Origin of the sequence: Halofilum ochraceum (genome assembly GCF_001614315.2) — a bacterium.
GTDB lineage: Bacteria > Pseudomonadota > Gammaproteobacteria > XJ16 > Halofilaceae > Halofilum > Halofilum ochraceum.
Genome location: NZ_LVEG02000001.1, coordinates 226,949 through 282,024, shown reverse-complemented (window position 1 = coordinate 282,024; position 55,076 = coordinate 226,949). Strand labels below are relative to the sequence as shown.

Here is a 55,076-nt window from a genome sequence, read left to right as displayed (position 1 = left end):
CATGGGCCACGCCCTCGATCGATCCGAAACCCTCGAGGTGGGCGGCCGCTGCGTTGGTCACCAGACCGACATCCGGCACCACCAAACGGGTCAGATAATCGATCTCACCGGGATGGTTCGCCCCCATCTCGAACACGGCGGCGCCCTGCGAGGCGTCCAGTTCGCAGAGCATGATGGGCACGCCGATATCGTTATTCAGATTGCCGCGCGTCGCGAAGGCTTCACCACGCTGACGCAGGATCGCCGCGATGCACTCCTTGACCGTGGTCTTGCCGTTGCTCCCGGTAAGGGCGATCACGGGGGCCCCGAAGCGCGTGCGCCAGGCATGGCCAAGCTGTCCCAGCGCCCGGCGCGCGTCGTCCACCACGAGGCAAGGGAAATCGTCCGGCGGATCGCGTTCGATGATCGCCGCCGAAGCGCCGCGTGCGATCGCATCGTCGAGGAACTCGCGGCCGTCGAATCGCGGCCCCGACAGGGCCACGAAGAGATTGCCCGGCTCAAGCGAACGGCTGTCGGTGGATATCCCCCGGAATGCGGCACGGGCGGCCCCTCGCGTGAGCCGCCCGCCGATCCACTCGGCCACTTTGCCCAGATCCGCGGCGATCATGAAACCACCCCGCCGGTCAGACCGAGTTGACGCCGTGCGGCCTCGCGGTCGCTCCAGGCGAGCGTTTCGTCGCCCCGGATCTGGACCGACTCATGGCCCTTGCCGGCAAGCAGGATCACATCCGCGGGATCGGCCTCGCGCAGCGCCAACGCCAGCGCACGCTCGCGGTCACGCTCTACGGTCACGGCCTGATCGGCGGGCAGCCCGGCGAGGATCTCGGCGACAATCGCGTCCGGATCCTCATGGCGCGGGTTGTCGTCCGTGACGACGATCCGATCGGCGCCAGCGGCCGCGGCAGCCGCCATGAGCGGCCGTTTGCCCTTGTCGCGGTCGCCACCGGCGCCGAAGATGCACCAGATTCGACCACTGAAATGCTCACGCAAGGCCGCCAGCGCCGCCGCCAGGGAACCGGCGTTGTGCGCATAATCGACCACTACGGTGGCGCGTCCGGCCGTCTGGAACGCCTCCATGCGACCGGCGACCGGCTGCACCTGCCGGAGCCGGCGCGCGATCTCATCGGGACCGTAACCAAGGGCCACCAGCGCCCCGCACGCGGCCAGCACGTTGTCGATATTGAAACCGCCGATCAGCGGCACGCTGACGGGGACCACCGTGTCCGCCAGCACCAGTTCAAAGCGCAGCCCTCCCGGCTCCGCGACCACGTTGTTCACGTACACATCACCGCGCGAGCGCCCCCACGTAACCGCGCGCACCGAGGGATCGAGATCCTCGCGGAGCGCCCGACCGAAGCGGTCATCGCCGTTGAGGACCGCGGCCTTGAGGCCCGGCCACGCGAACAGGCGCGCCTTCGCGGCGGCATAGGCCGCTTCGTCGGCGTGATAATCCAGATGATCGCGGCCCAGTTGGGTCAGCACGGCCACATCGATGCGGGTCCCGTCGAGGCGATACTGGGCCAGTCCGTGTGAGGACGCTTCCAGTGCCACTCGGCGCGCGCCGTCGTCGACGAGTGCGGCCAGTGCAGCCTGCACGCCGATGGCGTCGGGCGTCGTCAGCCCGGCGTCCGTGGTCTGGCCACTGCGCCCGCGACCGAGTGTTCCGAGCACGGCTGCAGGCGCATCGGGTTCATCGAGCATGGCCGCGATGAAATGCGACACCGAGGTCTTGCCATCGGTGCCGGTGACCGCGATCACCGCCTCCAGCGCTTCGGCCGGCTCCAGCCAGAAGCGGGCCGCGATCGTCCCGAGTTGCCGCGCGAGCGCCGAGACGCCGACCGCCGGGACGCCCGCGGTCCGGCAGCGCTCAGCAGACGCATCGGTCCAGCGCGGGTCATCGGCGTCGAACAACACGGCGCCCGCCCCCGCGCGCAATGCCGCGTCGAGGAAATCGAGCCCATGCGTCCGCGTGCCGGCCAGCGCGACAAAACCGGCACCCGGCGTGACGCGCCTGCTGTCCAGGGTCAGATCGGTGACCGTGGTGTCGGCGATGCCCGCACCTCCGGTCAGACCGGCGCAAAGCGCCGTCAGGGCGCGCGGATCGGTGGCGAGAGCGGCGGCCATCATGAGTCGCCTCCACGCCGCGCGAGCATGGGGCTGGCGCCGCCATCCGGGTGGATATCGAGAAGCCGCAACGCCCCGGCCATCACCTGGCCGAATACCGGTGCCGCGACCTGGCCACCGTAGTGCTTCTCGCCCTGGGGCTCGTCGAGCACGACCACGGCCGCCAGGCGCGGATCGCTTGCCGGCGCGAAACCGGCGAACAGGGCGCGATAGCGATCGCGGGCGTAGCCGTCGGCGGACACCTTGTGAACGGTCCCGGTCTTGCCCGCGACGCGGTAACCGGAGATCGACGCGCGTTGCCCGGTACCGGCATCGACGACGGACTGCAGCATGCCCTGGAGTTCGCGCGCCGTCTGCGGACTCAGCACGCGCCGGCGTTCGTCGGCAACGGCGTCGCGACCCGGCACGGCCCGGAAATGGACCGGCGGGAGCACCCCATCGGCGGCGATCGCCGCGTACGCCCGCGTCAACTGTAACGGCGTTACCGACAGACCGTAGCCGAACGACATCGTCGCCTGCTCCACCGGCCCCCATGATCGGGCCGGCATCAGCTTGCCGCTCGCCTCACCGGGAAAGCCGCTGCCGGTATCCGTGCCCAGCCCGAACCGCGCGTAGGTGCGCCACAGCGTCTCGGGCTCGAGGGACATGGCGATGCGGGTCGCACCGACGTTGCTCGACATGCGGATCACGCCACTGACATCGAGCTCGCCGAGGTTTTTGTAGTCGGAGATGCTGTGGCCGCTGACGCGCAGAGTCCCCGGCGCGGTCTGGATACGGGTGTCAGGATCGAACCGGCCAGTCTCGAGGGCGGCGGCGATGGTCAGGGCCTTCATGGTCGAGCCGGGCTCGAACACGTCGGTAACGGCCCGGTTCCGCACACTGGCGCCCGACCGGTCACCGGAAGGATTGGGATTGAACGCGGGCTGGTTGACCATCGCCAGCACTTCACCGGTGTGGACGTCGAGCATCACGAGTGAGCCGGCCTTGGCGCCGGAACGGGAGACCGCCGCTTTGAGTTCACGGTACGCGAGATACTGCAGGCGGCGATCGAGACTGACCCGCAGATCCCGGCCGTGTTCGGCGGGGCGCAGGAGTTCAAGGTCCTCGATCACATGGCCGAGCCGATCCTGGACGACGCGTTTACGACCCGGGCGGCCGGACAGCCAGTCATCGTACGCCAGTTCGAGACCTTCCTGGCCACGATCATCCACGTCTGTGAAACCGAGCACATGTCCGGAAACCTCGCCGGTCGGGTAGTAGCGTTCATACTCGCGGCGGCGCCCTACGCCAGGCACGTCGAGTTCGGCGACCGCTTCCGCCCGCTCGGGGCGCATGTGGCGCCGCAGCCAGACGAATTCGCGGTCGGCCCTCGCGCCGACCCGCTCGGCGAGTACCTGTACCGGCATATCCAGGGCGGTCGCCAGCGCCCCCCAGCGGTCGCGGTGCTCCAACAAGGGCGCCGGGTCGGCCCACACCGACCACACCGGCGTGCTGATGGCGAGCGGCTCGCCGTTGCGGTCGACCAGCATCCCGCGGTGGGCGGGAACCGGGACCGTACGCACATGGCGCACGTCGCCCTGTCCCTGCAGGAAATCCCGGCGCACGACCTGCAGATCGAACGCCCGGATGACCAGCACGACACCGGCGAGCACACAGGCAGCCGTGACGACGTGGCGCCGCCAGTTGGATGCCGTATTGGCCGCTGTGCGTTTCATTGCAGAACCACGATCTCCTCGCGCTCAAAATCGGGCAGCCGCATACCGAGCTGCTCCCGCGCCAGGCGCTCGATGCGCCCGTGTGTCGCCCAGGTGCTCTGCTCCAGCTCGAGCCGCCCCCACTGGGTATCCAGTTCCGCCTGCTCCTGCTCGAGGCGCTGCAGTTCCACGAACAGCGCGCGCGACTGATGCTGGCTGTAGACGACGGCGAGCGCGCTCGCCGTCACGCCCAGCGTCAGCCCCAGCGCGATGGCGTGTTGGCCGTTCATGCCGGCCGCTCCGCGATTCGCAGGCGGGCGCTCCGAGCGCGCGGATTGCGCCGAGCTTCCTCATCCCCGGGTGTGACCGGCTTCCCGACCGGGCGCAGCCGCACTTCCGGCCGTTCGGTCTCGATCGGCGGCAGGCGACCGCGGCTATCGCGCACAGCCGCCGGCCGCTCGCCCGCGGCCGAGCGGATGAAGCGTTTCACCCGGCGATCCTCGAGTGAGTGGAAACTGATCACGGCGAGCCGCCCGCCAGGGGCCAGCAGGTCCGGCGCCGCCTCGAGGGCCGCGTCGAGCGCTTCGAGCTCGGCATTGACGGCCATGCGGATGGCCTGGAAGGTTCGGGTAGCCGGGTGCTTGTCACGCTCCCGGCGCGGCACGGCCGCATCGACAATCGCGGCGAGCCGGGCAGTGGTCTCGATCGGCTGTTCAACCCGGGCGGCCTCGATCGCCCGCGCGATCCGGCGCGCGAACCGTTCTTCACCGAGCGTCCGGATGATCTGCTCAAGCTCGCCCACCTCTACCCGGGCCAGCCACTCGGCCGCCGTTTCACCGGCGGTCGTGTCCATGCGCATGTCGAGTGGACCGTCGTGGCGGAAACTGAACCCCCGCTCGGGCCGGTCCAGTTGCGGAGACGACACGCCCAGATCCAGCAGGATCCCGTCGTAGCCGTTGGCCGGCGCATTGTTGCCTGCGATCGCGCGCAGCATGGCGAAATCTCCCTGCGCTACCCGAAACCGCGGATCATCACCGAATCGGTCCGCGGCGGCGGTGACCGCATCCGGATCGCGATCCACCGCCAGCAATCGACCCTCCCTGCCGAGGCGCTCGAGGATCGCGGCGGCATGACCGCCGCGTCCGAACGTCGCGTCGACGTACGCCCCTTCCGGACGTATCGCCAACCCGGTCAGTACTTCCTCCAGGAGTACCGGCCGGTGATCGGATGGCTCCGCCACCCGGTCAGATCGACAGGGACTCGAGCGCTTCCGGCAGCTCGAGCCCCTCCTCGTCATCGTCGGCGGCCAGCCAGGCCGCGCGACGCTCATTCCAGGTCTGCTCGTCCCAGAGCTCGAATTTGTTGCCCTGACCGATCAACACGACCCGCCGATCGATGCCGGCGAACTCGCGCAGCGGCCCCGGCACGAGAATCCGGCCCTGACCGTCGAATTCGCATTCCGTCGCGTGGCCGATCAACAGGCGCTGCAGGCGCCGGGCCTGCTTGTTGAGACTGGGCAGGCGCACGAGTTCGCGCTCGATCGCCTCCCATTCGCGCATCGGGTACAGCAGCAGGCAGCCGTCACGGTCCACCGTGATGACGACGCGACCATCCGACTCGGCCTGGAGGCGCTCGCGATAGCGCGCAGGGACCGCCATGCGGCCCTTGGTATCCAGACTGAGATTGGTGACGCCTCGAAACACTGTCGGTCCTCGCCACGGGGAACCACGATTACCCACTATTCCCCACTAGAAGACACTATAGGTAGCGCCAAAACCACCTGTCAAGCTGAAACCGACTTTGTGGAATACCGAAAGTCCAGCAGCGACAGGGACTTACGAAATACGGTGGGAGTGGACCGGCAGTTGCGCCCAAGGAATCATGAAGTTGCGAACGCAACCTGATGCCCGACATGAAAGCGGCGGCATCCCGAGGGAATGCCGCCGCCTGATCGATCCGAAAAAGATGGAGTCGGCCATAAGCCGGGTTCTGTCGTGGGCAGCCATCCATCTCGGGCGGGCGTCACCGCCCGCCTCAAGCAGCCTACCCGGGAACCACGCGGGCCACGTGAGCGTTCCCCTATTTGGCCTTGCTCCGGGTGGGGTTTGCCGTGCCGTCGATGTTGCCACCGACGCGGTGCGCTCTTACCGCACCCTTTCACCCTTACCATTCCGAAGAATGGCGGTCTGCTCTCTGCTGCACTTTCCGTCGGCTCACGCCGCCCAGGCGTTACCTGGCACCCTGCCCTGTGGAGCCCGGACTTTCCTCCCCCGCCCAAGGGCGGGAGCGGCTGCCTGGCCGACTCCGGGGATGAATATACTGCGTTCGGGCGACCCTACGCCAGAGGCACGGCCCGCTAGCGCCCCGATCGCGCGGCGACGCGTACGGGCCCGTACGGTTTCGGGTGGTACAAAGTGGGGCGACGCGTGGGGGATCGTGGACCCGACGCCTTCAATCGCCCTCATCGCCCCCGCTTTGGTGGGCCAACGCCGCCCGGTACGCATCGCGACGCTTGATTCCGGTCAGGCGGGCGGCCACCGCCGCCGCTCGCGCCGGCGGCAATTCCGGCAGGAGGGCATCCAGTGCATCCGCAAGCGTGATGCCGGCGGACCCGGCCGGCGCCTCGCTGGCCCCCGCGACCACGAGGGCGATTTCGCCACGGCGCTGATTCGGATCGGCATCGACCCATGCCGCCAGATCGCCCAGTGTGGCCCGATACACCGTTTCGTAGGCTTTCGTGAGCTCCCGCGCCAGGGTCGCCGGCCGCTGCGCCCCGAATACCGCCGACAGATCCGCCAGCGCCGCCCCGATTCGATGCGAGGACTCGTACAGCACGAGGGTCCGCTCCTCGCGCGCGAGCGTCTTCAGTCGCTCCCGACGCGCACTCGCGCGGGACGGCAGGAACCCCTCGAACACGAACCGATCGGTCGGCTGGCCGGCGGCCGACAATGCCGCGATTACCGCCGAGGCCCCGGGGATCGGTACCACGCGGCAATCCGCCTCATGCGCAGCCACCACAAAGCGATAACCTGGATCGCTGACACCGGGTGTACCCGCGTCGCTGACCAGCGCGATCGACGCACCCGCCTGTAGGCGGGCGACGAGGCTCGGAACCCGCGCCTGCTCGTTGTGCTCATGCAGTGACACGAGCTCGGCCCGGCTATCAAAGGTGGCCAGCAGACGCCCCGTGTGCCGGGTATCCTCTGCCGCGATGACATCCGCGGTCGCCAGTAAGGTCCTGGCGCGCTCGCTCAGGTCGGCCAGATTGCCGATCGGCGTGGCGACGACATACAGGATTCCATGGGTGGATTCGGAGGGCGGGGACGTGGACATGGCGCGACTGTGCCCATGCGCCGCGATGGAAACAAGTCGCGGCCGCGCGCCGCCCAGCACACCGCCGTTGACAGGCGACTGAGCGCTCACGATACTGCCACCGCGCCGCCCGGCCCCGCGAGCGCCCCTGCGCCATCGCCACCGGCAGTCCCTGGCCATCCGGCCAACTGTCCCGGCACGGCGCATCGCGGCCCCGTTACCGGGGGGCCGCATAAGGACCCTGCCGCGCGACGAGGTTCGCGCGCTGCGATCGGCACGCCCACACCTGTGGAAACCACCATGCGGTTCAAAGCGCTTCGCGCCGTCACAATCCCGGCTCTGCTGCTCGTCCTGATCGCCGGCTGCGCGACCCGCCCTCCGGCGGGGCCGTCGGCCGAGGAACAGGCTGTTGAACAGGCCCAGGCCGAGGCCCGCGACCTGCTCGATGCGGGCAAGCCCCTGGCTGCCGTGCGGATCTATCGCGACCTGGCCGACGAGGCCGAGCCCGAGCAGGCCCAGCGCTGGCGGCTGCAGATCGTCGAGGCTCTGTTCGACGCGGGCTTTCCCGAACTGGCGCTCGAGTGGCAACGCGAACTCGATGCCCGGACGGTCCCCCCGGAACTCGAGACCCGCAAAGCGATCGTCGACGCCCGCGGGGCGATCGTGCAGCGCCAGGGCGTGCGCGCCCTGCGGCTGCTGCCGCCGGTCACCGAGGACATGGACGACGAATTGCGGGCGCGCATCCTCGCGGTACGGGCGGATGCCTACGGCATCACCGGACAACCGGGGCGGGCGCTGGCCATCCGCATCGAGCGCGAAGAACTGCTCTCCGCGGATGACGCCATCGACGCGAACCACGAGGCGATCTGGTCCCTGCTCCAGGGACTGCCGGCCGACCGCCTGCGAGAGCTGGGCGCAGAAGAGGATGCGCCCGTGCTCAACGGCTGGGCGGAACTCGCGCTTGCCGTCCAGCGTGCCCGTATGGGCGAAAAACCGGTGCCGACGGTGCTCGATGCCTGGCGCGAGGACTACGCCGGTCACCCGGCAAGCGCCCGGTTTGTGGCCACCCTTCGTGATCGAGTAACCGAGGAGATGACCTGGCCCCGGCGTATGGCCCTGCTGGTTCCGCTCAGCGGTCGGCTGGCCAATGCCGGTCAGGCGATCCGCGATGGCCTCATGGCGGCGTACTATGACCAGCCCGACTATGTCGAGCGTCCACGGATCGCGGTCTATGACACCGGCTCCGAAGGCCCTGGCGTAACGGCCGCCTACGAGCGCGCGGTCGACGCCGGCGCCGAGTTCGTGATCGGTCCGCTGTCCAAGGACGCGGTCGCGGAGCTCGCCGGGCGCGGGCCACTGGAAACACCGATCCTGAGCCTCAATTACCTGCCGGACAACGCCGAAAAGCGGCCTCAGGATCTCTACCAGTTCGGCCTGCTGCCCGAAGACGAAGCGCGCGAGGCCGCGGATGCCGCCATCCAGAACGATCACTTCAACGCGGTCACGCTCGTTCCGGCGGGCAACTGGGGTGGGCGCATGATCGATGGCTTCCGCTCACGCTACGAAACCATGGGCGGCGTCATCGTCGAGAGCTCGCGCTATAACAGCGAGGCCAGTGATTACGGACGTTCGATTCAGGCCCTGCTGAATCTCGACAGCAGCTACGCGCGTGAACGCCGGCTGCAGAACACCATCGGCAGGGACGTGCGGTTCGAGCCCCGACGCCGACAGGATATCGAGGTGATCTTCATGGCGGCCATGCCCCGCCAGGCGCGCCTGCTCGAGCCGCAGCTCGAGTTCCATCGAGCCGGCGATCTACCAGTCTACGCCACGTCGCACGTTTTCTCGGGCGTACCGGATCCGGACTCCGACTGGGATCTCAATGGCCTGTTCTTCACGGACCTGCCGTGGATTCTCGACAATCTCGACGATCCGGACCCGCTCTACCGGTCGGTCACCGAGCACTGGCCTGGGTCGCGCGGGCAGTATCCAAGGCTCTACGCCCTGGGCATCGATGCATTCGCCGTACTGCCACACCTGGGGCGCCTTGGCGAAAACGACCGGGCCGTTCTGAACGGACGCACCGGTCGGCTCACACTCGACGCCGAGCAGCGTATCCACAGGCAACCGCGCTGGGCGACTTTCATCAAGGGGCGCCCGGTTCCGGTCAATCGACCCGAAGCGACCCCGGAAGAGGAAGAACTCGGCGAGGACATCCGGACGCGGGCCGGCGATTCGTGAGCCCCCGCGCGACCTCGCGCGCCGCGGTGGGCGAGGCCGCGGAAAACCTCGCCCGACAGCGCCTCGAGGCGGCGGGCCTGAGGCTCCGGCATGCGAATTTCCGCGCCCGGCGTGGTGAAATCGATCTCGTCATGGAGGCCCGGGACGGTCAGATCATATTCGTCGAGGTCCGCTATCGCTCGCGGCGCGATTACGGCGGCGGTGTCGCCAGCGTCGACGCCCGCAAACGCCAGCGGCTGATCCATGCCGCCCGCGCCTACCTCCACTGTCACGGACTGGACCAGCGACCCGCGCGTTTCGATGTGGTGGCGGTCGACGGCTACGACCGGATCCAATGGATCGAAGCGGCATTCGACGCGGATAGCGCGGGCTGATTACCTGAACCGACCGAGCAACAGAAAACTGGACTGAAGATGGACCCCGTTGAACGCGTAGACAATCTCTTCGAAGCCAGCATCGAGACCAAGCGCACGGCGCGAGAACAGTTGCCCGCTACGATCGTTGCCGCGGGCGAGGCCATCACGCGATGCCTGCTCGGGGACGGCAAGCTCCTCGGTTGCGGGAATGGCGGTTCCGCCGGGGACGCGATGCATATCGCGGCGGAGCTCGTGAATCGGTTCGAACTCGAGCGCCCCGCGCTGCCGGCGATCGCGCTGACGGCCGATACGCCAACGATGACGGCCATCGCCAACGATTACGATTACACGCAGGTGTTCGCGCGCCAGATTCAGGCGTTGGGGTCCGAGGGCGATGTCCTGCTTGCGATCACGACCAGCGGGCGTTCCGCCAGTATCGTCGCCGCCGTCAACGCTGCACACGACCGCGGCCTCAACGTAATCGCCCTGTCCGGCAAGGATGGCGGCGATGTGGCGGCCCTGCTCGGACCGTCCGATGTCGAGATCCGCGTACCGTCCGACTCCACCGCACGTATCCAGGAGGTCCACCTGCTGGTAATCCACTGCCTGTGCGATATGGTCGATCGGCAGCTGTTCGGCGGGACTACTTGATCACCCTCAGGTTCGGTTTCTTCGCCGCCCCGGAATCGCTCGACTCCTGCGGCTGTTCGTCGGCGGGCGCGGCTTCGGTGTCCGGGGCCTCGGCATCACTGCCATCGTCCTCGGTGAAGAGCATGCCCTGCCCGTTCTCCCGGGCATAAATCGCCAATACGGCAGGAATCGGCGCGATGACCGACATCGGGCGCCCACCGAAGCGGGCGTCGAACGTCACCGCCTCGTCGCCCAGTTCGATACCGTGAGCGGCCGCCGGCCCGACGTTCAGAACGATTTTGTCATTCTCGACATAATCCATCGGAACCTGAACGCCAGGTGCCCAGGCATTCACGAGCAGATGCGGGGTGCAGTCGTTGTCGACGATCCACTGGTAGATCGCCCGAAGGAGATAGGGTCGACTGGAGTTCATGGGCCGGCTCCGCGTAATGCTGGCCACCCATGATACGCGCCCGGCCCCCGATCCGGCCAGCACCAGGGGCTCGCAGTGCAGCGAATCCGGGCCGGGCGGCCACGTATCCGTGCCGGGAGGTCCGACTGGAATGTGCCGCCAGGCCGTCTCAGCGCAGGGTACGTTCCGCTTCGCTGAGGCTGCGGCGGAATCCCTCACGCGCAAAGATCCGCTCCGCGTAGGCCTCTACTGCGCTGGCCTGCTTGGGCAGTTTCACCCCCCAATGCGGGAGCCGCCAGAGGATCGGGGCGATCCACGCATCGGCCATACTGAACTCCTCGCTGAGGAAAAACGGCCGGGCGGCGAAGACATCCGCGGCCGCACTGATGCTGTCCCGCAAGGCGGTCCGCGCCTTGTCGCGGCGCGATTTCTCACCGGTCTCCAGATCATCCAGCAGCGTGTACCAGTCGGTTTCCACGCGATAGAGCGCCAGTCGCGCGTGGGCCCGGGAGACGGGATCGACCGGCATCATGGGCGGATGCGGGAATCGCTCATCCAGATACTCGACAATCACGCGCGAGTCATACAGCGCGAGATCCCGGTCGACCAGGGTCGGCAGCGATCCATACGGATTCAGATCGTACAGATCCTCGGCCGGCTGACCGCCGTCGATCTGCTGGATCACGGCCTGTATGTCCTTTTCGGCCAGAACGATGCGTGCACGATGGCTGAAGACCGAATCGGGCGAAGAAAACAGCGTCATTACGCTGCGGTGCGTTACCGTCATGCGGATTTTCCGACTCGAAGACGCGAATGTGGTATCGCCCGGCGGACCCATCGGGTCGCGCCGGGGGATTGCGGTGCTGTCAGTGGACGTCCTTCCAGTATTCCTTCTTCAGGACATAGGCGAAGCCGAGGAAGACCAGCAGGAAGAGGATGACCCAGCCGCCAATCGCGGTGCGGTCCATCCGGGCCGGCTCGCCGAGGTAGACCATGAAGTTCACGAGATCGTTCATGGCGCGATCGAATTCTTCCGGCGACATGGACCCTTTCTGGACCAGCTCGAACGACTCGATGTGCTTTTCGCCATCAGAGTCTTCCGTGTAAACCGGACGCTGGAATCCCTGCAGTTCCCACATCACGTGCGGCATCGACGCGCCGGCGAGCACGGCGTTGTTCACGCCGGTCGGCGACGATTCGTCGACATAGAATGTCTGCAGGTAATTGTAGATCCAGCCGGGTCCGCGCTCCCTGGCGGTCAGCGTCAGATCCGGCGGCGCCTTGCCGAAGACGTCCGAACCATATTCCTTGCTCATGGCGTTCTTCATCAGGGTACCGACCTGATCCTTCTTGCCGCTTTCGTCGGTGGTCCAGATCAGATTCGCTTCGACCACATCCGCCGGGATATCCAGATCCTCGGAGACATGCATCCACCGATGGTACTTCGCGGTGTGGCAGCCCATGCAGTAGTTCACGAACAACTGCGCGCCACGCTGCAACGATGCCTCGTTATCGAGGTTGACGTTCGGTTGCTCCCAGTAGGCGCCCTGCGCGCCGCCGCCGGCGGCGAATCCACTCAGTGGGAACAGGACCGCCGCGATCAGTGCGATTCGCTTGATCATCAGTGCGTCACCCTTTCCGGCACGGGCTTGGTCTTCTCGAAACGGCTCACCAGATACAGACCGAGGAAAAACCCGAAATACGCCGCGGTCAGTATCTGTGCAATCAGCGTCTTGACCGGGCTGGGCGCCTGCGTCCCGAGATAGCCCAGGCCGAACAGGGCGACGACGAACATCCCCAGCAGCAGCTTGTGCCAGATGGAACGATAGCGTGTCGACTTGACCGGGTTGTTGTCGGTGCGATCCAGCCAGGGCAGGAAGAACAGCAACACGATCGACAGCCCCATCGCGATCACGCCCGGGAATGCCGAGCCGTACATCGACGGCACGGATCGCAGAATCGAGTAGAACGGCGTGAAATACCATACCGGCGCGATGTGCGCGGGCGTGCTCAGCGGGTCCGCGGGCTTGAAGTTCGGCGGCTCAATGAAATACCCGCCCATCGTCGGCATGTAGAAGACGATCAGGAAGAAGACGATGAAAAACACCGCCACACCAACCAGATCCTTGACCGTGTAGTAGGGGTGGAACGGGATGCCGTCTTTCGGCTTGCCGTCCGCATCCTTGTTCTTCTTGATGTCCACGCCATCCGGATTATTCGAGCCGACCTCGTGCAGCGCGAGGATATGCGCGACGACCAGCGCCAGCAGGATCAGGGGCATCGCGATCACGTGCAGCGCGAAGAAACGGTTCAGCGTCGCGCCGGAAATCACGTAATCGCCACGAATCCACTGTGCGAGATCCGGGCCGATCCACGGAATCGTGGAGAACAGCGAAATGATGACCTGCGCGCCCCAGTAGGACATCTGGCCCCAGGGCAGGAGGTAACCCATGAAGGCCTCACCCATGAGCACGAGCAGGATCAGTACGCCGAAGATCCAGATCAGTTCGCGCGGCTTCTTGTACGACCCGTACAAGAGCGCGCGGAACATGTGCAGATAGACGACAACGAAGAACATCGATGCGCCGGTGGAGTGCATGTACCGGATCAACCAGCCCCACTCGACATCGCGCATGATGTACTCGACGGAGGCGAAGGCCTGCTCCGCCGACGGCTGATAGTGCATCGTGAGGAAGATCCCCGTCACGATCTGCAATACCAGCACGAGCAACGCGAGCGAACCGAAGTAGTACCAGAAGTTGAAGTTCTTCGGTGCGTAATACTCGGTGAGATGCTCCCGCATCATTTTCGTGAGCGGGAAGCGGTCATCCACCCAGGCCAGAACCTTGCCCATCCCCTTAGCCCCTCTCGTCGTCGCCGATCAGCAGAACATTCTCGCTGACGTACATATGCGGCGGAACCGGCATGTTCTTCGGCGCCGGCTGACCCGCGTAGACCCGCCCGGAGATATCGTACTTCGAGCCGTGACAGGGGCAGAAGAAACCGCCCAGCCAGTCGGAACCCAGTTCGCCACCCGCATCCGGGAAGTAGCTCGGAGAGCACCCGAGGTGGGTGCAGACGCCTTCCATGACCAGCACGTCACGGCGGTCCTGGCGCGCGCGCTCCGGATTTTCGCAGTATGGCGGCTGGTCAGAGCCGCTGGAGTCGGGATCCGCGAGCTGCGGCTCCAGTTTCGCGAGCGTCTCCAGCATACGGTCGGTTCGGCGGACGACCCAGACCGGTTTCCCCCGCCACTCGTAGGTGACCTTCTGCCCGGGTTCCAGTCTGCTGATATCGGCCTCGACGGGGGCCCCCGCCGCCTGCGCACGCGCGCTGACCGACATGGAATTTACGAACGGCACGATCCCCGCCAGCAGGCCGGCACCGCCGACCACGGTCGTGGCGCCGGTCAGGAAGCGGCGGCGCGTGGGATCCATCTCATCCGAGGCCATCGAATGTCTCCCGGGGGTCAGTGTTCTGGTGTTGGTTACGCCAGCGCGCGGCGCATACGCACGCACGATGGCTCAAAGGGCGCGAGGATACCATAGCCCCCCGGACCTGTGGAGCGCCGCTCATACCGGGTTATCGATATCGACGAAGCGGTGCTCCAGGCCGAAACGCTCGGCCAGATGGCCCCCCAACGCCTGAACACCGTAGCGCTCGGTGGCATGGTGACCGGCGGCAAAGAAATGGATTCCGCGCTCCCGCGCGGTGTGCGCGGTGCGCTCGGACACTTCCCCGGTAATGAACGCATCGACCCCACGCGCGACCGCGTCGTCGATAAAATCCTGCCCTGCACCGGTGCACCACGCGGCCGTTTCGATGGCGCCACCATCGGGCCCCAGATGCAGCGGGGCACGCCCGAGACGCTCGCCGATCCGCTCGCCGAATGCCCGGGCTTCGACCGGCTCATCCAGACGCCCGAACCACAACAGATCCGGAACCCCGCCGGCCGACTGCTGGCCGGCGACCGTGATCCCGAGCAGCCGCGCGAGCTCGGCATTGTTGCCATACGCGCGGTGGATATCGAGCGGCAGATGGTACGCGAGCAGGCTGAAACCGGCCTCGAGGACCGTACGCACGCGTCGGAGCTTCATGCCGGTCAGTTGTGGCGGTTCGTTCTTCCAGAACCAGCCGTGATGCACGAGCAGCGCGTCGGCCTCCCACTCACGGGCGGTTTCGAGCAGCGCCTGGCAGGCGGTTACACCGGTCATCAGGCGTACGGTTTCGGACCGGCCCGCAACCTGCAGGCCGTTCGGGCTGTAGTCACGCAGCGCGTTGACCTCCAGCAGACTGTTCGCATAGTCGACCAGCGTTCCCGTCTCGGCCATACCCTCCCCCGGTTCGGCCCGCTCCCGCGCGAACTCTATTGCACAAGTGTACATGGCGCACCCCGTCCGGCGAACCCTGGCGGCCCGCCGGGAGCGGGACGCGGGCGCTCGCCCAGTGGCTTGAGGGGCCGTCGCGCGCGTTTCCACATCCCGCCGCCTGGCATCAAGTGCGGCATGGGCTTTATGCTGTACTCGACAGTGACACGCTCATGTCCCTCCCCATCGCGTTCGGCGCGGGGGAGCGGCGCCGGTAAGACGGTGCCGTCATACGCACACCGGATCCGATTCCGGTGACCACTCGCAAAAGCAGAAACCATGGGAGATTCACCATGAAACGCTTTGCAGCAATTGGAGTGGCTGTCGCCGTAGGCCTTTCGGCTTTCGGGACGGCCCATGCCGAAGACAATGACGTCGTCGAGATCGGTTATTTCAACTGGTCGGACGCCCTGTTCACCTCTCACGTGGCCGAATACATCGTCACCGAGAAGATGGGCCATGAGGTCGAGATGACCAAGGCCGATCCGGCCGCCGTATATCAGGCGGTTGCTTCCGGCGACCTCGATTTCCACACGGACGCCTGGCTGCCCGACACGCACTCGGACTACTTCGACCGGACGGCCGGCAAGGTGGTCAACCTCGGGCCGGTCTACAGCCGTGCCAGTCTCGGCTGGGTGGTCCCGGACTATGTGTCGAAGGACAAGCTGAGCTCCATCGAGGACCTCAAGAACGAGGACGTGATGGAGATGCTCGACGGCAAGATCATCGGCATCGGCCCGGGCGCCGGTCTCACGCGACTGTCGAAGAAAGCGATGGACGAGTATGGCCTGAAGGACATGGGCTATAACCTCGTTATCTCCTCCGGCAGCGGCATGACGGCCGCGCTCAAGCGCGCGATCAACAACGAAGAGCCGATCGTCGTCACCGGCTGGAAGCCGCACTGGAAATTCGGGCGCTGGGATCTGCGCTACATCGACGATCCCAAGGGCACGCTCGGCAGCATCGAGCGCGCCGACATCGTTGCCCGTACCGGTTTCTATCGCGAATTCCCCGACGTTTTCGAGATGCTCGACCGCATGACCATCCCGCTGGACCAGGTCCAGAAGGGCATGGACAAGGGTGAGCAGACCGACTACGAGCAGGCGGCCGAGTGGTACGTCAAGAACCATCCGAAGCTGGTGAACTACTGGGTCACCGGCGAGATGTAAGACGCACCTGCAGCCTCTCGCTGTACGAGGGCCCGGCCGCAAGGTCGGGCCCTTTCTGTTTGCGGCGAACGAACAGCGATTACTGAGGAAATAGAACCACGAATGAACACGAATAAACACGAATGCTGCCGCAGGGCGTATCAGCCCGCGGAGGAGCTTCGCTGGAAGGTTGCTTCCAGGGAGAACCCGAAGATACAAACCACAGATGAACACCGACAAAAGAAAAAGTCGGCGGAAAGTGGCCGCGAACGCTTAAGTTCAACTTATCGCTGATTTTTTGCCTTATCTGTGTTTGTCTGTGGTTCCCCGTGAGCATCCCGGCACCACCGACGCATCAGCGCAATTTCAGAAGGACCGGACGCCCTCATACCCATTCGTGTTCATTCGTGTTCATTCGTGGTTCCCGACCTCCCATGCCCCGCAGAAGTATCGGATCCCGCGGGCACAGGCTCGCCGCGGTCGCATTTGACGCAGTCCATGGGAGTGCCGATGGCGGCGGCGCGCTGTTCGGGGTCGATGACCCACGGGCGGCTGAACCAGGGGGGTCGGTGGCGGACATGCCGGGTGTGGCCGCAGTCGAGGTCGGCGACCCAGTCATCTTCCGCATCGGTGTGGAATCCGACGATCCGGCGTTCCATCAGGCCACCGCGCTGACCTGGCGCTTCAGCGCCTCCGCGAGCAATGCGTTCTCGGTCGGTGTACCGACGGTCACGCGCAGGCAATCCGCCAGGGCCGGATGCGCGCCATCCAGGCACTTGATCAGGATACCTTCGGCGAGCAGCCCCTCGAACAGCCTTCGGGCGGATCCCGCCGGTACCCGCAGGAGTATGAAATTGGCGGCGCTTGGATAAACCGTCACACCCGGCAGGGCGGCCAGTGCCGCAGCCAGCGCATCCCGTTCCCTGCGGATCTCTGTCGCCTGACGGTCCAGGCGGTCGAAATGTTCGAGCGCGAACGCGGCCCCGGCCTGGGTCAACGCGTTGACATTATACGGCAGTCTCAGCTTGTCGATTTCGCCGAGCCAGGCGGTCGGCCCCGCCAGGAAACCCAGCCGTAACCCCGCCAGCCCCAGCTTGGACAATGTCCGCAACACGACGACGTTGTCACGGTCACCGAGCTCGCCGATAAAGCTGTCCTGGGCGAAGGGCTGATAGGCCTCATCCACAACGACCAGACCGCGTGCCACGTCGGCAACCCGGTGAACTTCGGCACGCGGCCATGCGTTGCCGGTCGGATTATTCGGCCACGCAAGCCAGATGACCGCCGGATCGTGCGCCTCGATCGCGGCCTCCATCGCCGGCATATCCAGACCGAAATCGGCCGTGAGCGGGACGCCGACGAATTCCAGCCCGCAGAACGTGGCGATCATGCGATACATGACGAAGGTGGGCTCGGGCGCAAGGACCTTCGCGCCGGGCCGGGCCAGCGCCAGGGTCACCAGCTGGATCAGTTCGTCCGAGCCGTTGCCGAGCAGGAGCGCCTGGTCTTCGGGCAACCCGGTGTGCTCCCGCAGGCTTGCCACCAGTTCGGTAGCCCGCGGATCGGGGTAGCGGTTGACGCCGACCCCGGCCACCCGCGCCGCCCACTCGGCCCGGATGTCTTCATCGGGCCAAGTGTAGGGATTTTCCATCGCGTCCAGCTTCACCACCTCCCCGACCTCGGGGACGTGATAGGCCGCGAGCGCCTGGATATCCGGCCGGATCCAGTCGCTGGCCGGGCTCATGTCTCCGTCCCGGGCAGCCGGGCTTCGGCCGATTCCGCGTGCGCGGCCAGGCGCTCACCGCGCGCGAGGGTCGCCGCGGTCGGTGCGAGGCGCGCCGCGCCCTCCGGGGAACACCCGAGCAGGCTGGTCCGCTTCTGGAAATCGTAGACGCCGAGTGGCGACGAGAAACGGGCCGTGCGCGAGGTCGGCAGCACGTGGTTCGGACCGGCGCAATAATCCCCGAACGCCTCGGGCGTATGACGACCGAGGAAAATCGCGCCCGCGTGCCGGATCCGGGGGGCAACCGATTCGGGATCGTCGACGGAGAGCTCCAGGTGCTCGGGCGCGATACGGTTGGCCACGGCGACCGCCTCGTCGAGGTCCCGCACCCGGATCAGGGCGCCGCGGGCGGCGAGCGACGCGCCGATGATGTCCCGCCGCTCCTGCTCCGGCAGCAGGCGGTCGATCGCGGCGGCCACCCGGTCGAGGAAATCGCCGTCCCAGGAGACGAGGATCGCCTGGGCCTCCTCATCGTGTTCGGCCTGGGAAAACAGGTCCAGCGCGATCCAGTCCGGGTCCGTCGCGCCGTCGCACACCACGAGGATCTCCGAAGGCCCCGCGATCATATCGATGCCGACTACGCCATAAACGAGTCGCTTGGCGGTGGCGACATAGGAATTGCCCGGCCCGACGATCTTGTCCACCGCCGGCACGGATTCGGTACCGAAGGCCAGCGCCGCAACCGCCTGGGCACCGCCAATGGCGAACACCCGATCCACCCCCGCGATCGCCGCGGCGGCGAGCACCAGATCGGTCACCTCGCCACCCGGCATGGGCACGACCATCACGAGCTCATCGACCCCGGCGACTTTCGCCGGGATCGCATTCATCAGCACGGAGGAGGGATAGGCCGCCTTGCCACCGGGAACGTACAGACCGACCCGGTCGAGGGGCGTGACCTGCTGCCCCAGCAGGCTGCCGTCCGCGTCGCGATAACTCCAGCTATCAAGCTTCTGGCGCTGGGCGTAGTCCGCGAGCCGCTCCGCGGCGTGCTCGAGGGCACCCCGCTCAGCGGCCGACAATCTTGCGAGCGCGGCATCGAGGGCTTCACGTCCGAGTTCCAGATCGGCCATGCTCTGCGCGTCGCGCCGATCGAAACGGTTGGTCAATTCCACGACCGCCGCGTCACCCCGCACGCGGACATCCTCGATGATCTGCTGGACGGTCTGAAGGATGTCGGCATCCGCGGTTCCACCATCGTGCTGCAGATTCGCCAGACGTCGAGTGAAATCCGCGTCCGCGCTGTCGAGGCGATTCATGTCGACCATCGTATCCATTCCGTATTGCTGGCAGGAGGGACCGCCACCGGGGCGGGCATGTATTATCCCCCGTGAACCGCGTCAGTGAAACAAGCTGGTAGACCGATCGGTTCAGCGACCGCGATCCGCATACACGGACGTCTCACGAGGACTGAATGCACGCACCCGAAGCCTTCTACGACCTCCTGATGCTGCTGTTGATCGCGGTTGGCGCCGCGGCGGTATTCCTGCGCCTGCGCCTGCCCGCCGTGCTCGGCTATCTGGCGGTCGGCCTGGCCGCGGGGCCCAGTGCGTTCGCGCTGGTTCAGGACGTCGAAACGATCCGTTCACTCGCGGAACTCGGCGTCGTCCTGCTGCTGTTCACCATCGGCCTCGAGATGTCCCTCCCGGCGCTTGCGCGCATCCGCGGCGCACTGCTGGGGCTCGGCGGCGCCGAGGTCGTGATCGCGTCGGTCGTCACGTACTTCGCCGCCCGTGCCATGGGCATCGACGTGCCGGGCGCGGTCGTCCTCGGCGGCGTCGTCGCCATGTCGTCCACCGCGATGGTCACCAAACAGCTCACCGATCAGCTCGAACTCGGTCAGCACCACGGCCGCTCCGCACTCGGGGTCCTGCTGTTCCAGGATCTGGCCGTGGTGCCTTTCCTCGTGATCGTATCCGGCCTCGCCAACCCGGGCGAATCGCCCATCGCCGTGGCGCTCGGTATCGCGCTGGTAAAAGGCGCACTTGCTCTCGGAGCCATCCTGGTCGCAGGCCGCTTTCTGCTGCGGCCCGCGCTGACCGGCGTCGCGGCCCTGCAGTCACGTGAACTGTTCACGCTGACGGCCCTCGGCGTCGCCCTGGGTTCGGCCTGGCTGACGGCGAGCCTCGGTCTATCGCCCGCTCTCGGCGCCTTCGTGGCCGGCATCATGCTCGGCGAGAGCCCCTACCGGCACACCATCGAGGCGGAAATCCGCCCGTTTCGCGACGTCCTGCTGGCGCTTTTCTTCGTCAGTATCGGCATGCTGCTGGACCTCTCGATCCTGCCGGTGGCGTGGCCGTGGATCCTGCTCCTCTTCGGCGCCCTGGTCGTCTTCAAGTTCGCACTGGTGTTCCTCCTCTGTCGCCTCGCCCGGATGCCGCTGGAGGCCGGCGCGCGTACCGCGTTGGTGCTGGCGCACGGTGGCGAGTTCGGATTCGCCCTCCTGACGATCGCGCTCGATGGCGATCTCCTGCCGCCCGATTACGGGCAGGCCGTGCTCGCCGCACTGCTGTTGTCGATGGCAGTGGCCCCGCTTGCCCTGCGTTTCAACCGGGCGATCGTGCAGTGGTTCGTACCCCCGGCAGCGGCGAACGCCGCTGGAGCGGCACCGGGACCGGACAACGAGTCGGCCGGCGCCGTTCTGCTGGTCGGGTTCGGGCGTGTCGGACAGCAGGTGGCGCGGCTGCTCGATGAAGCCGGTCTCACCTGGAACGCGATCGATCGCGATCCGGTGCGCGTGCAGAATGCCCGCGCGAGCGGCGCCCCGGTCACCTACGGCGATGGCACGCACCTCAATCTGCTCGAAGCGGCCGGGCTCAACCGGGCCCGCGCGCTCGCGCTGACCCTCGACGACCCGGATGCCGCCATCCGCACGATCCATCAGGTGCGCACCGCGCAGCCGGATCTGCCCATTCTCGTCCGGGCCCCGGACGACGGGCATCTGAACGAACTGCTGGACGCGGGCGCGACGGAGGTGATCCCGGAGACGCTCGAAGCGAGCCTGATGGTGGCGTCGCATCTGATGTTCCTGCTGGGTCAATCAACCGACGACGTCATGCGACGGATCCGGTCGGTGCGACACGACCGCTACGAGATGCTGCGCGCCCTGTTTCCGGGATCGGAGGACGCCGATCCCGAGCGGCTGGAAATGCGCGCGGTCACGCTCCCGGGAGCGGCCGGCAGCGTCGGCGAGTCGATCGGCGCCCTGGGGCTGGATGCCCTGGGCGTGCAGGTCGCTACACTGACCCGCGCGGGCACCCGAACCGACGCCCCGGACGATGGCACCACGCTTGCCCCGGGGGATGTGGTCGTGATTACCGGAACGCCGGCGGCCCTCGACCGGGCGGAAAAGCGCCTGATCCGTCGCTGAGCGCGCGCCGTTTCGCCCGATTCGCGGGTCGCGGATTCCCGCATTGGCGCAAGGGATGTCACCATAGAGGGCTGAGGATCACATTGTCCTCCCGACCACAAGCGGAGACGTCATGGGCAACACCGTTCACTGCATCAAACTCGACCGCGAAGCCGAGGGCCTGGACCGCCCCCCCTACCCCGGCGAACTCGGACAGCGCATCCATGCCCAGGTCTCGAAAGAGGCGTGGCAGATGTGGCTGCAGCATCAGACGATGCTGATCAATGAAATGCGCCTGACGCCCGTGGACCCGAAGGCACGGCAGTTTCTCGAGAGCGAGATGGAAAAATTCTTCTTCGGTGAGGGCTCGCAGCGGCCGGAAGGATACGTGCCGCCGGGAGAGGAGTCCTAGGAGTCTGTCCGAGAGACCCGGACAGCCTCCCAGGTGTCGCGAACGGAACCAAACGCCCTTTTCACGGTCCGAAGTCGGGGCGCGATTGCACAACCTCATCGCGCTGGTTATGCTCCATGTTTACATGGCTATAGAATATCTATGGAAACCGGGTGGCCTGAGCAGGCGAATAACCTTCCATGCCCCCGGGATCGCGGCCCCGGAGAAATCCGCGAGTGTGATTCATTCGTTTGGTGCGGTGTAGTCCTTGCGATATCGTTCCGGCCAGATGATTTCCGGGTCGAGACCGATTTCCGCGGCGATGACCCGCTCCATGCGCGGGTAACGCGAGGACAGTGCGTTGCGAACCGCCTGGCGCGTAACGCCCAGATCACGGGCAAGCTGTGACAGGGAGCTGCCCCGTATGCGCAACTGGAACTTGATCCATTCGTTGCGCTGCATGGGATCAGCAGGAATTGTTTCGGGATCGGGAACCGTAGTCATGGAAGGAACTTAGCGCGCTATATGTTGCATGTCAATGTAACAGGTTGTTACAAGAGACCGCTACCCCAGCAGTTGGTGGCTGGGTCATAATTCAAAAAATATAACTTCGCCTCGACATGAGGCTTCAGGATACTGCCGTGACCATAGAAGACCAGGATATCGTGTACCCGGGCAGCCCCGAGCTGAACGATCCGGCCGCATTCCCGGCCCGCCTGGAGGCGTTGATTGGCGGCATGAGCGTACGCGCTTTCGCGCGTAAGGCCGGCGTATCGGATACCTTCCTGCGCCAGTGCCTGGCAGGCAGGACCGAACCGACCCGTACCAAACTCCTCGCCATTGCCGAAGCGGGCGGAACCACCGTGGAGTGGATCGCCACCGGGCGCTCCGACTCATCCGCTCAGCCAGCAGTCGCCGATCATGCCCCGGTCGACCGGGATCTGCTCGAATCGATCATCGAGATCGCGGAGCAGGTGCTGGAGGACGCCGGAAGCCAGCTGGCGGCAGGGCGCAAGGCGCGGCTGATCAGTGCCCTCTACGAGATGCACGCCGGCTCCCGACTCGAATCGATTTCACGCGAAACGATCCACCGGCTGGTCGCCAGTACGGTGTGACCGAAACCCGGGAACACCTACCCCTGAAGTGATGGCCTCCGGCCTCTCTGCGACGCCGTGCCGCCGGCCGGCTCCGTTGCATAGGTCCCGATTGAATATCAATATAAAAATCGAGACTTTTTCATTATAACGGTGCCGGTATACCTTTTCTCCGCAATGCCGCCCGATCGGCGGACCCACTGCGGAGCGCAGCATGTCGAACCCGTTACTGACCGAATCCAACAGCCCGCTGAACCGGGATCAGGCGCAGCGTCTGAGTGATGTCGTTTCCGACCTGCGGAGCGATCAGATTACCTGGCTGAGCGGATACCTCGCTGGCCTGACCGCCGCCGGCGCCGCCGGGGCGCCCGCGGACGCACAGCAGGCGGCTGCCCCGGCCGAGGCGCCGGAGGTCACGATCCTGTTCGGCTCGCAGACGGGCAATGCCGAAGAGGTCGCGCAGCAGGCCGCACGCAGGGCCGAAGCGCGCGGCTTCCGTCCGCAAGTCATCGACATGGCGGATATCAAGAAGCCCCAGCTCAAAGCGGCCGAGCGCCTGCTGGTGGTCGTCTCCACCCATGGGGAAGGCGATCCGCCGGACACGGCCGCCGAGCTGCACGAACTGGTCGGTTCGAAAAAGGGCCCGCCGCTCAAGGACACGAAATTCTCCGTGCTGGCGCTTGGCGACACCAGCTACGAGCACTTCTGCCAGACCGGACGGGACTTCGACCGCCGCCTCGAGGCGCTGGGCGCGACCCGCGTTCACCCCCGCACCGACTGCGACGTCGATTTCGAGGATCCCGCCGAGGCGTGGATCGACGGCACCATCGAGGCCCTGGCCGGCGACCTCGAGGCACCGCCATCGAACGTCGTCGCCTTCGGCCCGGTCGGAGGCCAGAGTGACAAATCCGCCTGGTCGAAGAAAAATCCGTTCACGGCCAGTCTGCTCGACAACGTCGTCCTGAATGACCAGGGCTCCGGCAAAGAGACCCGGCACATCGAGGTCTCGGTCGAAGACAGCGGCCTCGAGTGGCAGCCGGGTGATTCGCTCGGTGTACTGCCGCGCAACAGCGAGCGCGACGTCCAGGACGTGCTCGCCGCGATCCGCTTCTCGGGCGACGAAACGGTCACCGGCCCGCGCGGCGATATCACGCTGACCGAGGCGCTGACGCACGATTATGAGATCACGACTCTGACCCGGCCGTTTCTGCAGGGGTGGGCTGAACTGACCGGTGCCGACGATCTCCACGCGCTACTGGGCGACGATAACCGCGACGGCCTGCGCGAATGGATGCATGGCCGCCAGTTGATCGACGTACTGCAGGCCTGGCCCAGCGACTCGCTGACGCCGCAATCGTTTATCGACCGCCTGCGCAAACTGCCGGCGCGCCTGTACTCGATCGCCTCGAGTTGCGCCGCGAATCCGGACGAGGTGCACCTGACGGTCGCGACGGTGCGCTACGAGACTCACGGCCGCGAGCGCGAGGGCGTGGCGTCCACCTGGCTCGCCGATCGCATCGATGACGACACGCCGCTGCCGGTGTACATCGATCACAACAAGAATTTCAAACTACCCGATGACGACGGTGCCCCCGTCATCATGATCGGCCCGGGCACCGGGGTCGCACCGTTCCGGGCGTTCGTTGAGGAACGTGAACACCGTGGCGCCGAGGGCGCGAACTGGCTGTTCTTCGGCGAACAGCATTTCCACACCGACTTCCTCTACCAGCGCGAGTGGCTGCGCTGGCGTGAACAGGGGGTGCTCGACCGCATCGACGTCGCATTCTCGCGCGACCAGGCCGAGAAGGTGTATGTCCAGGACAAGCTGCGCGAGCGCGGTGCCGAAATCTACGAGTGGCTGGACCAGGGCGCCTACGTATACGTCTGCGGCGACGCGGAGTACATGGCGCCGGACGTGCATCAGGCCCTGGTCGACGTCATCGCCGAGCACGGCAACCGTTCCCAGGAAGACGCGGCCGCGTGGCTCGGCCAGTTGCAAAAGGACAAGCGCTACCAGCGCGACGTGTACTGACCAGCGACCTTGGGACCATGATGCGGTGGAAGTGTGGCTCCCCGGAAAGTCGATCTCTCGCCAAGACGCCAAGCCCGCCAAGGAAGGCGATGAATGCGCCGAAAACGGCGAATGCGATTGGAGCGCCGACCGCATACGTAGTCGCGTCAGGTCAGTTCGATCACGGACCGGACCGCGGTAGGCTGCCGTGCACTGGCACCATTGCATCATGCTTTTCTCCGCCTTCCTTGGCGGGCTTGGCGTCTTGGCGAGAGACCTACGTTTTTTGATTACGATAATCTGGCGTCGGACCTGGCGCCCCGAACGAGGTTTGCATGAGCAACGATGACATCGATCTCGACGCACTCGACCCGACCGAGCGCATCAAGCATGACAGCAATTTCCTGCGCGGCACGATCGAGCAGGGCCTGGCGGACGAGGTCACGGGGGCGATCGCCGAGTCGGATACCAAGCTGCTGAAATTCCACGGCAGCTATATGCAGGACGACCGCGACGTCCGCGCCGCCCGCCAGAAGAAGAAGCTCGAGCCGGCGTACTCGTTCATGATCCGCCTGCGTATGCCCGCGGGCGTGTGCACGCCGCAGCAGTGGCTGGCGCTCGACGATATCGCCACCCGGCACGCCAACGGCACGCTGCGGATAACCACCCGGCAGACCTTCCAGTATCACGGCGTCATCAAGCGTGATCTGAAAACGACCATGCGCGCCATCAACGACACGCTGCTGGATACCATCGCCGCCTGCGGCGACGTCAATCGCAATGTGATGTGCAGCCCGAATCCTTACGCATCGGAGATCCATTCCGAGGTATTCGAGTGGTCGAAACGGATCAGTGATCATCTGTTGCCGCGTACCAGTGCCTACCATGAGATCTGGCTCGACGGCGATAAGGTGGCCGGCGGCGAGCCCGACTTCGAGCCAATCTATGGCCCGCGCTATCTGCCGCGCAAATTCAAGATTGCGGTCGCCGTGCCACCGATGAACGATGTCGACATTTACGCCAACTGCCTCGGATTCATCGCGATCACCGATGACAAGGGCGAACTGGCGGGCTTCAATGTCACGGTCGGCGGCGGCATGGGCATGACCCATGGTGATACGGCGACGTATCCGCGTCTCGCCGACGTGATCGCGTTCTGCCGCCCCGATCAGAGCGTGGCCGTCGCCAAGCAGATCGTGGCCCTTCAGCGCGACTATGGCGACCGCGTGAACCGAAAACACGCGCGCTTCAAGTACACGGTCGACGATCATGGTCCGGAATGGATCCGCAGCGAGCTCGAACACCGCCTTGGCTGGTCACTCGAAGACCCGCGCGACTTCCATTTTGAGTCGAACGCCGACCGCTATGGCTGGGTCGACGGCGCGGACGGGCGCGGACACTTCACGCTGTTTGTCGAGAACGGCCGCATCAAGGATGAAGGCGAGTGTCGCATGCTGACGGCCCTGCGCGAGATCGCGCGGGTACATGACGGCGAATTCCGGATGACGCCGAACCAGAACGTGATCATCTCGAAGGTGGCCGACCAGGATCGCCCTCGGATCGAGGCGATCCTTCGGGATCACGGCATCGATCCCGACGCCGACCGCTCCGCCGTGCGCCGCAGTTCGATGGCCTGCGTCGCCTTTCCGACCTGCGGCCTCGCCATGGCGGAATCGGAGCGCTACCTGCCCTCACTGATCGACCGGATCGACGCCATGATGGCGGAGAACGGACTGCAGGAAGATGCCATCATCGTGCGGATGACCGGCTGCCCGAACGGCTGCGCCCGGCCCTACCTCGGGGAGATCGGGTTCGTGGGCAAGGCGCCGGGGAAATACAATCTGTATCTGGGCGCCGGTTTCCAAGGGCAACGCCTGAACAAGCTCTACCGCGAGAATATCGGCGAGCCGGAGATTCTCGCGGAACTCGAGCCGATGATCGGCCGGTACGCGAAAGAACGCGAAGACGGCGAGCCGTTCGGCGATTTCGTGATCCGTGCCGGATACGTCCACGCAACGACGGCCGGACGGAACTTCCACCACGTGTAAGTCGGGTCCGGCCGGGCAACACCCCGTCGCTTGCCAGGCCGGAACGCCTATTCGACCTGAATCGTGATCCGGGGCGAGGCCACCACCGGTCGGTGCGGGACATGATTGCGGTCCCCCATCAACAGCTGCAGCGTATGCTCGCCCGGTTCCAGTTCGATCACGGTCTCGGTCTGCCCCCCGCCGAAATGCCGGTAGGTGTCGTTCGAAGGGATCGGCTGGTCCATGGCCGGCAGATCACCGTCCACGATCAGGTGATGGTGGCCCGTGGCTTCCACCCCGACGCCGGCCGGCGCCACGCCGATTCCATGCGCGCCGAACCGGACTTTGACCGGCGACTGAACGGTCTCACCGTCGGCCGGTGAAATGAAATACAGCCGCGCGTCTTCGGGGGCCGGCGTACGCTCGGCCGCCACCGTGACACCGCCATGCAGCAGCGCCACCAGCGCGACCGTCCGCAGAATCCATTTGCCCATCGTCATCTCCAGGACGCCATCCTGTTGATGAGTGTGGCAAGGAATCGGCCGAAATCAATGGCGGCAGGCACGATGGCCGGTGTTACCCTGGGCTGCCGACACTGTCGACCTTGTCCGCGAGGGACTGGTCGCGGTCCGTGCGGGTGCCCAGTTTCAGGCTGGAGTGGATTCGCGGCGCCCCCATCTCATGAACGCGCTCGTGGCATTCGCGCACGGCCGCCATTGCCGCCTCCCATTCGCCCTCGAAATTGGTCCCGTAGGCGTGCAGTTCCGGCTCGAACCCGGCCGCGCGCAACACATCCTGACAGGCACGCACGTAAGGCGACACGGATACACCGACACCGAGCGGCACCAGACACAGTTCCACCATCACTTTCATCGCCGATCTCCCGGGCACGCCGGTGCGCGCCGTTTTTACCTCCGCAATTCACCAGTACGGCCCATCGCCTGAAGGTGGCGCTTCGCCCCGGAGGCCATGGCCGCTATAATTGACAGGTTGTACGCGATCCAGCCCGGAAAAACGATGCCGCTCACCCCGCTCCCCGATTCGGTCAATGCCCGCAAACTGCATCGCCGCCTGAAACGCCAGGTCGGCCAGGCGATCGCGGACTACGAGATGATCCGCGACGGCGAGCGCGTCATGGTCTGCATGTCGGGCGGCAAGGACTCACACGCCCTGCTGGACATCCTGCTTGAGCTGCAGCGGCGCGCGCCCGTGCGTTTCGAACTGGTCGCCGTCAATATGGACCAGAAACAGCCGGATTTCCCGGAGCACATCCTGCCGGACTATTTCCGCGAGCGTGGCGTGGACTGGCACATCATCGAGCAGGATACGTATTCGGTCGTCACCCGCGTCGTGCCGGAAGGCAAGACGATGTGCGGTCTCTGCTCGCGCATGCGCCGCGGCGCACTCTACGCCTGGGCCGCCGAGAACGGGATCGACAAAATCGCGCTCGGCCATCACCGCGACGACATCCTCGAGACCTTCTTCCTGAACCTGTTCCATGGCGGCCGGCTGAAGGCCATGCCGCCGAAACTGCGCTCCGATGACGGCCGCAACGTACTCATCCGCCCGCTGGCGTACGCGAGCGAGCGCGATATCGCGAAATACGCGCACCTGCGGGACTTCCCGATCATCCCCTGCAACCTCTGCGGCTCGCAGGAAAACCTGCAGCGCCAGAACATCAAGGGCATGCTGGCCGACTGGGAACGCGAGCACCCTGGACGCACGGAGACCATGTTCTCCGCGCTCCAGAACGTGGCGCCGTCGCAACTGGCGGACCGCGAGCTGTTCGACTTCGCCGGACTCGAGGCGGACACGCCCGATACCGACACCACGGTCGGGCCCGCAGCGGCCCCGACCGACCCGATCGCCCTGCGCTGGTTCGACCGCGCCCGACTGAGCTGAGCCGATGACCGACGCGAACACCGGCAATCCCGCCGTAGAGCTGCCCGACGACCTGCTGGACCAGAGCCCCTGCGTGGGTGTCTGCCAGCTCGACGCGCACGACCGCTGCCTCGGTTGCGCCCGAAGCCGTGCGGAGATCGCGGCCTGGGGTTCGATGACGCCGGAACAGCGCGATGCCTCGAACCGCCGCAACCTGCCCAACGCCCATCCGGCGGTCGCCGTGCGCCTGCTCGGTTATCCGCTCGAGCAGAACCAGCCACGCCGCCGCGGCGGCCGCAACCGCAACCGCTGACGCACAAGACAACGAATCAACAGACAGTGGGCGCGTAGGCTCACGACCTGCACTGGCACGAGTCCAGCCCGGCGTCGATGACGATCGATTGCTCGGGTCACCCCATGCGTCACCGCCATGCCGTGATTGCCGCCCCGAATCCCTCCAGCCGGGCTCAGCCCGTCCGGCGCAGTCGAATCCGACGAAACCAGCCTCCGGCCCCGGCCGGGGCATCCGCGACCACCTCGAGACCATCGACCGCCGCAAGACAATCCTCGAACACGACATCCGTGCGGGTCGCGATGCGCCTGATCAGGGGCGCCAGGAGCCGCCGCAGCGGGGCCCGCTGCCCGGGGCGCAGGAACTTGTCCAGGATCACGATCTCGCCACCGGGCCGGAGCACCCGCGCCGCCTCGCGCAGCGCCGCCACTGGGTCCGGCACGACCGCGAGGATGAGGTGCATCACCACGGCGTCAAAACGGTGATCCGCATAGGGCAAGGCGGTGGCATCGGCGACGCGCAGGTCCACCGTGCAGCCCGTACGATCAGCGCGGCGTCGGGCCCGTTCCAGCATCGCCGGTGTCAGATCGATCCCGCAGTACCGCGGTCCCGCCGGCAACCATGGCAGATCCAGGCCGGTGCCGACCCCGACCAGCAGCACGCTGGCGCCGGCCTCAACGTCGAGCGCCGCGAGGCTCTGGCGGCGCATCCCGCGCGTCGCCGCATCGACTACGTGATCGTAGATCGGGGCCCAAACTGTATACGCGACGCGCAGGCTCACGTCCCCGGTCCTGTCAATCGATCGGCTGGCGTACGCTGAACGCTCCGCGCAGATCACCCACCGCAAACCCCGTCGCGCGATCATGGGGATAGCGCTCCGTAAGCATCGCACGGACCTCGGGTGTCAACTGTTCTCGCGGACCATGGCAGGCAACACAGACGCCTTCCGTCGGGATCGCCTGCATGTACCGATATTCGGAGCGCCCACCGTCCGTTACGCGTTCGCCGCGGCTCATGCCCTTGTACGGTTCGCCCGCCTCATGGCGCTCGCGGAAACGTCCGAGCGTCTCCGCTTCCCAGCTATCGGGCATGCCCAGCAGCGCGTTGCGGTAGCGACTCGACACCCGAGTGACCCGCATACCCCGCTCGCGCGAAATCCGGGCCGCAATGGCCGGCGCACGCTCGGTACAGACGGATACCGCCGCTTGTGGTCCGCCGGACTCCATTGCCTGCCTGAGTTCACCGCCGAGCGCCTGCATCAGTGTCATCGCTGCATCCTGTGCCTCCGCACGGCGCTGGTCGATATCCTCTGCACCCACCGGAACGGCGAGCAACAGGAGCACACCGAGCCCAGCAGCACCAATCATCTTCTGAAGAGTCATGTCCCTTTCCGAGAACCGCACAGGCGGCTCAGTGTCATGCGCGGCGGGAGACCCGCGCGAAAATAATCATCCCCAGTGCCAGCCCGGCCACGAACCAGGCGGGATCGGCGGCGCCCTGAACGAGCGCGGCGAGCCCGGGTCCCGGGCAGTATCCCGCGAGACCCCAGCCCGCGCCGAACAGCGTCGCGCCGAGCACCAGCGGGCGATCGACATCACTGCGCTGCGGCAGCCGCATCGGTCCGCCGAACCAGGAATCGCCGCGCCCCATCAGGCGAAAGCCGATCGTGGTCGTCACGACGGCACCCGCGAGCACGAACACAAGCGTCGGGTCCCACGTGCCGGCGATGTCGAGGAATCCGAGCACCCGCTCGGGATCGGTCATGCGTGCGAGATCCAGCCCGAAGCCGAACAGGACCCCCGCTACCAGCGCGATCAGGCCATTCATGGCAGCACACCCGCGATCGGCCCGTGGCGCAGTAACCACACGACGATCATCGCGACCACCACGAACACGGCGGTCGCCACGCCCGACCGCGGTGATAACCGCGCAAGGCCGCAGACGCCGTGTCCACTGGTACAGCCGCTGCCCATCCGGGTGCCGATCCCCACCAGCAGACCGGCCGCGAGCAGCGCCCATACGGGAAATCCGGTCCGCGCCTCCACGGCGCCCGGTTCCAGCCACTGGTGCACCGCCGCCCCGGCGATCAGCCCAGCCAGGAAAAGCCAGCGCCACAGCGTGTCGCCAGCCGGGCGTTCGAGCGCCCCGCCGAGAATGCCACTGATCCCGGCGATGCGGCCGCTACCGGCCAGCAGCAGCATCGCCGCCAGACCGATCATGATCCCGCCCGCCAGGGCCGAGAGCCAATCGAACTCCGCCATCACTCTTGCCTCTGCTTACCCTTAAAGCGGCGGGCGGGGGACATCCGCGTCCGCCGCATGACTGCCCGCCTACGCGCAGCCGCGTTCAGAACGCGTCGATCGGTACCTTGAGATAGATCGTGCCGTTATCTTCCGGGGGCGGGAACTCGCCCGCCCGGATATTCACCTGCACAGACGGCAGTATCAGCGTCGGCATCGGAAGGGTGGCATCCCGGGCTTCGCGCATCTCGACGTACTCCGCCTCGCTCACGCCCTCTCTCACGTGAATATTGTCGCGGCGCTGCGCGCCCACGGTGGTCTCGTTCCGACGCTCGCGTCCATTCGGACCATAGTCATGCAATATAAACATGCGCGTCTCGTCCGGCAGGGCCTCGAACAGCCGCCGGCTCGACCGGTACAGCAGCGTGGCGTCGCCACCCGGGAAGTCGCAGCGGGCCGTACCGGCATCCGGCATGAACAGCGTATCGCCAACGAAAACCGCATCCCCGATCACGTAGGACAGGTGGTCGCTGGTATGTCCCGGCGTCGTGATCACGCGGGCTTCAAGACCGCCGACGCGGAATGTCTCGCCGTCCACGAACAGATGGTCGAACTGGCTGCCATCCGGCAGGAACCCGCGTTCCAGGTTGAACAGCCGCTTGAAGCGCTCCTGCACCACCCGGATGCCCTCCCCGATTCCGACCGGCGGCCGGTCCAGGCGTTCGCGCAGGAACGGCGCGGCCGAAATATGATCGGCGTGGGCGTGCGTTTCGAGGATCCAGTCGACCGTCAGGCCCTCGCGCTCGACGATGTCCAGGAGCTGTACCGGCGTGTCCGTCCCGGTGCGCCCGGATTTCCCGTCGTAATCGAGCGCCGGATCGATGATCACGCCATGCAGGCTCTCCGGATCCCAGACGACATACGAGTAGGTCGAACTCTCATCGTGCAGTACGTGGCGGACTTGTGGTTGCATCAAACGTCTCTCCGTCAAATTGGTTATAAGGCTAGATCGACTCGTTCTTTGAGTCAATACTAATTTAGCAATTTATGATATATTAGAGCCGATAACCTGAATGCATTGGACTCGAATCGATGGATGACTCAGTGACCGCAGTCGCCTCTACCGGGAACCTTATTGCCGAGAACGCGGAGGAAGCCGAGCGCTTCCTGCGGGCGATGGCCAACCGCAACCGCCTGATGGTGCTCTGCAGCCTGGTGCCCGGCGAGCTGTCCGTCTCAGCGCTCCTCGATCGCGTGCCGCTGTCCCAATCGGCGCTGTCCCAGCACCTCGCGGTACTCCGCAACCAGGGCCTTGTGGAGACCCGACGCGAAGCCCAGACGATTCATTACCGGATCTCGGATCCGCGCGTCTGCAGGCTCATGCCGTTACTGTGCGAGGTGCTGACCAGGGAGACCAACTGAGCGCCAATGAACGCTACGCTGCGGCGACACGGATCATCCCGGCCACTGGCACCCGCATGAGCAGCGGAGCCAGGAAGAATGCGTTCAGTGGATAGATAGCCTGTGGGGATGGTGAAACTTGACGGCGATCAACGACGCGCCAAGCCGGCAAGGTCACACTGGAGTGAATTCGAACAAAATCCGGATGAAAATCCGGGTCGAGTCGAGGTCGACCATGAAACGCACTCCCGAGCTGATTCCGCTATCGAGGGATCACAATCACGTGCTGCAGTTGGCGCGCCGCGCGCGTCAGGCTGCGGATGGGGCGTCAGAAGCGGATATCACCGCGTGCTGGCAGGCGCTTCGCGAGGCCTGGCAGTCGGAGATGTCAGCCCATTTTGCCGCCGAGGAGCGGCTGTTATTTCCGCACCTCCATGAACACGGACAGGCCGAACTCGCGACAGAACTTGAACGCGAGCACGATGCGATCAGGCGCACGCTCACACGCGCTGATCGACTGGACGGCACGCGTCTGGGCGTGCTCGGGGAGGTCCTGGAGCACCACGTCCGCGTCGAGGAACGGCAGGCGTTTCCGCTGCTCGAGCGCACCTTGTCCAGGCGGGAACTGACTGCGATCGGCGCCGATCTCGCTTCCATTCGGACTTCCAGCGCAGTACAGCACCACGCGGATCCGCGATCACCATGACTCGGCATCCGGTAGACAATGGCCCGCGACATCGACCTGAGAGAGCCCGTGTACAAGCCCCTGCGCCTACTGCGGAAGCGCCACAGCGAGGGCTTTTCGCACAGGCACTAAGAGCTCGATCCCAGCCCGCTTTCACGCGCCGATGAGGGCTCCGTATTACCGCTCAGCGCGGCCACGTCCGCCCCGGACTCACTGCCATGCGGGCGTGCGATAGCGGCTCGGGCCGACTCGATCCAGTCCCGCGCCATCCGGTTCACTTCGGCCGTACTCCGGCCGTCGGTCTCGATGACCGGGCCGATTTCCATCGTGATCGTCCCCGAGTACTTGCGCCAGTCGTCGTTGGGCCAGCACCAACCGGAGTCCAGAGCCACCGGTACGACCGGGACACCGGCGGCGTTCGCGAGCCGCGCGCCGCCCTGCCCGTAACGACCGGATTCATCCGGAGCCAGCCGCGTGCCCTCGGGGAAGACCACGACCCAACGACCCGCGGCCAGATGCCGCGAGCCCTCCTGCTCGATCTGGCGCAGCGCCTCACGGCCGGCATCGCGGTCGATCCCGATCTCCTCGAGCGCCTTCAGCGACCACCCGTAGAACGGAATCCGGAACAGGGAGCGCTTGATGATCCAGGACAGGCGAGCCGGGAAGATCGTGCGGAACGCGATCGTCTCCCAGGTCGACTGATGATTGGAAAGGATCACGGCCGGACCTTCCGGCAGGTTTTCCCTGCCGAGCACGCGATGGCGCACGCCGCAGGTCAGGCGGAGCCAGACGAGCACGCAGCGACACCAGACGCGCGCCGTGCTCTCGCGGACGCCATAGGGCAGCGGCCAGAACAGGAGCACGAGCAGGGCAAAGACCGGAGTCACGAGGCCGAACCCCGTGTGAAAAAGGACCGAGCGGAACGTCGCGAGACGCGCCCTCTGTCTCTTCATGAGGCCCATCTCCGGAAGGTCAGCGACGCATTGGTGCCGCCAAAGCCGAAACTGTTCGACAGGATCGTATCGAGGCGCGCGGGTTCGCGCAGCGCGGTCACGATGGGTCGTTCCGCGGCTTCCGGATCGATGTTCTCAATATTGATCGACGGTGCGATGAAACCACCGTCCATCATGTACAGGGAGTAGATCGCCTCCTGCACGCCGGCGCCGCCAAGCGAATGCCCGGTCATCGACTTGGTCGAGGCCACGGGCGGCATGGCGTCGCCGAAGACCTCGTGGATGGCGTTGAGTTCCGTTACGTCACCGGCACGCGTGCTGGTGCCGTGGGCATTGATGTAATCGATCGGGGTATCGACGCCTTCGATGGCCTGCTGCATGCAGCGCACGGCGCCCTCGCCGCTCGGCGCCACCATGTCGTGACCGTCCGAGGTGGACCCGAAGCCGACGAGTTCCGCCAGGATCGGGGCACCGCGCTTGCGCGCGTGCTCGAGTTCCTCGACCACGAGCATGCCGGCGCCACCGGCAATCACGAACCCGTCGCGATCGGTATCGTAGGGGCGCGACGCGCGTTCCGGCGTTTCGTTGTATTTCGACGACAGCGCGCCCATCGCATCGAACAGCATCGACAGCGACCAGTGTTCTTCCTCCGCCCCGCCGGCGAAGACGATATCCTGGCGCCCCGCGAGGATCTGATCCGCGGCCGCGCCGATGCAGTGGGCACTGGTCGCGCAGGCCGAGGAGATCGAGTAGTTCACACCGCGGATCCCGAACGGCGTCGCCAGGCAGGCGGAGATGGTGCTGCTCATCGACTTCGGCACGGCGAACGCCCCGATGCGTTTCACGCCGCGCTCGCGCAGCGTATCCGCCGCATCCACGATCGTCGCGGTGGAGCCGCCGCCGGAGCCGGCGATCAGGCCGATGCGCGGATCGGAGATATTATCGGGATCCAGGCCGGCCTCCTGCGCGGCATCCGTCATCGCCACATAGGCATAAGCCGCAGCATCCGCCATGAACCGCCTCGGTTTGCGCGGCACCCGCGCGTCGAGATCGATCTCGGGCCGGGCCGCCACCTGGCTGCGCAGCCCCATCGAGGCATATTCCTCGTTGAAGCGGATGCCCGAGCGGCCGTTCCTCAGCGCTTCGGTGACGGTTGCTCGATCATTCCCCAGGCAGGAAACGATCCCCGCCCCCGTCACTACGACCCGACGCATACCGTTATTGTCCCCATCGCTCATCGTAATCGCCTCAGAGTGCGGCCGCGGGATCGACGAACAGCGCCACCTTGAGGTCGCGGGCACGATAGATCGTGTCCCCGTCGACGGTCACCGTGCCATCGGCGATCCCCATGGTGAGCCCCCGCCGCACCAGCCGCTTGATATCGAGGAAGTAGCGCACCTCCTGATGGGAGGGCAGAACCTGACCCGTGAATTTGACCTCGCCGGCCCCCAGCGCGCGCCCTTTGCCCGGCGCGCCGGTCCAGCCGAGATAGAATCCGACCAGTTGCCAGAGCGCGTCCAGGCCGAGGCAACCCGGCATCACCGGATCACCGGGGAAGTGGCAATGGAAGAACCACATGTCCGGGTCGATCGCGAGGGTGGCTTCGACCCGGCCCTTGCCATAGGCGCCGCCGGTGGAATCGATATGATCGATCCGGTCGAACATCAGCATATTGTCGACCGGCAGCCGCGCATTCTCCGGCGCGAACAGGCGACCATAGCCGCAATCCACCAGATCCTGGTGGGAGAAACTCGACCGATTGAATCGCTCGTTCACGGAATCTCCGTCCTGCGCGCCCGTCCCCGCCATACCCGGCTCCATCAATACATCGTGAATCGACTGCCGACGCGGCCCGGCAAGGGGCCACGCAGCGACGATACGTTACCATTGCTCGGTCCCCTGCGTCTTGATCCGCGTGGGCTCGAACTGCCGGATTGGCGTCATGGCGGGGCTGAACGCCCGGCCTGGGGCGGCTCGGCCGGCGTGCGCCGGCCTGGGGTCACGGCGGATGGCACGAGCGTTCGCGACAGATGACTCGCATCACCTGCTACCCCGTTGGCAACATCAATTGAAGATGACGGGGTCGCCTTCCCGGTCGAACGCGAGCATCGACGACAGATCGCCACCGGCGTGGACCGTCTTGATGAGTCCGGAGAACGCGTCCTCGACCGCCGAATCCGACGGCGGCCCGCCTTCCCCGACCAGCGCCGCTGCCAGCACCATCTGCCAGTCCTCGCCCATGGCCCGCGATTCCTCGACCAGCCCCGAGAAGTCGGTGAGCTCGCCGGGCGCCTTGTCGACATACATCACCGGCATGAGGCCACCGCCATTACCCTGCTCGTAACGCTGCCGCTCCTCCTCGGTCGCGTCCTCGGGGAGCGCCACCTTCAGGAAAATGAACAGCAGCCGCTGGGGCTCGTCACTGGCCTGGGCGATCTCCAGGAAAGAATCAAAATCGACAATCTCGGTCATTGAAGCCTCGAGGGGGTGGAGTTTTTGAGAACCACGAATGAACACGAATGAACACGAATGGGACTGGGGAGCACGGATGTCAGTGGAGCTTCGTTGCGACGCTAACGCACCTGATCGCTCGGAATGAACCACAGATAGACACAGATGAACACAGATAAAACCCGGGGCAATCAGCCGTAGCGCCTTTATCTGTGTCCATCTGTGTTCATCTGTGGTTCAAAAACCAGGTCGCCACTCTCCCGCGGTATCAGCGAAGCTCCAGAGAGACCAACTTGCCCCAACTCCATTCGTGTGCATTCGTGTTCATTCGTGGTTCCAGAAAGCTATTGCACGAGCGGCGAATCGGGCACTTCCAGATCGACGCCCTCGATCTCGGCGTCGGCCGCGAGTTGGCCGATGTACTGGCTGACGGCGCGGCGCCACGAGCGTTCGCGGATGTAGTCGGCGATCAGGTGGCTGACCTGGTCGTACGATAACGGTTCGCCGCCTTCGCGCGCGATCACCTCGACGACATGGAAGCCATAGCGGCTTTCCACGGGGCGACGGGCGAGCCCCGGCTCCAGGCGCAGGACGACATCCTCGAACTCGGGGACGGTCTGCCCGCGCCCGACCGCGCCGAGGTGGCCGCCATCGGTCGCGGAGGGGCAATCGGAGTGCTTCGCGGCGAGCGCGCCGATCGATTCATCGCCGTTGGTGGCCTCTTTGATCAACTCATCCGCCCGTTCTTCCGCCCTGGCGCGCGCACCGACATCGTCGGGCGGGGCGGCGAGCAGGATATGCCGGACCTCCACGGTAACCGGTGTGCAGAAGCGCTCCGGGTTCGCTTCGTAATAGCGGCGGCAGGCCGCATCGTCGACCTCGGGCTTCGGGACCTCGCGGTCGAGGAGCGCGTCGACCGCGGCATCCGTATCGTTTTCGGTATCGAGACCGATCTCGTCCGCACGCTGCCGCAACAGTTCACGCACCACGAGCTGGCGCGCCGCGGCACCGCGGCGCTCATCCACGCCGCGTTCCTCGACCCGCGCGGATTCGTAGTGGATATCCTCATCCGGAATCACGACCCGATTGACGGTGACCAGGGACATCGCGGCACCCCCCGTCATGACGACCGCTGCCGCACGATCTGGTACTGGCGGGCGATATAGGTCGCCGGCAGGCTCCAGATATGGACCAGGCGCGTGAACGGGAAAACCAGGAACGTCGTTACGCCCAGGAACAGATGCAGCTTGAAGATCCAGTGCACGTCCGTGATGTACTCCGAACCGCCGCGGAACGTCAGCACATGCTGCGCCCAGTCGGACAGCTTGATCATCGTGCCGCCATCCAGATGCCCCATGGAGATCGGGATCGTCAGCATGCCGAGGATCAGCTGGATGTAGAGCAGCACGAGAATGAAGATATCGTTACGCGTCGAATGCGCCCGCACGCGGGGATGGAAGATCCGCCGGTGCAGCAGGATGGCACCGCCCACCAGCGCCGCAAGCCCCGCGATACCGCCGGAGACGATCGCGAGGATCTGTTTCGAACCGGGCGTCAGGCCGACGTACGGGTACATCCAGTGCGGCATCAACAGACCGATCAGGTGACCGAACAGCAGGAACAGGACGCCGGCGTGGAACAGCACGCTGCCCACCTGGAATTTCATCGAGTTGTCCAGCAGCTGGCTGGAATTCGTCTTCCAGGTGTACTGGCTCATGTCGAACCGGACGAGGCTGCCCAGCAGGAACACCGTGCCGGCCACGTAGACATAGTATTCAAAAGCAAATACGTGCAGGGTTTCCATCATCGTTCTCCGAATCCAGGAGGCTGTCCGAGTAACCTGAGCCGTCGCGAGCGCGTGCCACAGCGAGGCGATTTTTTCGATCGTGAAACGAGCATGGTCGTGTCCATGTGAGTTGAGCGATCGGGAAAAGCGTCCGCTGTGGCGCGCGCGCAGTAGGCTCCGGGTTGCTCGGACAGCCTCCTATGCCCGACCGGCGCCATAGCCCGCGGCGTTACCGGACTGCGTACCCGACCCACCGCTGCAGCCACCGCCGAGCGCGGAGCCGGCCTCGAACGTAACCGGCGCTTCGCACCAGACGCTGTCGATCGCTTCCCTGGTATCGTCGCGTTTCTCCTCCTTCGTTTCCTCGACCAGCTCCGCCGGCCAGGGCTCCACATCGACCAGCCGCAGCAGCAGCCGGAACGGCAGCGCATAACGGCTGTCGCGCTGGTACAGGCGGACATGGATCTCCTGCAGGATGTGGCTGACGTCCTCCAGCCATGCGCAGGCGTCGGCATCCGGGAGCTGGGCGCAGAACTCCAGGAACATCGGCAGATAATCCGGCAGTTCATTCGCCGCGATATCCAGCCCCTGCTCCCGATAGGCCATGCGCAGTTCAACCATGGCCGGACCGCGATCGCGCGACTCGCCATGGACGTGCTCGAAGAGATACAGCGAGACCTTCTTGCTTCGATCGAAGGTCTCGACGTAACCGGCCTGCTGGTGCAGCAGCTCGGCCCTTCGCAGACGGTGGATGAACCGCTCCAGCTCGGCTCGGTCGTCCGCCGGGAACTCGGGCCTCGCCGCCAGCACGTCGGCGATGGCGTCGGCATTGTCGACGGTGTCCTGCTGCGGGTAATGCAGCAGGACCGAAAGCGCCTGCAGGCACGGCCCGAAACTCGATTGCCGGTCGGCCGCCATCATTTGTTCTCCTCGATCGTCGGCGGCTTGTGCTCGCGCTGGCGCGGGCTCTTGCTACCGAACAGGTTCACGCGCGTGGTCGTGCCATGCGTGTGACAGCCATCGCCGAAACTGAACCCGCAGCCGGAGCGTTCGCCGTAGGCATCCTCCGTCGAGAGCTCACGATGATTGGTCGGGATCACGAACCGGTCCTCGTAGTTGGCGATCGCCATGGTCTGGTACATATCCTCGAGCTGCTGGCGATTCAGGCCGACCTGTTCGAGCACCTCTTCGTTCTCGACGCCGTCGACGGTCTGGCCACGCTTGAACACCCGCATGGCGAGCATCCGCTTGAGACCGTCGATCACCGGGCGATCATCGCCCGCGGTCAACATGTTCGAGAGGTAGCGCACCGGAATGCGCAGCGACTCGACGTTCGGGATCAGGCCGTCGAGACCGACCTGCCCGGTATCCGCGGCCGACTGGATCGGCGACAGCGGCGGTACATACCAGACCATCGGCAGCGTCCGGTATTCCGGGTGCAGCGGGAAGGCGACCTTCCAGTCCATCGCCATCTTGTAGACCGGCGAGCGCTGAGCCGCCTCGATCCAGGAATCCGGCACGCCGTCGGCCCGCGCCTGGCGCTGTACCTCGGGATCGTTCGGATCGAGGAAGATGTCGAGCTGCGCCTCGTAGAGATCCTTTTCGTTGGGGACGCTGGCCGCTTCCTTGATCCGGTCGGCGTCATACAGCAGCACGCCGAGATAGCGGATACGGCCCACACACGTCTCCGAACACACTGTCGGCTGACCCGCCTCGATGCGCGGATAGCAGAAGGTGCACTTCTCCGACTTGCCGGACTGCCAGTTGTAGTAGATCTTCTTGTACGGGCAGCCCGAGATGCACATGCGCCAGCCGCGGCACTTGTCCTGGTCGATCAGGACGATGCCATCCTCCTCGCGCTTATAGATCGCGCCGGACGGGCAGCTCGCCACGCAGGTCGGATTGAGGCAGTGCTCACACAGCCGCGGCAGGTACATCATGAAAGTGTTCTCGAACTGGCCGTACATCTCCTTCTGGATGCCCTCGAAGTTGTAGTCCTGCGAGCGCTTGGAGAACTCGCCGCCGAGGATCTCTTCCCAGTTCGGGCCCCACTCGATCTTTTCCATCGGCTTGCCGGTAATGGCCGAGTACGGCTTGGCCGTCGGCTGCGCCTTTGAGTCGGGCGCGTTCTGCAGCCGCTGGTAGTCGAAGTTGAACGGCTCGTAGTAGTCGTCGATCTCCGGCAGATGCGGGTTGGCGAAGATCTTGGCGAGCAGGCGCCATTTGCCGCCCTGCTTCGGCACGATGTCGTCCTTCCCCGAACGTACCCAGCCGCCTTTCCAGCGGTCCTGGTTCTCCCAGTCCTTCGGATAGCCGATGCCCGGCTTTGTCTCGACGTTGTTGAACCACGCGTATTCCATGCCCTCGCGCGAGGTCCAGACGTTTTTGCAGGTCACCGAGCAGGTATGGCAGCCGATGCATTTGTCCAGATTGAGGACCTTGCCGATCTGTGCGCGGATCTTCATCGCGTGTACTCCTGCGTGAGGATGCTTTCGTCATCGCCCTCGAGCCAATCGACCTTGTCCATCTTGCGCACGACGACGAATTCGTCACGGTTCGAACCGACCGTGCCGTAGTAGTTGAAGCCGTAGCTCTGCTGGGCGTACCCCCCGATCATGTGCGTCGGCTTCACCACCGCACGTGTCACCGAGTTGTGGATACCGCCGCGGGCCCCGGTGATCTCCGACCCGGGTGTATTCACGATGCGCTCCTGCGCGTGGTACATCATCGCCATGCCCTCACGGACACGCTGTGAGACGACGGCCCGCGCAACGACGGCCCCGTTGGCGTTGAAGGTCTCGATCCAGTCGTTGTCCTCGATTCCGACTTTCGCCGCATCGGTTTCAGAAATCCAGATGATCGGCCCGCCCCGCGACAGCGTCAGCATCAACAGGTTGTCCGTGTACGTGCTGTGGATGCCCCACTTCTGGTGCGGCGTAATCCAGTTCAGCACGATCTCCGGATTGCCGTTGGAGTGCTGGCCGTGGATATCGCGCCAGGTCTTGGTATTTACCGGCGGGCGATAGGCCACGAAGCCCTCGCCGAAACCGCGCATCCAGGTATGGTCCTGGTAGAACTGCTGACGCCCGGTCAGGGTCCGCCAGGGAATCAGTTCATGGACGTTGGTCCACCCGGCGTTGTAGCAGACCTCCTCGGATTCGATGCCCGACCAGGTGGGCGAGGAGATGATCTTGCGCGGCTGGGACTGGATGTCCCGGAAGGTGATCTTCTCGTGTTCTTTCGACACGGCGAGATGCCTGTGCTCGCGCCCGGTGAATTTCTCCAGCGCCGACCAGGCCTTGACCGCCACTTCACCGTTGGTCTCCGGCGCCAGCGACATGATCGTGTCCGCCGCCTGGATCGCCGTTTCCATGCGCGGCCGCCGGAAACTGGCCTCCTCCAGCCAGTGGCGCCCGTGCAGCTCGCCGAGATGTTCGACCTCGCGCTCCGTATTCCAGCTGATCCCCTTGCCGCCGTTGCCGAGTTTTTCCAGCAGCGGTCCGACCGAGGTGAAGCGGTGGTACGTGCTCGGATAGTCGCGCTCGACGGTGATCAGATTGGGCATGGTGCGGCCCGGGACCGGGTCGCACTCACCCTTCGTCCAGTCGGAAACGCCTAGCGCCTGCCCCATTTCCGCCGGCGTGTCGTGCATCAGCGGCAGGGTGACCAGGTCCTCCTCGACACCCAGATGGGGCGCGGCCACCTTCGAGAAGGCCTTGGCGATCCCCTTGAAGATGTCCCAGTCGCTGCGCGCCTCCCAGGCCGGATTGACCGCCTCGGACAGCGGATGAATGAACGGGTGCATGTCCGAGGTGTTCAGGTCATCCTTTTCGTACCAGGTGGCGGTCGGCAGGACCACGTCCGAGTACATGCAGCTCGTCGACATGCGGAAGTCGAGCGTCACCAGCAGGTCGAGCTTGCCCTCGGGTGCCTGGTCGTGCCATGCGACCTCCTCGGGCTTCTGCTGGCCCTGCGGACCCAGTTCCTTGCCCTGGACGCCATCGTTCGTGCCGAGCAGGTGCTTGAGCAGGTATTCGTGCCCCTTGCCGGAGGAACCGAACAGGTTGGAGCGCCACACGAACAGATTGCGCGGCCAGTTCTCCTCGGCATCCGGGTCCTGGTTCGCGAACTCGAGCGCACCGGACTGCAGCTGCTCGACCACGTATTCCTTCGGATCGCGACCGGCCGCGCGCGCCTCGCGTACCACATCGAGCGGGTTGCGGTTGAGCTGCGGCGCGGACGGCAGCCAGCCCATGCGCTCGGCACGGACGTTGTAATCGATCAGGCTGCCCGACCATTCACTCGGATCGGCGAGCGGCGACAGGATCTCTTCGACTTCCAGTTTCTCGTAACGCCACTGATCGCTGTGGGCGTACCAGAACGAGGTGCCGTTCATCTGCCGCGGCGGCCGCACCCAGTCGAGGGCGAATGCCACCGGCAGCCAGCCCAGCTGCGGCCGCAGCTTCTCCTGGCCGACGTAGTGCGCCCAGCCGCCGCCGCTCTGGCCGATGCACCCGCACATCACCAGCATGTTGATGATGGCGCGGTAGTTCATGTCCATGTGGTACCAGTGGTTCAGTCCGGCACCCAGGATGACCATCGAGCGGCCCTGCGTTTTCGCGGCGTTGTCGGCGAACTCCCGTGCCACCTTGATCACGTGATCGGCCGGCACGCTGGTGATCGACTCCTGCCATTTCGGCGTGTACGGCACGTCGTCTTCATAACTCTGCGCGACGCCGTCATCGCCGAGGCCACGATCGACCCCGTAGTGGGCCGCCATCAGATCGAAGACGGTCGCGACGCGCACGCTGCTGCCGTCGGCCAGGGTCATGCGCCGAACCGGCACGCGACGCTCGAGCACGTCGGTCTGTTCGTTGTGGGTGAAGAACTCGTGCTCCACCCCGCCGAAGTACGGGAAAGCGACCGGTACGACCTCGTCGCCGTGATCGAGCAGCGTCAGCCGCGGTTTGATTTCCCCGCCGTTCACGCCCTCGCGTTCCTCGAGGTTCCAGCGCCCGCTCTCGTCCCAGCGGAAGCCGATCGATCCCTGGGGGACCACCGGACTGTCCGAATCCGTATCGATCGTCAGCGTCTTCCACTCGGCATTCGCCTGCTCACCGGCGGCATCGGTCAGATCGCTGGCGCGCAGGAAGCGCCCAGGCACGTTGCGGCCGTCGCGCTCTTCCAGCGCGACCAGCATCGGCATGTCCGTGTAGCGCCGGCAGTAGTCCTGGAAGTACGCCTCCTGCCGGTCGATGTGGAATTCCTTGAGGATGACGTGGCCGATGGCCATTCCGAGCGCGGCATCAGTGCCCTGCTTCGGCGACAGCCACAGGTCCGCGAACTTGGTCGCCTCGGCGTAGTCCGGTGAGCAGACGACGATCTTAGTGCCGTTGTAGCGCGCCTCGGTCATGAAGTGGGCGTCTGGCGTGCGCGTCTGCGGCACGTTCGAACCCCACATCATGATGAACTTGCTGTTGTACCAGTCGGCCGATTCGGGCACGTCGGTCTGCTCACCCCAGGTCATGGGGGAGCTCGGCGGCAGGTCGCAGTACCAGTCGTAGAACGACAGGCAGACGCCGCCGATCAGTGACAGATAGCGTGAGCCGGCGGAGTAGGAGACCATCGACATCGCCGGAATGGGGGAAAACCCGATCACCCGGTCCGGGCCGTGGCGGCGAACCGTGTGCACGTTGGCCGCGGCGACGAGTTCCTGGATCTCGTCCCAGCTTGAACGAACCATCCCGCCAAGACCGCGCCGACGCTGGTAACTGCGACGCGCATCGGCGTCGTCGACGATCGATGCCCAGGCCTCGACCGGATCGCTGTACTGCTCGCGCGCGGCGCGCCACAGCTTCAGCAGCCGCCCGCGCACCATCGGGTATTTCAGGCGCGCGGCGCTGTAGATGTACCAGGAGTAACTGGCACCGCGCGGGCAGCCGCGCGGTTCGTGGTTCGGCAGATCCGGGCGCGTGCGCGGGTAGTCGGTCTGCTGGGTCTCCCAGGTGACCAGACCGTCCTTGACGTAGATCTTCCAGGAGCAGGCGCCGGTGCAGTTCACGCCATGCGTGGAGCGCACGACCTTGTCGTGCTGCCAGCGCTGGCGATAGGCCTTCTCCCAGGTACGGTCCTCGTGGGTGGTACGGCCGTGGCCGTCGGCGAATTCGCCCTGCACCCGTTTGAAGAACATCAGACGATCGAGAAAGTGACTCATTGCGGACTCCGGATTCCTGGTGCCGGCCGGTCGCGGACCAGACGTTGCGATCGAAAATACCCCCGCCACGCGGGCTTCGCTTTGACCCTGATCAAACCCGGGAGACATCGCCTCCCGGGTTGATGAAAAGCCCTGCTCAACAACGGATCTCCGCGTTGCGCCGGTGGTAGAACCACCACGTCACCGCAACACAGGTCAGGTAGTACGCGCAGAATGCATACAGCGCGGCCGTGGGACCGCCCGTGAGCGCGATCGAGGTCCCGTACGCCTTGGGGATGAAGAACGCCCCGTAAGCGGCCAGCGCCGAACTGAAGCCGAGCGTCGCCGCCGATTCTCGGCGTGCCGACTTCAGCGCGGCCGCACGCGTCTCCTCATCGGCGCCCTCGCTCCAGCGTTCGTGCTGCGTGCGGAAGATCACCGGGATCATGCGGAAGGTTGAGCCGTTGCCGATACCGGTGGTGATGAACAGCACCATGAACATCAGGAAGAAGCCCCAGAAGTTGCCCTCCGTGCCGAGCACCGGCAGGAAGTACACGACCCCGAGGGCGGCGGCGATCATCACCACGAAGTTCCAGAACGTCACCCGCGCACCGCCCCAGCGGTCCGCGAACCAGCCGCCGACCGGGCGGATCAGCGCCCCGACCAGCGGACCGAGGAAGGCGTACTGGAGCGGGTTGACCTCCGGGAACTGGGTTTTGATCAGCATCGGGAAACCGGCCGAGTAGCCGATAAAGCTCCCGAACGTGGCGATATACAGCCAGCTCATGATCCACTGGTGCTTGCGCCGGAAGATGACGGCCTGATCCGAGAAGGAACTACGCGCCGACGCGATGTCGTTCATACCGACCCAGGCCAGCACCGTGAACAGGGCAATGAACGGCACCCAGACAAAGCCGGCGTTCTGCAGCCACAGCTGACCACCGCCCTCGAGGCTCTGGGCGCTGCCGAACATGAAACTCAGCGCACCCGTGGCGATCACGAACGGCACCACCAGCTGCATCACCGACACACCGAGATTGCCCAGACCCGCGTTCAGTCCGAGTGCGGTGCCCTGCTGCTTCGCGGGGAAGAAGAAGCTGATGTTCGCCATCGAGGAGGCGAAGTTGCCGCCGCCGAAGCCGCACAGCAGGGCGATGATCGCGAACTCCCAGAACGTGGTACCGGGATCCTGGACTGCGAGGCCCATCCAGATGGCTGGTATCGCGAGCGAAGCCGTCGAGATGACCGTCCAGCGGCGCCCACCGAGGATAGGCACCATGAAGCTGTAGAAGATCCGCAGCGTGGCCCCGGACAGACCCGGGAGGGCCGTCAGCCAGAACAGTTCATTGTTGGTCAGGGTAAACCCGACCTCGTTGAGACGGGTCGCAACGGCACTCCAGACCATCCACACCGAGAAGGCCAGCAGGAGACACGGGATCGATATCCACAGATTCCGCTGGGCCACCGGGTACCCTTTCGACTGCCAGAAGTCGGAGTCCTCCGGCCGCCAGTCATCGAGCACCTTGCCCATATCCGTAAACAGACTGCCCTGATTCGTCGGTTTCGAAGCCATGATTCTCTCCTCTTGCGGGGGCGCTCAATGCGCCCCGCGCCCCTCCTGCTTGTAGTCGGGCTGGATTTCGGGGAGGTAACGGAACTTCTCGTCCTCGGCCAGTTCCGGATACCGGCGACGCTCCATGCGCAGGATCGCGAAATGCATCCAGGTCATCGAGACGGCGACGACCAGGAACAGAAGCATGAAGCAGCTCGTCCACACGCCCGTGAGATCGTTGAGTGCACCGAAGGCGATCGGCAGGAAGAAGCCGCCCAGACCGCCAATCATGCCGACCAGGCCGCCGACCGAACCGACGTGATCCGGGTAATAGACGGGGATGTGCTTGTACACGGCCGCCTTGCCCAGCGACATCATGAAACCGAGCCCGACGGTGAGGATCGCGAACAGCCAGATCGGCACGCCGAAGGCGAACTCGATGGGGCCGTCAATGCCGGAGACCACATAGCGGGTCTCGGGATAGGACAGGATGAACAGCGCGATCAGCGACACCCCGAACGTCCAGTACATGACCGCACGCGCACCGATCTTGTCGGACAACCAGCCGCCGAGCGCCCGGAACACCGATGCCGGCAGCGAATACGCGGCCGCCAGCATACCGGCGGTTTCGAGACCCACGTCGTACGCGCCCGTGTAGTAACGCGGCAGCCATGAAGCGAGTGCGACAAAAGCACCAAAGACGAAGAAGTAGTACAGCGAGAAGCGCCACACCTGCAGCTTTTTGAGCGGCTCGAGCTGCTCCTTCAGCGGCGTCGGCTGGCCGCCCTCGGCCTTGCGCTTCTGCATGCGCGGATCGGCTTCCGTGAACACCCAGAAGATGACGGCGATGGCGGCGAGCACCGCCGCATAGACCTGGGCGGTCGTCTCCCAGCCGATGGCGACGACGAGGAAAGGCGCACCGAAATTGGTTACGGCGGCACCGGCATTGCCGGCCCCGAAAATGCCGAGCGCGGTGCCCTGGTGTTTTTTGTCGTACCACTCGGAGGTATAGGCAATACCGACAATGAATGAACCGCCAGCAAGCCCGACCCCGAGGGCGGCCACCAGGAACATCCCATAGGTCTCGACCGAGGACAGCAGGTACACCGCGATTGCGGTCGCGAGCATCAGTACCGTGAACACGAGGCGCCCGCCGTACTTCTCGGTCCAGATGCCGAGAAAGATCCGGCTGATGGAGCCGGTCAATACCGGCGTCGCCACCAGAATGCCGAACTGGGTCTCGTTGAGTCCCAGATCCTGCTTGATCTTGACGCCGATGACCGAAAAGATCGTCCACACCGCGAAACACGTCGTGAACGCCAGCGTGGACATCGCCAGCGCCTTGTGCGCCTTCGGCGGGTTGTATTGCTGTTCGTCGAGCACGGCCGCTCTCCCTCGTTGTTGTCTGGCGCGATTGCAGTGGCGCTATTGGGCCACAGGGGACCGACGCCTTTTCTTGATCAGAATCAACTTCGGATCGTTCTCTGCGCGGCTCTTGATCTGGATCAAGTCGCAGTGAGCGCGCGGATGACCCGGCGGCGAAACGGCGGCTATAGTGGAATCGTGTCCGAATGCGGGAGGCGCCGGCATGACCGGAACTGCGGGAATCGGCGGGACGATCGGCTGCTACTGGCAGGGCCGCGGCCCGTTATGGAAGGTCTTCTGGCTCTGGGGCGTGGTCGGCAGTTGGCTGCTGGCCGCCATTTTCCTGACGATCTTCCGCGCCTGGGGACTGTCGTGGGCGCTCTACTTCGTGATGGCGGCGATCATGACCGTCTACACGATCTGGATCCTGGTCTCCGTATGGCGCTGCGCGGCGAACGCGCGCAATGAACAGTGGCAGGTGCTCGCGCGCGTGCTGACCGTTGCCTGGGCACTCAATGTCGTGCTCGTCGGCGCGTTCCTCGGTCTGGATCTGCTCGGCGCCGCCCCGGCCTGACCGGCAGGTCCCCGGCGATAGACTCAGATGAGCCCGAAACGCCGGGGGGAAAGTTCCCCGGCCCGATCGAATCCGGTGACCCGCCCACCGACCTGATCAGCCACGACTTGTCCCGCCCCGGCGGCGAATGTCCATCCGAGATGGCCGGGTGCGGTATTCAGGAACAGGTTGGGGATCGGACTGGCACCGAGAACAGGCGCCCCGTCGATGCTGACCGCCCGCAGACAGGCCCACGGCTCCACCTTGTCCGGATCGAGCCGCGATGCCAGCGAGGGCAGGTTCGAAAGCCCCTGACGCTGCACGACCTCGACCCGGGATAGCCGGATCGTCCGATCGAAGCCGGTGAACTCCACGGTCCCGGCGATCCGCAACCGATCTCCGAGGCGCGTGATCACCACCCGGTGCGCCTCGTCGATCAGCGGCACGCGGGGCACATCGGCCCCGTCATCGACGGGCAAGGTTACGGAGTATCCCTTGGCGGGTTCGATCGGCAGGCGCAGGCCGAGCGGCCGCACGAGCGCGGGCGCATCGACACCGGCGGCGAGAACGTAGCGATCGCCCTGGATGATGTCGCGATCCGTCACCACGGACCGGACCCCCGAGCGATCCCCCTCGATCCGCGAGACGGACTCACCTGTGCGCACGCTCGCACCCCGCTCGACCAGTACGCGGCCCAGTTCGCGCACGAACCGGCAGGCATCCCCGGATTCGTCATCCGGGAAATGGATGCCGCCGGCCAGCGACGCACGCGTGTCCGCGAGCGCCGGCTCCTGTTCCAGCACGCCGTCGGCATCGAGGGTGCGCGACCGAATCCCCAGCGGTTCGAGGGCTTCGGCTGCCGACTGTGCCGCATCAAGCGCCGCCCGATCGCGGAAGATCTTCATACTGCCGCGCTGGTCACCGTCATACTCGATGCCGGTGGCGGCACGCAGTTCCGCCATCCGGTCACGCCCGTACAGCGCCAGGCGCGTGTTCAGGGCCTTCACGTATTCATGGTCACGGGCCCTGCAGTGGCGCAGGAAGCCGAGTCCCCACCTTGTCATCCACGGTAGCCGCCCGGGCCGAAGCAGAAGCGGCGACGCCTCGCGCCCGACCCAGCGCAGCAACTGCCCGGCGACCGCGGGCGAATTCCACGGGGCAGCGTGGCCGGCATGCAGGATGCCGCCGTTGGCGTAACTGCCCTCGGCCGCCAGTTCGGGGTTGCGGTCCAGCAGTGTCACCTCATGGCCGGCCTCGAGCAGGAACCAGGCCGTAGCCGTTCCCATGAGGCCGCCGCCGATCACGACGATGTGCAAGGCCGTCTCCCCGTACTCGGTTCGATCCCACTCAGGACATTGATGGCCATCAATGCAGCGCGGCATGGCCCCGATAGACTGCATGGCCGGAGGATATGACCATGCATGTGATTCACTCGTCCGTCCGCTCCGCACTGCGCACCGCCGCTTCACCCATCCACCGGCGGCGCCTGCAGCCCTTTGGCCAGAGCGTGTTGCTGACTATTCTGAACCGCACAATCACGCGACAGATCTCATAGAGGGCGAATTCCAGTTTCTCATCGGTCGCGTGCCCATGGTTTCCATCACCGACCTCGAAGTCCGCTGGCCGTTCACCGCGAATGCCACCGGAGACCTTATTGTAAAGGCGACGGCGCCAGCCGATACCACCATCCACGCGGACAGCTCCGCCGTGCTCCTGGCCGCGGCCCGCCGCTGCGATCCGGATACGCTCAGTGGTAGAGGCCGCGGTTGAACAGATGGCGTGATCGAGTGCGCCCTCGACGCGGAACCGACCCTCGTACAGCGCCGGATGATCAGCCGACCAATGCCGGTCAATCAGCACGCCGGCCAAACGCGCTGCCCGGGTACCGTCGCGATAACCGCCATACACGAAATCGGCTCCATCCTCGACCGCCGCCTTCAGCGCGGGCGGACTGCCCAGGGGGACAGACGAGTTCCATGGGGACCATTTCGTGCCCGGTCGCCGCCCCACACGCCCTTTTCAATCCGGGAGTCGCGGCGTAAGCCGGAACTCGTCATGAGGCCGTGATGGCCATCAAGACTGAATCCGTTGTCGGTCTATGGCCACCCTTTCATAATGCATTCGAAGTACCCGTTCAGCCCCGCCAGCGCGAGGCGTAGCCCCGGACACAGGAATGCCGATCATGGCGACGGACTGGGAAGCGCGATACCGTGAGCGCTCGGCCACGCAGCCGCGGCCGGCCGCGGTGCTCACCGATTTCGACCACTTGCTGCCGGCAAGCGGCGACGCCCTCGATCTCGCCTGTGGACTCGGCGGCAACGCCCTCCATCTCGCACGCCACGGTCTGATCACCCGGGCCTGGGACAGCGCCGCCACGGCCATCGACCGGCTCGCCGCGCAAGCGCGCGTGGAAGGACTCGCCCTGACCGCCGAGGTGCGTGACGTGGTCGAGCACCCGCCCGCGGCATCCACCTTCGACGTCATCGTCGTCAGCCGCTTCCTCGACCGGGCCCTCTGCCCCGCGCTTGCCGCCGCGCTGCGCCCAGGGGGCCTGCTGTTCTACGAGACCTTTACGCGTGCCGGACTGACCCGCCATGGGCCGCAGAACGACCAATACCGGCTCGCCGACAACGAACTGCTCGCACTGTTCCCCGCGCTTCGGGTACGGGTCTACCGCGACGAAAACCGCGCCGGCGCTACCGATCGTGGGCTGCGCGATCTCGCCCGGCTCGTGGCCCAGCGCCCGGTCGATTGATCGCCTTCTACAGCGTGTCTGTCTGGAGCCGATAGAGCAGCAGGTGCAGGTAGACGAGACCGGCGTAACCGGACCAACGCCGCATAATGGCCTGGACATCGTCGTAGTCGGGCCGGCCCGCAAGATCCAGCCATGCGGCGAGGTGGCGCTGGGCGCCGACGTCATCCCCCGGGAAGATGTGTGACCGGCCGAGCCCGCGCAGCAGTGCGTACTCCGCGGACCAGCGCCCGACCCCACGCAACGCCGTGAGGTGGCGAATCGCCTCTGCATCGGGAAGCGGTGCCAGCGCCGCCTCGCTCAACTCGCCCAAGGTACAGGCATCGGCCACACGCAACAGCGTGCGTGCTTTCGCGAAACTGAACCCGAGCCGGCGCAAACCGGAATCGGTCGCGTGCTCGCGCAGTTCATCCGGGCGCGGGAAGGCGCTGCCCCCGGGGCCGGCCTTGCCAAAGGTTTCGGCGAGGCGATTGAGCGTCATGATGCCGACGTGGAGGCTGACCTGCTGGCAGGCGATGGCGTTGGCCAGCGCCTCGAACAGATCTGGGAAGCGCGGCGGGCGCATGCCGCGAAAGCGCAGCGCGAGCGGCCCCAGGTCCGGATCAGCCGCCGCTCGCGCGTGGAACTCGGTCAGCGATACATCCACGCCGAGCAGGCGGCGTAGCTGACGCGCGGCCTCGTCCTGGACTTTCAGCGCGTCCGCTTCAGCCCCGCATACGTCCACTTCCAGCACGGGCGCGTCGGTGCCACCGGTCTGTGTTACCGCGGCCTCGACCGGCCCCGCGGGAAGGGACATAACCCGCCGATAGCACTCGCCGTCCCAGCGATCGACGACGTTGTGGGGCTGGCGGCGCAGCGCAGCGGCCACCAGATCGAGTCGGAATGGCGGTTGCGGGTGTATCTCGACCGAGTCGGTTTTCTGCGCGTGGCGATATGTCACACCGCATGCTCTTTCCGTGCGACCGCATTAGACCATTGTCATCGAATTCCCGGTTCTCGTTACACAGCAACGGAACCGGACGTGTACCCATCCGCCACCCTGGGAGAAAATGCCTGACCGTACCCGTCTTCAAAACACCCCCTGGAAACGGAGGTACAAATGGCTGAATCCCGCGATGGCGCGATGGCCACCCGCGCCATTCATGCCCACGGCAGTCAGGACCCGCACGGCAGTCCTCACGCGCCGATCTACAATACGACCACTTTCGCGTTCACCTCGACCGCCGATCTGCTGGAAGTGGTTGAGGGCCGTCGATCCGGCGGGCTGTACACGCGCTACGGACTCAATCCGACCATATTCGCGCTCGAACGCACGCTCGCCAGTCTTGAAGGCGGCGAGGCGGCACGCGCCTTCACTTCAGGTATGGGGGCGATCGCAGCGCTGTTTTTTGCCCATGGTCGCGACGGCGTGGTGTGCATCGGTGATGCCTACGGCGGCACGCTGGAGCTGGCTGGTGAGCAGTTGCCGCAGCTTGGCATCCCGTCATGGCTGCTGCTCGGCCATGAACTCGAGCGGCTGGATGAGGCCCTGAACGACGGCGCGAAACTCGTCTTTGTCGAGACACCGACCAACCCGGCACTGGAACTGTTCGACATCGCCACCATCGCCGAGCGCGCCCATGCCCACGGGGCACTTCTCGCCGTCGACAACACCTTCGCGTCCCCGGTCAATCAGCAGCCGCTCGCACTGGGCGCGGATCTCGTCATGCACAGCGCCACGAAATTCCTGGGCGGGCACAGCGACCTGACCGCCGGCGCGCTTATCGGTCCGGAAGCATTGCTGGAACCGGTCCAGGGCTGGCGCAAGAATCTCGGTTCAACAATTGCGCCCGAAACCGCCGCGCTGCTGTCGCGCAGTCTGCGCACGCTCGTTGTACGGGTACGACAGCACAATGAGAACGCACAGGCAGTCGCGGAAGCCATGGCGCGGCATCCGGCGATCGCGCGTTCCCTGTATCCCGGGCTCCCCGACTTCCCCGGCCACGACCTTGCCACCCGCCAGATGAACGGCTTCGGCGGGATCGTGACCATCGAGGTCGATGGAGATGGCGCCGCCGCGGCCCGCGTTGCCGACCGGCTGCAGCTGTTTCAACTGGCCCCGAGCCTGGGCGGTGCAGAGAGTCTGGTCACCCAGCCGCGCACGACTACGCATCACGATCTGTCCGAGGCGGAGCGTGCGCGCCGGGGGATTACCGACGGCATGCTGCGCCTGTCGATCGGACTGGAAGACGGCGCCGATCTGATCGCCGACCTCGAGCGCGCGCTGGCCTGACATGCGCCGGCCGCGCCCGGCTTATTGCCCCAGCCCTGGGAAGCGGTCATGCGCATAGCGCGCATGGCAGCCGGTGCAGGCATCGATCATGTCACCGAACAGCTCCCGCTGGCGCGCCCCGTCGCCGTCACGCCCGGCGGCCGCGAGCTCCCCGGTCAGTTCGTGAAAGGCACGATCACGCTGGACGAAATCTTTGGGCACGGCCTCCATCAGGGCTTTTCGGTCGGCCTTCGTCATTTCCTGCTTGAGGATGAAACTGTCGTGAATCGCCTGGGCCTTCTCGGCCACGACCGCGTCCCGGCCGCGCACGAGGGCGTCGAGGATCTCTTCGCTGGCCTGCTGGATGGCATTCATTTCCTGTAACAGCAGTCCGCGGACGCGATCCGGCAACTTCGGCCCGACGGGCTCCGCGGGCTCGGCAGGGTCGCCCGCGTGCAGCGAGCCGAGAACCCCGAATGTCACTACAGCGATGAGTGTCATGTTCCTGATTACGCGCATGGCGTTATCCTCCCCGGGACCGATCGGCCCCTTTCTTCGATCATTCACGGGTCTCCGCCTCGGGTGACGGCATCGGCAGAAGCCCGGTCAAAGCGACCTCCAGTACTCCACCACCGCGCTCTTCCAGATCGAAAGAGCGCTCAGCCAGCGACCAGCGGATCGCGGTTCCCTGAACGACGGAGATCAGCAGCCACGCGGCGTCCTCCGGCTCAAGGTCACTTCGCAGCTCGCCGGTGCGTTGCCCGTCGATCAGGATCTGTTCGATATGGGCATGAAATCGGCCCGCGACCTCGTTCAGGCCGGCCCGCAGCGCGGCGTTATCGCGATGCAGCGTGCGCGAGAAGAGGATCGCGGGCAGCGCCGGGATGGTCGCGATGGTATGCAGCTGCGCGCGGATCAGCCCGCGCAGGCGCTCGGGAGCCGTGCGGTCACGCCGCGCCAGGGCGGCGCGCCACCCTGCCTGCATGCGCTCGCCCACGGTCGCGGCCAGCGCTCGCCACATCTCCGCCTTGCCGCCGGGGAAATGCCGGTAGAGCGCCGGCTCGGTGACACCACGCCGGCGGGCAAGACCACGCGTGGTGACACGGTCGGCGCCCTCCTCCGCCGCCATGGCGAGCATGGTGTCGATGATCTCCCCGCGTCGGTTATCCCCGGGCTTTTTCACGATCCTGCCTGCTCCTGATGTTAGTGACCACTACGTTCCACTCTATCGACTCGACCGCCCCGAGTCCAACCCCTATAGAACCATTTTAATCCTCATTTACAAGCATATATCCCGGACCCAATCGCTTGCTCCGGAAGAAACGGTATTGGTAAAGTTAGTAATTGCTAAACACCTGTTTTGATCAAAGCGCGGAATCCGGCCGCGCCGATGGGACATCCGACTCATGGCCATGGCACCGAAAACCTCACGCCGGATCCGCCGGGGTCTCGCGGTCCTTCTCCCCCTCCTGGCCGGCGTGCTGGTGCTGGCCGTATTGGTTGCCCAGCGCCCCGAGCCACAACGCAGCCCGGCCACCGAGGACGTGCGCAACGTGAGCGTGATCGAGGCCCCGGCGAGCGCATGGCGGCCAAGGGCAACCGGCTTCGGTGAGGCCCGGCCGGCCCGGACCTGGCGGGCCGTGGGGGAGGTATCGGGACGCATCGTCGAACGCAACGAGCAGGTCGAGACCGGCGCCATCCTCACCGCGGGTACTACGCTGTTCCGGATCGACCGCAGGGACTACGAGCTGGCGGTCGCCGAAGCCGAGGCCGCGCTCGCCG

At 65.6% G+C, this 55,076-nt stretch carries 57 protein-coding genes and 1 other RNA gene (2 of these 58 running past the window's edge); 17 read left to right on the top strand and 41 right to left on the bottom strand.

Features of this window, described 5'->3' with window-relative positions; genetic code table 11:
• The 8 genes from A0W70_RS01350 to rsmI form a co-directional block, all read right to left on the bottom strand.
• Nucleotides 1-607 carry the 5' portion of a UDP-N-acetylmuramoyl-tripeptide--D-alanyl-D-alanine ligase gene (locus A0W70_RS01350; RefSeq protein WP_070987605.1) on the bottom strand. Its footprint begins 749 nt before the window's first position, so the window shows 607 of its 1,356 coding nt (coding positions 1-607); its start codon is at nt 605-607; its stop codon lies beyond the left edge, outside the window.
• Nucleotides 604-2,127: a UDP-N-acetylmuramoyl-L-alanyl-D-glutamate--2,6-diaminopimelate ligase gene (locus A0W70_RS01345; protein ID WP_070987603.1), complete on the bottom strand. Its 1,524-nt coding sequence runs from the start codon at nt 2,125-2,127 to the stop codon at nt 604-606. Before A0W70_RS01345 ends, A0W70_RS01350 begins: the two co-directional genes overlap by 4 nt.
• On the bottom strand, nt 2,124-3,839 hold the full coding sequence (locus tag A0W70_RS01340; protein ID WP_070987601.1) for a peptidoglycan D,D-transpeptidase FtsI family protein: 1,716 nt from the start codon (nt 3,837-3,839) through the stop codon (nt 2,124-2,126). Before A0W70_RS01340 ends, A0W70_RS01345 begins: the two co-directional genes overlap by 4 nt.
• Entirely contained in the window at nt 3,836-4,108 is a 273-nt protein-coding gene (gene ftsL / locus A0W70_RS01335) for a cell division protein FtsL (RefSeq protein WP_070987599.1), read from the bottom strand. Before ftsL ends, A0W70_RS01340 begins: the two co-directional genes overlap by 4 nt.
• Entirely contained in the window at nt 4,105-5,115 is a 1,011-nt protein-coding gene (gene rsmH, locus A0W70_RS01330) for a 16S rRNA (cytosine(1402)-N(4))-methyltransferase RsmH (protein WP_139150655.1), read from the bottom strand. Before rsmH ends, ftsL begins: the two co-directional genes overlap by 4 nt.
• Complete coding sequence (mraZ, locus tag A0W70_RS01325) at nt 5,063-5,521, bottom strand: division/cell wall cluster transcriptional repressor MraZ (RefSeq protein WP_070987596.1); 459 nt, start codon at nt 5,519-5,521, stop codon at nt 5,063-5,065. The genes rsmH and mraZ overlap by 53 nt, the downstream gene beginning before the upstream one ends.
• Nucleotides 5,522-5,781: 260 nt before the next feature.
• Nucleotides 5,782-6,124: RNase P RNA component class A (gene rnpB / locus A0W70_RS01320), an RNA gene on the bottom strand.
• A 145-nt stretch (nt 6,125-6,269) separates the two neighbouring features.
• Nucleotides 6,270-7,151, bottom strand: a complete 882-nt coding sequence (rsmI, locus tag A0W70_RS01315; RefSeq protein ID WP_070987592.1) for a 16S rRNA (cytidine(1402)-2'-O)-methyltransferase — start codon at nt 7,149-7,151, stop codon at nt 6,270-6,272.
• A gap of 279 nt (nt 7,152-7,430) precedes the next feature.
• Here rsmI and A0W70_RS01310 point away from each other — a divergent pair, with 279 nt between their 5' ends.
• The 3 genes from A0W70_RS01310 to A0W70_RS01300 are packed head-to-tail and all read left to right on the top strand — an operon-like array spanning nt 7,431 to nt 10,378.
• On the top strand, nt 7,431-9,371 hold the full coding sequence (locus tag A0W70_RS01310; RefSeq protein WP_070987590.1) for a penicillin-binding protein activator: 1,941 nt from the start codon (nt 7,431-7,433) through the stop codon (nt 9,369-9,371).
• Complete coding sequence (locus tag A0W70_RS01305; RefSeq protein WP_070987588.1) at nt 9,368-9,745, top strand: YraN family protein; 378 nt, start codon at nt 9,368-9,370, stop codon at nt 9,743-9,745. Before A0W70_RS01310 ends, A0W70_RS01305 begins: the two co-directional genes overlap by 4 nt.
• A 39-nt stretch (nt 9,746-9,784) precedes the next feature.
• Complete coding sequence (locus A0W70_RS01300; protein ID WP_070987586.1) at nt 9,785-10,378, top strand: phosphoheptose isomerase; 594 nt, start codon at nt 9,785-9,787, stop codon at nt 10,376-10,378.
• Here A0W70_RS01300 and A0W70_RS01295 read toward each other — a convergent pair.
• From A0W70_RS01295 to A0W70_RS01270, 6 genes are all read right to left on the bottom strand, one after another.
• Entirely contained in the window at nt 10,371-10,790 is a 420-nt protein-coding gene (locus A0W70_RS01295) for a ClpXP protease specificity-enhancing factor (protein ID WP_070987584.1), read from the bottom strand. The two genes, A0W70_RS01300 and A0W70_RS01295, sit on opposite strands and share 8 nt — an antisense overlap.
• A 148-nt stretch (nt 10,791-10,938) precedes the next feature.
• Complete coding sequence (locus tag A0W70_RS01290; protein WP_425402590.1) at nt 10,939-11,562, bottom strand: glutathione S-transferase N-terminal domain-containing protein; 624 nt, start codon at nt 11,560-11,562, stop codon at nt 10,939-10,941.
• 73 nt (nt 11,563-11,635) lie between these two features.
• Nucleotides 11,636-12,391: a cytochrome c1 gene (locus A0W70_RS01285; RefSeq protein WP_070987582.1), complete on the bottom strand. Its 756-nt coding sequence runs from the start codon at nt 12,389-12,391 to the stop codon at nt 11,636-11,638.
• Nucleotides 12,391-13,623 (bottom strand): cytochrome b, encoded by a 1,233-nt coding sequence (locus tag A0W70_RS01280; RefSeq protein ID WP_070987580.1) that lies wholly within the window; start codon nt 13,621-13,623, stop codon nt 12,391-12,393. The genes A0W70_RS01285 and A0W70_RS01280 overlap by 1 nt, the downstream gene beginning before the upstream one ends.
• A 4-nt stretch (nt 13,624-13,627) precedes the next feature.
• A complete protein-coding gene (gene petA / locus A0W70_RS01275; RefSeq protein WP_070987578.1) occupies nt 13,628-14,221 on the bottom strand; it encodes a ubiquinol-cytochrome c reductase iron-sulfur subunit in 594 nt (197 codons plus the stop codon).
• A 120-nt stretch (nt 14,222-14,341) separates the two neighbouring features.
• Complete coding sequence (locus A0W70_RS01270) at nt 14,342-15,100, bottom strand: Nif3-like dinuclear metal center hexameric protein (RefSeq protein ID WP_070987576.1); 759 nt, start codon at nt 15,098-15,100, stop codon at nt 14,342-14,344.
• Nucleotides 15,101-15,429: 329 nt separating this feature from the next.
• Between A0W70_RS01270 and A0W70_RS01265 the strand changes: the two genes are divergently transcribed.
• The gene (locus A0W70_RS01265) at nt 15,430-16,305 is read left to right on the top strand and encodes a glycine betaine ABC transporter substrate-binding protein (RefSeq protein WP_070987575.1); all 876 of its coding nucleotides are present in this window, start codon (nt 15,430-15,432) and stop codon (nt 16,303-16,305) included.
• Between the two features lie 380 nt (nt 16,306-16,685).
• On the opposite strand, the gene A0W70_RS01260 is transcribed toward A0W70_RS01265, so the two are convergent.
• From A0W70_RS01260 to hisD, 3 genes are read right to left on the bottom strand one after another with little or no spacing between them, the layout of a single operon-like run.
• Nucleotides 16,686-16,943, bottom strand: a complete 258-nt coding sequence (locus A0W70_RS01260) for a DUF3565 domain-containing protein (RefSeq protein WP_070987573.1) — start codon at nt 16,941-16,943, stop codon at nt 16,686-16,688.
• A complete protein-coding gene (gene hisC / locus A0W70_RS01255) occupies nt 16,943-18,028 on the bottom strand; it encodes a histidinol-phosphate transaminase (RefSeq protein WP_070987571.1) in 1,086 nt (361 codons plus the stop codon). Before hisC ends, A0W70_RS01260 begins: the two co-directional genes overlap by 1 nt.
• A complete protein-coding gene (gene hisD / locus A0W70_RS01250; RefSeq protein WP_070988242.1) occupies nt 18,025-19,335 on the bottom strand; it encodes a histidinol dehydrogenase in 1,311 nt (436 codons plus the stop codon). The genes hisC and hisD overlap by 4 nt, the downstream gene beginning before the upstream one ends.
• A 146-nt stretch (nt 19,336-19,481) precedes the next feature.
• Between hisD and A0W70_RS01245 the strand changes: the two genes are divergently transcribed.
• Entirely contained in the window at nt 19,482-21,437 is a 1,956-nt protein-coding gene (locus A0W70_RS01245) for a monovalent cation:proton antiporter family protein (protein WP_070987569.1), read from the top strand.
• Nucleotides 21,438-21,549: 112 nt separating this feature from the next.
• Entirely contained in the window at nt 21,550-21,828 is a 279-nt protein-coding gene (locus A0W70_RS01240) for an oxidative damage protection protein (protein ID WP_070987567.1), read from the top strand.
• Between the two features lie 222 nt (nt 21,829-22,050).
• Here A0W70_RS01240 and A0W70_RS01235 read toward each other — a convergent pair whose 3' ends face one another.
• Entirely contained in the window at nt 22,051-22,269 is a 219-nt protein-coding gene (locus A0W70_RS01235; protein WP_070987562.1) for a helix-turn-helix domain-containing protein, read from the bottom strand.
• 179 nt (nt 22,270-22,448) lie between these two features.
• Here A0W70_RS01235 and A0W70_RS01230 point away from each other — a divergent pair, with 179 nt between their 5' ends.
• From A0W70_RS01230 to cysI, 3 genes are all read left to right on the top strand, one after another.
• Nucleotides 22,449-22,922, top strand: coding sequence for a helix-turn-helix domain-containing protein (locus A0W70_RS01230; protein WP_175443030.1), 474 nt, complete (start codon nt 22,449-22,451; stop codon nt 22,920-22,922).
• A gap of 193 nt (nt 22,923-23,115) precedes the next feature.
• Nucleotides 23,116-24,933 carry an assimilatory sulfite reductase (NADPH) flavoprotein subunit gene (locus tag A0W70_RS01225; RefSeq protein WP_070987558.1) on the top strand — a complete coding sequence of 606 codons (1,818 nt, stop codon included), beginning with the start codon at nt 23,116-23,118 and terminating at the stop codon, nt 24,931-24,933.
• 314 nt (nt 24,934-25,247) lie between these two features.
• Nucleotides 25,248-26,960, top strand: coding sequence for an assimilatory sulfite reductase (NADPH) hemoprotein subunit (cysI, locus tag A0W70_RS01220; protein ID WP_070987557.1), 1,713 nt, complete (start codon nt 25,248-25,250; stop codon nt 26,958-26,960).
• 47 nt (nt 26,961-27,007) lie between these two features.
• Here cysI and A0W70_RS01215 read toward each other — a convergent pair whose 3' ends face one another.
• Entirely contained in the window at nt 27,008-27,433 is a 426-nt protein-coding gene (locus tag A0W70_RS01215) for a DUF4399 domain-containing protein (RefSeq protein ID WP_070988241.1), read from the bottom strand.
• Between the two features lie 82 nt (nt 27,434-27,515).
• Nucleotides 27,516-27,812: an MTH1187 family thiamine-binding protein gene (locus A0W70_RS01210; protein ID WP_070987555.1), complete on the bottom strand. Its 297-nt coding sequence runs from the start codon at nt 27,810-27,812 to the stop codon at nt 27,516-27,518.
• A gap of 144 nt (nt 27,813-27,956) precedes the next feature.
• On the opposite strand from A0W70_RS01210, the gene ttcA reads away from it, so the two are divergent.
• Entirely contained in the window at nt 27,957-28,841 is an 885-nt protein-coding gene (gene ttcA, locus A0W70_RS01205; RefSeq protein ID WP_083330675.1) for a tRNA 2-thiocytidine(32) synthetase TtcA, read from the top strand.
• A 4-nt stretch (nt 28,842-28,845) separates the two neighbouring features.
• Entirely contained in the window at nt 28,846-29,133 is a 288-nt protein-coding gene (locus A0W70_RS01200; protein WP_070987551.1) for a DUF1289 domain-containing protein, read from the top strand.
• Nucleotides 29,134-29,287: 154 nt separating this feature from the next.
• Here A0W70_RS01200 and A0W70_RS01195 read toward each other — a convergent pair whose 3' ends face one another.
• From A0W70_RS01195 to A0W70_RS01175, 5 genes are all read right to left on the bottom strand, one after another.
• Nucleotides 29,288-29,893 (bottom strand): class I SAM-dependent methyltransferase, encoded by a 606-nt coding sequence (locus A0W70_RS01195; protein ID WP_070987549.1) that lies wholly within the window; start codon nt 29,891-29,893, stop codon nt 29,288-29,290.
• 13 nt (nt 29,894-29,906) lie between these two features.
• Entirely contained in the window at nt 29,907-30,494 is a 588-nt protein-coding gene (locus A0W70_RS01190; RefSeq protein ID WP_083330673.1) for a Tll0287-like domain-containing protein, read from the bottom strand.
• Between the two features lie 34 nt (nt 30,495-30,528).
• Nucleotides 30,529-30,939 (bottom strand): DUF6691 family protein, encoded by a 411-nt coding sequence (locus A0W70_RS01185; RefSeq protein ID WP_070987545.1) that lies wholly within the window; start codon nt 30,937-30,939, stop codon nt 30,529-30,531.
• Nucleotides 30,936-31,373, bottom strand: coding sequence for a YeeE/YedE family protein (locus A0W70_RS01180; RefSeq protein ID WP_070987543.1), 438 nt, complete (start codon nt 31,371-31,373; stop codon nt 30,936-30,938). The genes A0W70_RS01185 and A0W70_RS01180 overlap by 4 nt, the downstream gene beginning before the upstream one ends.
• An 85-nt stretch (nt 31,374-31,458) precedes the next feature.
• A complete protein-coding gene (locus tag A0W70_RS01175; RefSeq protein WP_070987541.1) occupies nt 31,459-32,325 on the bottom strand; it encodes an MBL fold metallo-hydrolase in 867 nt (288 codons plus the stop codon).
• Nucleotides 32,326-32,444: 119 nt separating this feature from the next.
• Between A0W70_RS01175 and A0W70_RS01170 the strand changes: the two genes are divergently transcribed.
• Both A0W70_RS01170 and A0W70_RS16380 read left to right on the top strand, forming a co-directional pair.
• Entirely contained in the window at nt 32,445-32,774 is a 330-nt protein-coding gene (locus tag A0W70_RS01170) for an ArsR/SmtB family transcription factor (protein ID WP_070987539.1), read from the top strand.
• A 118-nt stretch (nt 32,775-32,892) separates the two neighbouring features.
• The gene (locus A0W70_RS16380; protein WP_139150654.1) at nt 32,893-33,459 is read left to right on the top strand and encodes a hemerythrin domain-containing protein; all 567 of its coding nucleotides are present in this window, start codon (nt 32,893-32,895) and stop codon (nt 33,457-33,459) included.
• A gap of 107 nt (nt 33,460-33,566) precedes the next feature.
• On the opposite strand, the gene A0W70_RS01160 is transcribed toward A0W70_RS16380, so the two are convergent.
• The 11 genes from A0W70_RS01160 to A0W70_RS01110 form a co-directional block, all read right to left on the bottom strand.
• Nucleotides 33,567-34,391, bottom strand: a complete 825-nt coding sequence (locus tag A0W70_RS01160; RefSeq protein ID WP_083330731.1) for a lysophospholipid acyltransferase family protein — start codon at nt 34,389-34,391, stop codon at nt 33,567-33,569.
• On the bottom strand, nt 34,388-35,605 hold the full coding sequence (gene fabB / locus A0W70_RS01155; RefSeq protein WP_070988240.1) for a beta-ketoacyl-ACP synthase I: 1,218 nt from the start codon (nt 35,603-35,605) through the stop codon (nt 34,388-34,390). The genes A0W70_RS01160 and fabB overlap by 4 nt, the downstream gene beginning before the upstream one ends.
• A 34-nt stretch (nt 35,606-35,639) precedes the next feature.
• A complete protein-coding gene (gene fabA / locus A0W70_RS01150) occupies nt 35,640-36,167 on the bottom strand; it encodes a bifunctional 3-hydroxydecanoyl-ACP dehydratase/trans-2-decenoyl-ACP isomerase (RefSeq protein ID WP_245675782.1) in 528 nt (175 codons plus the stop codon).
• Between the two features lie 288 nt (nt 36,168-36,455).
• A complete protein-coding gene (locus A0W70_RS01145) occupies nt 36,456-36,863 on the bottom strand; it encodes a hypothetical protein (RefSeq protein WP_070987532.1) in 408 nt (135 codons plus the stop codon).
• Nucleotides 36,864-37,186: 323 nt separating this feature from the next.
• Complete coding sequence (locus tag A0W70_RS01140; RefSeq protein WP_175443029.1) at nt 37,187-37,948, bottom strand: peptidylprolyl isomerase; 762 nt, start codon at nt 37,946-37,948, stop codon at nt 37,187-37,189.
• A gap of 14 nt (nt 37,949-37,962) precedes the next feature.
• Nucleotides 37,963-38,646, bottom strand: coding sequence for a respiratory nitrate reductase subunit gamma (gene narI / locus A0W70_RS01135; protein ID WP_070988239.1), 684 nt, complete (start codon nt 38,644-38,646; stop codon nt 37,963-37,965).
• Between the two features lie 180 nt (nt 38,647-38,826).
• The gene (gene narJ / locus A0W70_RS01130) at nt 38,827-39,549 is read right to left on the bottom strand and encodes a nitrate reductase molybdenum cofactor assembly chaperone (protein ID WP_083330672.1); all 723 of its coding nucleotides are present in this window, start codon (nt 39,547-39,549) and stop codon (nt 38,827-38,829) included.
• A complete protein-coding gene (gene narH / locus A0W70_RS01125; RefSeq protein WP_070987526.1) occupies nt 39,546-41,093 on the bottom strand; it encodes a nitrate reductase subunit beta in 1,548 nt (515 codons plus the stop codon). Before narH ends, narJ begins: the two co-directional genes overlap by 4 nt.
• Complete coding sequence (locus tag A0W70_RS01120) at nt 41,090-44,842, bottom strand: nitrate reductase subunit alpha (protein WP_070987523.1); 3,753 nt, start codon at nt 44,840-44,842, stop codon at nt 41,090-41,092. Before A0W70_RS01120 ends, narH begins: the two co-directional genes overlap by 4 nt.
• Nucleotides 44,843-44,978: 136 nt before the next feature.
• Complete coding sequence (locus tag A0W70_RS01115) at nt 44,979-46,394, bottom strand: NarK family nitrate/nitrite MFS transporter (RefSeq protein WP_070987521.1); 1,416 nt, start codon at nt 46,392-46,394, stop codon at nt 44,979-44,981.
• A 24-nt stretch (nt 46,395-46,418) separates the two neighbouring features.
• Nucleotides 46,419-47,756 carry an MFS transporter gene (locus A0W70_RS01110; RefSeq protein ID WP_245675781.1) on the bottom strand — a complete coding sequence of 446 codons (1,338 nt, stop codon included), beginning with the start codon at nt 47,754-47,756 and terminating at the stop codon, nt 46,419-46,421.
• Nucleotides 47,757-47,961: 205 nt separating this feature from the next.
• Between A0W70_RS01110 and A0W70_RS01105 the strand changes: the two genes are divergently transcribed.
• On the top strand, nt 47,962-48,312 hold the full coding sequence (locus tag A0W70_RS01105) for a hypothetical protein (protein ID WP_070987519.1): 351 nt from the start codon (nt 47,962-47,964) through the stop codon (nt 48,310-48,312).
• Nucleotides 48,313-48,335: 23 nt separating this feature from the next.
• Here A0W70_RS01105 and A0W70_RS01100 read toward each other — a convergent pair whose 3' ends face one another.
• A complete protein-coding gene (locus A0W70_RS01100) occupies nt 48,336-49,673 on the bottom strand; it encodes a D-amino acid dehydrogenase (RefSeq protein WP_075109820.1) in 1,338 nt (445 codons plus the stop codon).
• Between the two features lie 46 nt (nt 49,674-49,719).
• The gene (locus tag A0W70_RS01095) at nt 49,720-50,199 is read right to left on the bottom strand and encodes a hypothetical protein (RefSeq protein WP_139150653.1); all 480 of its coding nucleotides are present in this window, start codon (nt 50,197-50,199) and stop codon (nt 49,720-49,722) included.
• Nucleotides 50,200-50,473: 274 nt separating this feature from the next.
• Here A0W70_RS01095 and A0W70_RS01090 point away from each other — a divergent pair, with 274 nt between their 5' ends.
• A complete protein-coding gene (locus A0W70_RS01090; protein ID WP_083330671.1) occupies nt 50,474-51,046 on the top strand; it encodes a class I SAM-dependent methyltransferase in 573 nt (190 codons plus the stop codon).
• A gap of 7 nt (nt 51,047-51,053) precedes the next feature.
• On the opposite strand, the gene A0W70_RS01085 is transcribed toward A0W70_RS01090, so the two are convergent.
• The gene (locus A0W70_RS01085) at nt 51,054-51,983 is read right to left on the bottom strand and encodes a DNA-3-methyladenine glycosylase family protein (protein WP_217495354.1); all 930 of its coding nucleotides are present in this window, start codon (nt 51,981-51,983) and stop codon (nt 51,054-51,056) included.
• Nucleotides 51,984-52,142: 159 nt separating this feature from the next.
• Here A0W70_RS01085 and A0W70_RS01080 point away from each other — a divergent pair, with 159 nt between their 5' ends.
• Complete coding sequence (locus A0W70_RS01080; RefSeq protein WP_070987512.1) at nt 52,143-53,315, top strand: trans-sulfuration enzyme family protein; 1,173 nt, start codon at nt 52,143-52,145, stop codon at nt 53,313-53,315.
• Between the two features lie 21 nt (nt 53,316-53,336).
• On the opposite strand, the gene A0W70_RS01075 is transcribed toward A0W70_RS01080, so the two are convergent.
• Both A0W70_RS01075 and A0W70_RS01070 read right to left on the bottom strand, forming a co-directional pair.
• Nucleotides 53,337-53,813, bottom strand: coding sequence for a cytochrome c (locus tag A0W70_RS01075; RefSeq protein ID WP_070987510.1), 477 nt, complete (start codon nt 53,811-53,813; stop codon nt 53,337-53,339).
• A 40-nt stretch (nt 53,814-53,853) separates the two neighbouring features.
• Entirely contained in the window at nt 53,854-54,477 is a 624-nt protein-coding gene (locus A0W70_RS01070; protein WP_070987508.1) for a TetR/AcrR family transcriptional regulator, read from the bottom strand.
• Nucleotides 54,478-54,706: 229 nt separating this feature from the next.
• On the opposite strand from A0W70_RS01070, the gene A0W70_RS01065 reads away from it, so the two are divergent.
• A protein-coding gene (locus tag A0W70_RS01065) for an efflux RND transporter periplasmic adaptor subunit (RefSeq protein ID WP_070988236.1) crosses the window boundary here: on the top strand, nt 54,707-55,076 show its beginning. The gene runs 1,016 nt beyond the window's last position; the window shows 370 of its 1,386 coding nt (coding positions 1-370); the start codon lies at nt 54,707-54,709; its stop codon lies off the right edge, out of view.

What these genes read in the sequence shown, in the direction of transcription:
- hisC (WP_070987571.1), bottom strand. Translation starts at nt 18,028, where the DNA reads ATGAGCCCGGCCAGCGACTGGATCCGGCCGGATATCCAGGCGCTCGCG.
- A0W70_RS01075 (WP_070987510.1), bottom strand. Translation starts at nt 53,813, where the DNA reads ATGCGCGTAATCAGGAACATGACACTCATCGCTGTAGTGACATTCGGG.
- A0W70_RS01180 (WP_070987543.1), bottom strand. Translation starts at nt 31,373, where the DNA reads ATGGCGGAGTTCGATTGGCTCTCGGCCCTGGCGGGCGGGATCATGATC.
- A0W70_RS01145 (WP_070987532.1), bottom strand. Translation starts at nt 36,863, where the DNA reads ATGACCGAGATTGTCGATTTTGATTCTTTCCTGGAGATCGCCCAGGCC.
- A0W70_RS01235 (WP_070987562.1), bottom strand. Translation starts at nt 22,269, where the DNA reads ATGCAGCGCAACGAATGGATCAAGTTCCAGTTGCGCATACGGGGCAGC.
- rsmH (WP_139150655.1), bottom strand. Translation starts at nt 5,115, where the DNA reads ATGACGAGGAGGGGCTCGAGCTGCCGGAAGCGCTCGAGTCCCTGTCGA.
- A0W70_RS01300 (WP_070987586.1), top strand. Translation starts at nt 9,785, where the DNA reads ATGGACCCCGTTGAACGCGTAGACAATCTCTTCGAAGCCAGCATCGAG.
- A0W70_RS01120 (WP_070987523.1), bottom strand. Translation starts at nt 44,842, where the DNA reads ATGAGTCACTTTCTCGATCGTCTGATGTTCTTCAAACGGGTGCAGGGC.
- ftsL (WP_070987599.1), bottom strand. Translation starts at nt 4,108, where the DNA reads ATGAACGGCCAACACGCCATCGCGCTGGGGCTGACGCTGGGCGTGACG.
- A0W70_RS01140 (WP_175443029.1), bottom strand. Translation starts at nt 37,948, where the DNA reads ATGTCCCTGGTCACCGTCAATCGGGTCGTGATTCCGGATGAGGATATC.
- A0W70_RS01265 (WP_070987575.1), top strand. Translation starts at nt 15,430, where the DNA reads ATGAAACGCTTTGCAGCAATTGGAGTGGCTGTCGCCGTAGGCCTTTCG.
- A0W70_RS01105 (WP_070987519.1), top strand. Translation starts at nt 47,962, where the DNA reads ATGACCGGAACTGCGGGAATCGGCGGGACGATCGGCTGCTACTGGCAG.
- petA (WP_070987578.1), bottom strand. Translation starts at nt 14,221, where the DNA reads ATGGCCTCGGATGAGATGGATCCCACGCGCCGCCGCTTCCTGACCGGC.
- narJ (WP_083330672.1), bottom strand. Translation starts at nt 39,549, where the DNA reads ATGATGGCGGCCGACCGGCAATCGAGTTTCGGGCCGTGCCTGCAGGCG.
- cysI (WP_070987557.1), top strand. Translation starts at nt 25,248, where the DNA reads ATGAGCAACGATGACATCGATCTCGACGCACTCGACCCGACCGAGCGC.
- A0W70_RS01080 (WP_070987512.1), top strand. Translation starts at nt 52,143, where the DNA reads ATGGCTGAATCCCGCGATGGCGCGATGGCCACCCGCGCCATTCATGCC.
- A0W70_RS01310 (WP_070987590.1), top strand. Translation starts at nt 7,431, where the DNA reads ATGCGGTTCAAAGCGCTTCGCGCCGTCACAATCCCGGCTCTGCTGCTC.
- A0W70_RS01210 (WP_070987555.1), bottom strand. Translation starts at nt 27,812, where the DNA reads ATGAAAGTGATGGTGGAACTGTGTCTGGTGCCGCTCGGTGTCGGTGTA.
- A0W70_RS01090 (WP_083330671.1), top strand. Translation starts at nt 50,474, where the DNA reads ATGGCGACGGACTGGGAAGCGCGATACCGTGAGCGCTCGGCCACGCAG.
- A0W70_RS01175 (WP_070987541.1), bottom strand. Translation starts at nt 32,325, where the DNA reads ATGCAACCACAAGTCCGCCACGTACTGCACGATGAGAGTTCGACCTAC.
- narH (WP_070987526.1), bottom strand. Translation starts at nt 41,093, where the DNA reads ATGAAGATCCGCGCACAGATCGGCAAGGTCCTCAATCTGGACAAATGC.
- A0W70_RS01245 (WP_070987569.1), top strand. Translation starts at nt 19,482, where the DNA reads ATGCACGCACCCGAAGCCTTCTACGACCTCCTGATGCTGCTGTTGATC.
- A0W70_RS01215 (WP_070988241.1), bottom strand. Translation starts at nt 27,433, where the DNA reads ATGGGCAAATGGATTCTGCGGACGGTCGCGCTGGTGGCGCTGCTGCAT.
- A0W70_RS01345 (WP_070987603.1), bottom strand. Translation starts at nt 2,127, where the DNA reads ATGATGGCCGCCGCTCTCGCCACCGATCCGCGCGCCCTGACGGCGCTT.
- fabB (WP_070988240.1), bottom strand. Translation starts at nt 35,605, where the DNA reads ATGCGTCGGGTCGTAGTGACGGGGGCGGGGATCGTTTCCTGCCTGGGG.
- A0W70_RS01260 (WP_070987573.1), bottom strand. Translation starts at nt 16,943, where the DNA reads ATGGAACGCCGGATCGTCGGATTCCACACCGATGCGGAAGATGACTGG.
- A0W70_RS01340 (WP_070987601.1), bottom strand. Translation starts at nt 3,839, where the DNA reads ATGAAACGCACAGCGGCCAATACGGCATCCAACTGGCGGCGCCACGTC.
- A0W70_RS01270 (WP_070987576.1), bottom strand. Translation starts at nt 15,100, where the DNA reads ATGGCCGAGACGGGAACGCTGGTCGACTATGCGAACAGTCTGCTGGAG.
- hisD (WP_070988242.1), bottom strand. Translation starts at nt 19,335, where the DNA reads ATGGTCGACATGAATCGCCTCGACAGCGCGGACGCGGATTTCACTCGA.
- A0W70_RS01160 (WP_083330731.1), bottom strand. Translation starts at nt 34,391, where the DNA reads ATGAAGAGACAGAGGGCGCGTCTCGCGACGTTCCGCTCGGTCCTTTTT.
- ttcA (WP_083330675.1), top strand. Translation starts at nt 27,957, where the DNA reads ATGCCGCTCACCCCGCTCCCCGATTCGGTCAATGCCCGCAAACTGCAT.
- narI (WP_070988239.1), bottom strand. Translation starts at nt 38,646, where the DNA reads ATGGAAACCCTGCACGTATTTGCTTTTGAATACTATGTCTACGTGGCC.
- rsmI (WP_070987592.1), bottom strand. Translation starts at nt 7,151, where the DNA reads ATGTCCACGTCCCCGCCCTCCGAATCCACCCATGGAATCCTGTATGTC.
- A0W70_RS01100 (WP_075109820.1), bottom strand. Translation starts at nt 49,673, where the DNA reads ATGCCGCGCTGCATTGATGGCCATCAATGTCCTGAGTGGGATCGAACC.
- A0W70_RS01185 (WP_070987545.1), bottom strand. Translation starts at nt 30,939, where the DNA reads ATGAATGGCCTGATCGCGCTGGTAGCGGGGGTCCTGTTCGGCTTCGGG.
- A0W70_RS01200 (WP_070987551.1), top strand. Translation starts at nt 28,846, where the DNA reads ATGACCGACGCGAACACCGGCAATCCCGCCGTAGAGCTGCCCGACGAC.
- A0W70_RS01190 (WP_083330673.1), bottom strand. Translation starts at nt 30,494, where the DNA reads ATGACTCTTCAGAAGATGATTGGTGCTGCTGGGCTCGGTGTGCTCCTG.
- A0W70_RS01225 (WP_070987558.1), top strand. Translation starts at nt 23,116, where the DNA reads ATGTCGAACCCGTTACTGACCGAATCCAACAGCCCGCTGAACCGGGAT.
- A0W70_RS01240 (WP_070987567.1), top strand. Translation starts at nt 21,550, where the DNA reads ATGGGCAACACCGTTCACTGCATCAAACTCGACCGCGAAGCCGAGGGC.
- A0W70_RS01280 (WP_070987580.1), bottom strand. Translation starts at nt 13,623, where the DNA reads ATGGGCAAGGTTCTGGCCTGGGTGGATGACCGCTTCCCGCTCACGAAA.
- A0W70_RS01115 (WP_070987521.1), bottom strand. Translation starts at nt 46,394, where the DNA reads ATGGCTTCGAAACCGACGAATCAGGGCAGTCTGTTTACGGATATGGGC.
- A0W70_RS01295 (WP_070987584.1), bottom strand. Translation starts at nt 10,790, where the DNA reads ATGAACTCCAGTCGACCCTATCTCCTTCGGGCGATCTACCAGTGGATC.
- A0W70_RS01285 (WP_070987582.1), bottom strand. Translation starts at nt 12,391, where the DNA reads ATGATCAAGCGAATCGCACTGATCGCGGCGGTCCTGTTCCCACTGAGT.
- A0W70_RS01170 (WP_070987539.1), top strand. Translation starts at nt 32,445, where the DNA reads ATGGATGACTCAGTGACCGCAGTCGCCTCTACCGGGAACCTTATTGCC.